This window comes from Pseudomonas mandelii (assembly GCF_900106065.1).
Lineage (GTDB): Bacteria > Pseudomonadota > Gammaproteobacteria > Pseudomonadales > Pseudomonadaceae > Aquipseudomonas > Aquipseudomonas mandelii.
The window spans coordinates 1,029,428-1,087,098 of record NZ_LT629796.1 but is presented as its reverse complement, the minus strand read 5'-3'; the positions used below and the strand labels follow the sequence as shown (position 1 = coordinate 1,087,098).

The window sequence follows — 57,671 nt, the reverse complement described above, 5'->3', positions numbered from 1 at the left end:
GACAGCGGCACCTCGGTGGCGGACATGGATTGCATCGCCCAACAGACCCAACACGTCACCAGCACCACCTCGGCGGGCGATCCCGCGCCACACGCAGCGATGGGGGTGTTCACCGGCATCCGTGCCACCGCCATGGCCCGTCTGGGCAGCGATAACCTCGAAGGCCTGCGAGTGGCCATCCAGGGGCTGGGTAACGTCGGTTATGCCTTGGCCGAACAGCTGCATGCGGCCGGTGCCGAACTGCTGGTCAGCGACATTGATCATGGCAAGGTGCAATTGGCGATGGAGCAATTGGGCGCTCACCCGATCGCCAATGACGCGCTGCTCAGTACGCCGTGCGACATTCTCGCGCCCTGCGGCCTGGGCGGTGTGCTCAACAGCCACAGCGTGACGCAACTGCGCTGCTCGGCAGTGGCCGGTTCTGCGAACAATCAGCTAACCCATCTGGAAGTCGCCGATCAACTGGAGCGGCGCGGCATTTTGTATGCGCCGGACTACGTGATCAATTCCGGCGGGCTGATCTACGTTTCACTCAAACACCGTGGCGAAGAGCTCACAACCATTACCGCCCACCTGTCGAAAATCGCCTCGCGGCTGACCGAAGTCTTCGCCCATGCCCAGGCGGAAAAACGCTCTCCGGCGCGGGTGGCGGACGAGTTGGCGGAAAAAGTGCTGTACCGCTGAGCCATGCCTTTACTGCAGACATGAAAAAGGCCCTGAGCCATTGGACTCAGGGCCTATTCAATTCGGGCATTGTTTACTTCGGTGTCTTGGCGGCTTTGGCTGGCTTGGTCGGCGCAGCGGCTTCACCCTCTTCGACCGGTTCAACCTTTTCAACCACTTCAACCGGCGCATTCAGCAGTTCGGACAACGCGTCCGGCTGGCTCTTGAATGCCTTGGCAAATACATCGCGGTTCTTTGCCATGTAGATCCCGGCTTCTTCCACTTGCTGTTCGGTCAGGGACGGAACGGCTTTCTGCAACACTTCAGCCAGCAATTCAGCCAGTTCGAGCATTTTGTCATGACGGTCAGCTTCGGCTTTATCCATGAACAAGCGCTCCAGATCTCGGCTGCTGCGGTATACCACTTCGACGGCCATTCACCACCTCACATGCCTTCACATTAGTTGTCTGTTTCGACCACTGTATTTATATACAGCTAAAAGGATAAGCGAATCCCTGCGCTTTGGGTAGTGGCTTTTTAATGTAGACCGAAATCAGCATTTGTCAGTTAAACCGTGTTGCTCCATTCGCGGGCAAGCCTCGCTCCTACAGGTTGATGTGATCTGTAGGAGCGAGGCTTGCCCGCGAAGGGCCCGACGAGACACCAAAAAAGTGCCCCGTGGCAGCCCATCGCCATCTCACCCAACAGCCCCTGGCCTTTTTTCTGCATGCAGAACAACCGTCACGTCAAAACCGCATTATCCGCTCGAACCGAGCTAAGGAAGAATCATCGTGAAAATCAACTGGGCCGAGAACCTGCGGCAGAACGTGCATCAATTGGCAGAGTCTTTGGGCAACCTGTTCGTCGAGACCTTCCATTACCTGGCGCTGTTCGCCATCGGTGCAGTGACCGCGTGGGCGGCGGTGATGGAATTTCTGGGGATGATCGAAGAAGGGCACATCAAGATCGATGACATCTTGCTGCTGTTCATCTATCTGGAACTGGGGGCGATGGTCGGGATTTACTTCAAGACCAACCACATGCCGGTACGTTTCCTGATCTACGTGGCGATCACGGCGCTGACGCGGCTGCTGATCTCCAACGTCTCGCACCACAATCCGCCGGACCTGGGGATCATCTACCTGTGCGGCGGGATTCTGCTGTTGGCGTTCGCGATCCTGGTGGTGCGTTACGCTTCGTCGCAATTCCCTTCTGTGAAGATCGAGCACCCGCAACGCAAGATCGGTACGGGTTCCGGTGAGCATCCAGACGTCGAGAAGGGAGAGATTTAAAGGCCCATGGTCGGGCGAGGCCGGGCTTTGGCCAAGGGTGGCGGCAGGTTGCGATTGTCGCCATCGGTCATGGCTTCGAGGATGGCCACGGCGCTGTGGCCCTGTTCAATGGCGATGCCGAACTGAATGCTTTGCACCAGGCGCTTGAGGCGCTTGGGGTCATTGCGCTGTTCGGCGCTGATCATCCGCTTGGCAACCACATGGCCGCTGTTGGAGAGGGTCAGCATGATGCTGCCGTCCAGACCTTGAATGCTCAGGTTGATCTGATAATCCGCTGCAAAGGCATCGGTAATGAGCTGAAAAGGGTTGTCCATGATGCGTCACCGCCTGATTGAACGTGCAGTTGTTGACCGGCCATGATCGGGTTGGTTCGCGTTACCGGACCATCGGCAAGCCGCTCGCTGAGGTTTTCAAAAGTCCTTTTGCCTCGCAGGTGATGTAGCAAGGGCCATGCCGGAAAAATTGTCGAACAATGATCGCGGCCAAAAAGAGGCGGGCACCTTGGCCCGCTTTCTTTTTGCCTGCCCGTTTCAGGGCATGAACGAGTAGATGATCGCAGACAGTGCAATCAAACCGATCAACACCACGAACACGTTCGACACTTGCCCGGAGTACTGGCGCAAGGCCGGCACGCGGCGGATGGCGTACATCGGCATCAGGAACAACAGGCACGCAATGATCGGCCCGCCGAGGGTTTCGATCATGCCGAGGATGCTCGGATTGAACGTCGCCACGGCCCAGCAACTGAGGATCATGAACAGCGCCGTGATGCGGTTCAGCCAGCTCGCCGACATCACCCGGCCACGGCCGCGCAGGCTTTTCACGATCAGGCCCTGAAAGCCTTCGCTGGCGCCGATGTAATGGCCGAGAAAGGATTTGGTGATCGCCACCAGCGCAATCAGCGGCGCGGCATAAGCGATGACCGGGGTCTGGAAGTGGTTGGCCAGGTACGACAGGATCGAGATGTTCTGCGCCTTCGCCGCCGCCAGGTCAGCCGGGGACAGTGCCAGCACGCAGCTGAAGCAGAAGAACATCACCGTCACCACCATCATCGCGTGGGCGATGGCGAGGATGCCGCTGCTCTTGCGTTCGGCCTGTTCGCCGTAACGCTGTTTCTGGTCAACGGCGAAAGCGGAAATGATCGGCGAATGGTTGAACGAGAACACCATCACCGGAATCGCCAGCCACAGGGTTTTGAAGAACAGCGGCAACGGCATGCCTTCGCTGGCAGTGGCGAAGAACGCGCCGTTCCAGTTCGGGATCAGGCTGACGCCGAGCAGCAGCAACGCCGCGACGAACGGGTAAACCAACACGCTCATGCATTTGACGATGACGCCCTGGCCGCAGCGCACGATCGCCATCAGACCAAGAATCAACACCAGCGACAGAATCGCTCGCGGTGGTGGGGCGATGTGCAACTGATGCTCCATGAAGCTGCTCAAGGTGTTGGTCAGCGCCACGCTGTACACCAGCAGAATCGGGAAGATCGCGAAGAAATACAGCAACGTGATCAGCTTGCCTGCACCGATGCCGAAGTGTTCTTCAACGACTTCGGTGATGTCCCCGGAACGGCCGGACAGCACGAAGCGGGTCAGGCCCCGGTGAGCGAAGTAGGTCATGGGGAATGCCAGCACTGCCAGGATCAGCAGCGGCCAGAAGCCACCCACGCCGGCGTTGATCGGCAGGAACAGCGTTCCGGCACCAATCGCCGTGCCATAGAGGCCGAGCATCCAGGTGGTGTCGTGTTTGCTCCAGCCCTTGTGGGTTATTTCGCTATTGCGTGTCAGGTCTACAGCGGGATTTTCGGCAGCAGGTGTACGTACATCGGTCATCGTTTGGCCTCGTTATTGTTCTTGCTCGGGCTCACGTGTTGCAGGCGGTCAGGGAATGCTCCTCAGCACTCCACCCAGCTCACTGCCAGGCCGCCCCGTGAAGTCTCTTTGTATTTGTCATGCATGTCGGCGCCGGTATCGCGCATGGTGCGGATCACCCGGTCCAGGGAAATAAAGTGTTTGCCGTCGCCGCGCAGGGCCATTTGCGTGGCATTGATGGCCTTCACCGCCGCGATGGCATTGCGCTCGATGCACGGCACTTGCACCAGGCCGCCGACCGGATCGCAAGTCAGGCCGAGGTTGTGCTCCAGGCCGATTTCGGCGGCGTTTTCCAGTTGCTCGGGCGTGGCGCCGAGCACGTCGGCCAGGCCGGCGGCGGCCATGGCGCAGGCGGAACCGACTTCACCCTGGCAGCCGACTTCGGCACCGGAGATCGACGCGTTTTTCTTGCAGAGAATGCCTACGGCCGCCGCGGCCAAAAAGAAGGCGACCACGTCATCGTCCGACGCGTCCGGGTTGAATTTCATGTAGTAGTGCAACACTGCCGGAATGATCCCTGCTGCGCCGTTGGTCGGTGCCGTGACCATGCGCCCGCCCGCCGCGTTTTCTTCGTTCACGGCGAGGGCGAACAGGTTCACCCACTCCATGGCCGACAGCGTGGAGGTGATGACATTCGGTTTGCCGATTTCCAGCAGGCTGCGGTGCAGTTTCGCCGCGCGGCGCGGAACATTCAGACCACCGGGCAGGATGCCTTCGTGACGCATGCCTTGCTCGACGCACTCACGCATCACCGACCAGATGTGCAGCAAGCCCTGACGGATTTCGGCTTCGCTGCGCCAGGCCAGTTCGTTGGCCATCATCAACTCGGAAACCCGCAAGCCGTGCTGGTTGCAGAGCTTGAGCAATTCGGCGGCGCTGGAGAAATCGTAGGGCAGCACCACATCGCTGGCCGGCGCAATGCCGGACTCGGCTTCCGCCGCTTCGATGATGAAACCGCCGCCGATCGAGTAGTACGTTTGCTCCGACAGCTCACCGGTTTCGCCGAAGGCTGTCAGCGACATGGCGTTGGGGTGGTAGGGCAGACTCTCATCGAGCAGCAGGAGATCGCGTTGCCAGGTGAAGGCAATGGTCTTGTTGCCGGCCAGAGTCAGTTCGCCGGTTTCGCGCAAAGTCTGGATTCGGCTGTCGATGGTGGTCGGATCGATGCTGTCCGGCCATTCGCCCATCAGGCCCATCACGCAGGCGCGGTCGGTCGCGTGGCCGACGCCGGTGGCGGAAAGGGAGCCGTAAAGGCGGATTTCTACCCGACGGACGGCGTCGAGCAAATTCTGGTCAATCAGTGCCTGGGCGAAGGTCGCGGCGGCGCGCATCGGGCCGACGGTGTGGGAACTGGACGGACCGATGCCGACTTTGAAGAGATCGAAAACACTGATAGCCATGCTAAAGCCTATACAAGCAATGGAAGAGAAATCGCTGCCATTTTTGTAGGACAAGCGCAATGTCGGCGATACTGCCGACCTCGGTCCTACATGACCAACGAAACTTCCTAAGACAGCCTTTAGCAGGACTAAACAATGAGTCGCCAATTGCACGCCCAGACTTACGTCTGGCTGCACGTGTTTTCCTGTGCCGCGCGGCACTTGTCCTTCACCCGCTGCGCCGAAGAGCTGCACATCACGCCGGGTGCGGTCAGTCAGCAAATCCGCCAACTGGAAGAGCGGCTGGGCTTTCGCTTGTTTCACCGTCGTGCGCGCGGCGTGGAATTGAGCGCCGAGGGCCAGCGACTGGCCATCACCGTCAACGAGGCTTACGGCAGCATCGATGCGGAATTGCGACGACTGGACGCCGGAATGATCAGCGGAATTCTGCGGGTGCGTTCGATTCCATCGTTCCTGAGCAAGTGGCTGACCCCGCGCCTGCCACGCTTGCAGCAGCGCTTTCCGGACATTCAATTGCGCCTGGTGGCCGAGGACAGCAGCGTGCCGTTGCATGAAGGGGACTTCGACCTGGCGATCGACCTGAATGACGGCAGTTATCCCGGGTTGTTATCCACAACCTTGCTCGACGAGCAGATATTCCCGGTCTGCGCCCCGAGCCTGCTACGTGGCCGACCGCCGCTGCATGGCCCGGCGGACCTGGTGCACTTTCCGTTGCTGCACGACATCACCGCCTGGCGCGGCAGTTACGAGTACGCGGAATGGGAGTTCTACCTCAATGCCATCGGCTTCGAGGGCGCGGACGTGCGGCGCGGGCATACCTTTAATCGCAATCACCTGACCATCGAAGCGGCGATAGCCGGCATGGGCGTGGCAATTGCGCGGCGCACGTTGCTTAACGATGAACTGGAGCGGGGGACGTTGATTGTGCCGTTCGGGCTGGCGGTGCCCAATCACAAACGCTACGTGCTGCTTTATGCGCCAGGGGCGCTGAGCCATCCGGGCGTGCGTGCGGTGCATGACTGGCTGGTAGAAGAGGCGGGGATTTTCCGCAGTCTGCACCCGCTGGCGGAGCGACAGATGTGAGCAATTGTGACTGAGGAGAGAGGCGACCCAACTCCCGACCTTAACAGCGCTTTTGGTGGTTGTCCGACTTTTTTTGCGAATCCATATTTATCTTTTTTTAGGGGTTGAAATGTTCTTCGCGCAGACCGATTGTGTAAGTAAGAGGTCACGGTGATGACGCCCAAGGGCCAGCCGATGCGCCTCTCGCGAGCTAGCTGAAATAAGGGATGAACTATGCAAATCCAAGTCAACAGTGATAACCATATTCAAAGCAGCATCCGACTGGAGGAGTGGGTACGTACTACCATTGAGAGCACGCTCGAACGTTATGAAGAGGACCTGACACGCGTCGAGGTCCATCTGCGGGACGAGAATGGCGACAAGCCAGGTCCCCATGACATGCGCTGCCAACTGGAAGCGCGGCCAAAAGGCCACCAACCGATTTCTGTCACTCATAAAGCCGACACCCTGGAGCAAGCAATCGACGGTGCGGCGGAAAAACTCGAACATGCGCTTGAGCATCTGTTCGGCAAACTGCGGGGCAAACCACGTGCCGCTTTGGTGCCGTTCGAAAGACCCACTGCCGATGCGCTGCTGGAAGATGAATTTCTCGAGAACGAACAGGCTGCGCAAAACGGCTGAAGCCTGATCCACATTTAACCTTTCCGCTCTCCACCCTTAAAAACGGGCCTGCACATGTTATTCCCCCCACATGAGAATACATATTTAGAGCCTTTCTAAATTGTAACTACACAAATACCCCTCTCTGAGGGGTGTTTTTTTACTCGCTAATGTGAAAGCCATACCCTGATTTGACATCGGATGTAAGCAAGATTCAGTTCTATGCAAAGCCGTGCTCCTCGCACGACTTATCAACGAAACCCATCGCCTGCGGCTCGTGCTGCCGAATTGGTTTCCCTAATCGACCAGACAGATTGGTAGGCTGGAAAACTCAGACCGGCCGCGCTTCACACTGGACAACGTCCAGCAATGCCTCAAGCGTCTGACCTGGCTCGAGGACCAGGAAACTCTCAGCGATTAACGTCAGCGGGTGAACCTGCAGTACGGAGGCCAGTTCAACCACTTTCTCGAGCGTCGGACATTTCTGTCCCCGCTCCAAGGTACTGAGGTAGGTCCTACTACTCACGTCCGAAAAAGATTTGCCCACCCATTTGCATGCTGTTGCCACTGATTGCGTTGACCATGGACGCGTAGATGTCTTGGCCAGCATTCATTATCCAGCCGCGGGTTTTACGAGGAATAAGCGTGTCAACCATCGTCGCCGAGAGGTGTTTATGAACCTTGTGACGATTTGCATTCCAATGGAGGTAATACCGGGCCACGCTTTGATGGTTTGCCCATTCAAGCAACGACTCCTCCACAGGAGCCCATACTTTTTCTCCCGTCTCATCTGTCACTCGCAGATCTGTCAGCGGCTTTCCAGCGTCATGGATTAACCCCGCGCACATCGCAGCAACTCGCCAAGGCTTCTCGCGCTTGGACTTCTCTTGCGGATATTTATCGTGATCAAACACTGCATTGTTGGACTTGAGAACCGCGAAGGCGGCGACCTCGATACCGTGCCGCATCAAACCGCCAGGGCCAGGGCCACGGTGATGGTGAAGCTCGGACGCCGGAAGGAGATGAACGTAATCTGCGTATGCCCGCAAAACGGGCATAACCAACTCTTCAAACTCTTCCGGCCTTAAGCCCAGAGTCGTCTGAATTTTGGTCAATTTGTCGACGTGAAGCTTCAGTAAATCTCCCCCACGAATCAGCGCGGGGTACCCGCTGATGAATGGAGGGTAACGCAGCATATGTTCGTCCCCATCCTGGAGTCCTTTGATTACTTCAGGAGAAAGCAGGACGTGAACTGGATGTTTGGGCTCAGGAATAGAATGGGCTGCCTGGCGGCGACCAAAAAACCTAGCTAAAGCATTTCTGAACAATTCAACGCACCAATTCAGTTCTTGTGACTGAAATGATGCCAATTGATGGAGTGGATACCCGTCGCTATTGACCCCCCCGGTGGGGGCAGACAACAACGACGCGCGATAACAAGGGCCTTTATCCTCACTGTCATCCTCAGACAGAGACAGTATCGTGAAGCATCAAACCTTAATGATTGCGCTATTAATCAGCATCGCTGTCACCGGATGCTCGACTAAACCAAAGCAGGAGATTAGCTATGTGGCGCCAACGACAGTAGAGGTTCCCGTCCGCCATTGGGATGAGTTTTGTGCATCCTGGGGACATGAGGGACGTGGCGGTGCTGCGCTACGGAAACCCACGTATCAACACGTGCTTGCGTCCGAGGATGCAATCGTGATCAGGCCTGTTGTCCAAAACGAAGAGTCCGATCACGGCGCAGTCAAAATCTTCGCTTTGCGTGGAAGTCCGGAGGATTGGCAACGCTCAGCACTTGCACAAGGAACACCTTCTGCTGTCCCCATCCAAGTCAAACCGTCGACTGTCGATATGGACTCCGAACAGTATCTGCGGGCGTACAGAAAATTCTGTAAGGGGGCAACCAGCGAAATGACCGAGGAGGAATGGTCATTGGTGGCGCTCGGCGGTCCGAACCATATCCCGCCGTCGCTACGAGGAAAGTGTTTGACTCAAAAATGAAGATGTCGGCTTCCGAAATAGATGCGACAACGCTAGGGGTGACGGTCACTAGCAACAGCCTTCTATTTTCGAAATGGCTGCGACTAGTGATGGCAATTGTTGCGACTGGTAGCGCTACAACGCGCTGCTAATAGTCGCGACTAGTCGTGCAACTTTCCGTGAACGTGAGTAACACCATCAGGCTGGGGCTATCTCCGGCCTTTTTGTTGACGTACTATGTCAGGATTGATGGTAATTAAGCATTTAGAGTGATCCATGCCAAAGGCTATCGTTATCGAAGATGAACAGCTTGAGCATGCGGTGAAAGTCGCCAAAGTGAGCAGCCCCGAGAATGGGGGCCGTGATGCGGCGTTGTTGTTGACCTGCTTTGGCACTGGCATGACCGTGACGGAGATTTGCCGTCTACGTGTGAGCGATTACCTGACTGAATCCGGCGCTGTGCTGATCGACTCCCAGGTACGTGCAGAGATTGCCTATAACCATCGTTCAAGGCCGTTGTGCTGGACCAGTAAGAAACTGACCAATTCGATAGATGCGCACCTTGCAGAACGACTTGTGCGCGGTCACGGCGTTTCAACCAGGGTGATGGCTTTCCGTGGCCTTGATCCCGACTCGCCCTTGTTCGTCTCCGGTCGAACAGGCGAAGGGTTAAAGATTAGTGCTCAACGCCGGGACGGCAAGACCTATTACAGCGCGAACCAGCTCAGCCGGTTGTACACCCGCCTGTTTGGCCTTGCCGGGATCGAGGGAGCCAGTGCGCAGTCAGGGCGGCGAACGCTCGCGGTCAAGCTCAAGCGCCGTGGCATCGATCTGCGGCACATAAGCGAGATTCTGGGCATCGAGAGCCTTGAAGCAGTAAAGAAGCTCTGCGCTGGCGATCCTGCGCGGTTGGGTGACATTGTGCGGAGAATTATTTGATGTCGAATAAGGATCACCCGGTTTGGGATGTTTATGACCTTTTGCGCACGGCTCGATTGAATCAACTGTATTACGGACGTCGCCTTCTGACGTTCGAGCGCCGAAATTTCTGGGCTGAAATTACAATCGCTTGTACTTCCTCGACATCTGCGATTGCTGGATTTGCTTTTTGGAAGACGACTGCTGGTCAGCCGTATTGGCAGGGTTTTCTTGCAGTTGCGGCGCTAGTAGCAATCGCGAAACCGTTTCTGAGCTACGCGAAAAAGATCAAGAGCTATGAAGAACTCCTCATAGCTTACAGGTTGATTGCATATGACTTGAGGGATTTGCGTCTCGATTGCGCATTCCACGCCATCCGGCCACCCAGTCCACCAACATCCGGCCACCCGTTCCACGCTCATCCGGCCAGGCAGTCGGAGCGCAGCGACGCAGGTTTGCATTGTTAGTCTGAAGTCCCTGTCGTCGTCAATTTCGTTGCGCGTCTGCGCATCGATTCGCCCTTCAGTTCGATCCGATAAGCGTTGTGCACCAGCCGGTCGAGGATCGCGTCGCCCAAGGTCGGATCGCCGATCAGTGCATGCCATTTGTCCACGGGCATCTGGCTGGTGACCAGCGTCGAGCGGTTGCCGTAGCGGTCGTCCAATAGCTCAAGCATGTCGCGCCGTTGCGGTGCGGTAAACGGCGCCAGGCCCCAGTCGTCCAGGATCAGCAAGTCGGTCTTGGCATAGCCCGCCATCAGTTTCGCGAATCGACCGTCTCCGTGGGCCAGGCCCAGTTCCTCCATCAGGCGCGGCAGACGCAAGTAGCGCACGCTGTAGCCGTCACGGCAGGCCTTGTGGGCCAGCGCGCAGGCGAGCCAGGTTTTGCCTACACCGGTCGGGCCGCCGATGATCAGGTTCAAGCCATCGCGCAGCCATTGGCCGCTGCCCAGTTGCAGGATCAGGGACTTGTCCAGGCCGCGTGGGCTGCGGTAATCGATGTCTTCCAGGCAAGCGTTGTGGCGCAGTCGTGCCAGTTTCAGCCGGCTGCTCAGACGCGTGTTTTCACGTTCGGTCAGCTCGCGGTCGATCATCAGGCCGAGGCGTTCGTCGAAGCTCAGATCATTGATATCGGGCGTGGCGTGTTGCTCGCTCAGCGCCTTGATCATGCCGTGCAGGCGCAGGGTTTGCAGCTTGTCGAGTGTCGGATTGGGCAGCATTTTGGTGCTCCTTTTTCAGGTCAGTGGTAGTAGCCAGGGCCGCGCAGGTTGATGTGTTCGTCGGGCAGTAGCGGCAGGTTTTGCTGGGACAGCGGTAGCTTTTCCAGCCCTTGGCGCAGGATCGATTCAAGGCTTTTGTAGCTGCACGCGCCCAGTGCCAGCGCTCGCTGGCAAGCGGCTTCCAGCCGCTCTTCGCCGTGCTGCTTGCTCAGGCGCAGGATGCCCAGGCAGGCGCGGAAGCCGTGCTGAGGATGGATTCGGCGCTCAAGGATGTAGGCGATAACGCCAGCGGTGTTAGGCCCGGTCTGCTCGGCCCAGCGGATCAGCCGTTGCGGTGTCCATTCGGCGTGCTCCCGGTGGCTCTTGGGCATGTGCTCGGTTTGGGTGGTGTGGCGGCCTTTGTGCAGCGAGCGCAGGTGACTGGCCACCCGCTGGTTGGCGTGGAAGCACTCGACGGTCTTAGCGGTTAGCCGCACTTCGAGTTGGTGCTTCACCAACTGGTACGGCACCGAGTAGTAATGGCCCTCGACCTCGACGTGGTAGTCGATGTGCACCCGCACCTTTTTCCATTCGGCGTAGATGTACGGATGTTCTGGTAGCGGTTGCAGTGCGGGTTGGTCGATGGTCTCAAAGGCCGAGCGGCGTGAGCCGGGCAGCTTCTTGAAGGGCTTTTGATTGAGGCGTTCGAGCAGCAGGCTGATTGCCGTGTTGAGTTCGCCCAGCGAGAAGAACTGGCGGTTGCGCAGCGCGGCGAGGATCCAGCGCTCGACGACTTGCACGCCGACTTCGACCTTGGCTTTGTCCTTGGGTTTGCGCGAGCGAGCAGGTAATACGGCGATGCCGTAATGCTCGGCGAGATCGCGGTAACTGGGGTTGATGTCGGGCTCGTAGCGATGCGCCTTGGTGACGCCGCTGCGCAGATTATCGGGCACCAGGATCTGCGATGTGCCACCGAAAAAAGCAAAACAGCGGGCGTGCGAGCCCAGCCAGTCAGGCAGCTTCTGCGACCAGGTGGCCTCGGCAAAGGTGTAGCTGGACGCGCCGAGAACGGCGACGAAGATCTGCGTTTGGCGGATCTCGCCGGTTCGCCGATCAATGACCGGTACGGTCTGGCCGGCGTAATCGACGAACAGCTTTTCGCCGGCACGGTGCTCCTGGCGCATGACCACGTCGACCTTGGCGGCCCAGAGGCGGTAGTGCTCGCAGAACCAGCTGTATTGGAAGCCTTGCGGGTGGGCGAGTCGGTATTCCTGCCAAAGCAGGGCCAGAGTTACGCCGGGGCGGCGTAACTCCCCGTGTACATGAGCCCAGTCTGGCACCGGCCTTTGATCGCTGGGAACGGTGGGCGGCGGCGGAAAAAGATGCCGTTGTAACTCGGCGTCAGTCAGCGCAGAGGGCCAGGTCAGGCCGCTGGCAGCAAAGCGATTGAGGTACTCACCGACGCTGGCTCGGCCTACTTGCAAGCTGCCAGCGACCTGGCGGGCAGATAGGCCGACCTCGAATTTGAGACGTAGCACTTCTCGAATTTTACGCATGGATAAACGCTCCACGACGACCTCTCTGCTTCGATAAAAGAGGTCGATGGTAGTGAATAATCCTGCGTTGCTGCCTGCCTTAAGGGTGGCCGGATGAGCGTGGAATGGGTGGCCGGATCATCGTGGAATCAGTGGCCGGATGTTTATGGAATAGGTGGCCGGATGGCCGTGGAATCCGCATCTCGATATCAGTCAGGCGCGTGGCTACGAAAAGGTGCATCAAAACCGCTTCAAGTCCATCAAAGAAAGACTTCGAAATTTTGTCGACAAATCCCCTGAGAGAGTAGAGGTGGCCGGATTAAAAAAATTATGCGAACAGCAAGTTTTATCCGAGCTTCCGAATCATCAATTTTACGTTCCCGGAGCGCTTTCCAATGAGTAACGATAGACAACCACCAAGACAACCTCCGCAGGACCCGCCTCGTCCACGACCTCAGGATCAACCTAGGCCGGATACCGACCACGGAAAACGACATCTTGAGCCTGATCGGCCTTGGCCGAGACGTTAACTTCATATCCTGCTCTGAGCTAGCATTGTAGATACTATGTTTATACAAATGGCTTGCCCTGCTTGCGAATAGTATCTACAATGTTTCTACTTTATGAGGTGTTTTATGGAAGTGAAAATTCAGCAGTGGGGCAATAGCGCGGCGATTCGCCTGCCCGCGACCGTGCTCAAGCAAATGAGCCTGGTCAGCGGCGATGTGCTGATGCTCGATGCGTCCGCAGGAGTGATGACGCTCAAACCGGCAAAAGCCAAGCTGCACTATCGGCTGGCTGATCTGATGGCCAAGTGTGATTTGAATGCGCCTGAGCCTGCGGAACTGGCTGAGTGGAACGACATGCAGCCAGTAGGACGTGAAGTTTGAAGCGAGCCAAATTTAACCGGGCTGACATTGTGCGCCTGAACCTGAATCCAACCGCTGGCCGTGAGCAGCAGGGCGATTTCCGTCCGGCATTAATTCTCACACCTGCGGCTTATAACGCATCTGGCCTCGCAATCATTGCACCGATCACGCAGGGCGGCGACTTTGCCCGATACGCCGGTTTTGCGGTGCCGTTAAGTGGTTCAGGTACTGAGACTCAAGGTGTTGTTCTGTGTAACCAGGTTCGCACCGTTGACCTTGAGGCTCGTGGCGCAAAGCGTATTGAGTCGGTTCCCGAGGTTGTGATTGACGATGTGCTGGCCCGTGTCCAAGCACTCTTTGAGTAACGGGGAAAACCAACATGCCAAGCAAACCTGTACCGACTCTGATGCCGTCGTACAACTCTAGGACGGCAGATAAGTTCGTAGTGCGCCTGCCAGATGGGCTGCGTGAACGTATCAACGAGGCGGCAGAAAACAATCACCGAAGCATGAACGGTGAAATTGTAGCGCGAATTAATGGCTCGCTGGATCTTGAGCGGAAATACGAAGAGATGCGGCAACTGAACAGCTTTCTGAATCAGAAGATCGCAATTCTTGAGGCGGCATCACAGCCCTGAGGGAAATTCGACGGAAAGTCCCATGAAGATGCAGAGCGTAGGTCAAGCAGTGTTCAAGTCCGCTGTGCCGTGTGCGCCTGCATCGCTGCGAACCTTCCGCCTGCACTTGACGGTAGCCAGGCCGGGGCACCCAGCAAGGGAATGGCTACGCCCAAAATGCTCACCCGTTCAGACTCGCTCTGCTCGCTTAGCTGCGGCTTCCGCTTTTGCCCTTGCAGTGCGCTTTCCCGGCCAGTCAACCGGCGTGCTACGGCGAAAGGCACTCAGCGAAGCAATGGTAACTACCTCGGGGGAATCCGATTTGAATCACTCTCAAGCAAATCAAAATCCGGCTCAAGCATCTAGCAAAGCAATGGTTGAAGCGCATCTGAGCGTGGAGCTTCTGCGGAGTAATCCGGACAAAATCTACGTCTTCGGCGACAACCTTTTGCGCCGTGGTACTGCTGGCCAAGCAGCCGTGCGAGGCGAGCCGAATGCTTTCGGCATTCCTACCAAGCGTGCACCTTCTATGGCGGCATCGGCCTTCTTCTCGGATCGGCCTGATGAGGTGCAGGCAGTGTTGCAAGCTTTGCGCGAGCTGTACGTACTTGCGCGCACCAGGACGGTGGTGTTTCCAGCCGCAGGGCTGGGCACTGGCCTCGCTCGGATGGCAACCAGCAGCCCGGAGGTGTACCAACAAATGCGCAGCATCCTTTCGGCTCACTTCGAGTTCGATCAGTGATTGTCGAGAGCCGATTCAGCGAGTCGGCTGCCAACAACCACAGTTAACGGAAATAGCATGCCAAGCAAACCTGAGCCGACCCTGATGCCGTCGTATAACTCTAGGACGGCAGATAAGTTCGTAGTGCGCCTGCCGGATGGGCTGCGTGAACGTATCAACGAGGCGGCAGGAAACAATCACCGAAGCATGAACAGTGAAATTATCGCGCGAATTGATGGCTCGCTGGACCTTGAGCGGAAATACGAGGAGATGCGGAAACTCAACAGCTTTCTGAATCAGAAGATCGCAATTCTTGAGGCGGCAGCACAGCCCTAAGGGAAATTCCCGCTGCACACCACCGGCCCTTGATTGGGCTTTTGGCAGTACCATGGCGGGGCATTTCGCGCCAAAGAACATGAATAAGGAAGTAAGAAATGGTTATAAGGAATAAAACTCGTGAATGGCCATCAAGAGTACGAGTTTCTGTTAAGTGCGTTGCAGCTCTGGGGCTGGCTTGCATACTTATTGTGTGGTCGGGCTTTGGGATGCATGGGACCGTGTCACTTGCGTTTATATTATTATCAAATTTAATAGTCGCGTATAGCATTGCGGTGTCCAGCGTTATCAAGCAAAGAGTAGCTGTTATTTTTGGCATGCTGACAGCCATATTAGGATGGTGGCTTACTCAATAAATCCCTGTAGATATGCGGTCGATGTGTGCGGAACCACCGGCTGCAAGTAACCAGGAAAATCATTGTGATATTCAACGTTCGTTCAAGGCAGATTGAGGTTATGGTTTCTAACAATAAAGATTGACACAAAACAATAAAGGTTGACACGACACAACATAGATTGACACAAAGCCTAAACCCCTGTATTTATGGGGGTTTTCATTTCTGGGCTGAGCCATCGGTCTAGAATTTCCGCTTCGTTTCGCTCCGGGAGTAGGCTAAAAAGCGCTATGCCATCGGCAGATGGTGAACGATTTTTTCCTATAACTATTTTTTCAGGGCGAGGAGAGGCGATCCCGGCGGACGAAGGAGGAAGGAGGAAGGAGGAAGCATTGCGCGGTCGTAGGTTTTCGTCAGAGACAGACATTCAACGGCACATTACAAATGGCTTCGGTAGCGGAGCTGGTGCCAGTTATCTGCCGTGGCTGCGCGTCCAAGATGTGCCTTCCAGAGGACACTCCCACAAGATCCAGGTTGTGAAGATCGATCGCCTCCATCACCTACTTTCTGACCTAGAACGCACCTATTTTTTGGTATGTGAGTTTTCGGAAAATGTTGTGGATATACGCGAGCAGTATCCATTGCTGCCGCGAGAAAGTGCTCAAGCAATCGCTAGCTCTATCGGAGTGCGATACCCCAAGTATCCGAAGACAGTGCTTCCTTATGTTATGACCACGGATTTTTTATTAACAATAAAAAAGCCCGATGGCAGCTTTAAGTCCGTAGCCCGAACTATCAAATACCGCTGCGACCTCGAAGGCAAACAAGCCAGTAGAACGCTGGAAAAACTTGCGGTCGAAAAACGTTTCTGGGATGGTCAACACGTTGATTGGGCCATTGTCACTGAAGAAATGTTCAGTCCCGATTTGATCAAGAATTTAGGCTTGCTCAGGAAGTTCGCTCAACTGCCGCGCGCCTTGGCAGAGCCCTCATTACACTCAGATTTTCTGGAGCATTAAGCTAGCTGCCGTCCGTACCCGTGGAGTACTGCTGAAACTCTGCGAAAGATTGCCGCACGTTTTGGTCTCATCGGTCATCGCGTTCCTGACGGCGCACCCGCATGTCGCCTATCTGGCGGTGTTTCTCCTGGAACTTTCCGAGTCAATCCCGATCATCGGTGTCGTCGTTCCCGGCACAGCCGTGATCCTCGCGCTCAGCACCTTGGTGCCGAGCGGCGTCTTATTGCTCTGGCCGTTGCTGGTCGCCGCCACGTCAGGCGCCATCGCGGGTGATGGTCTTTCGTTCTGGCTCGGGCACCGATACCACCGCGAGATTCTTGGCCTCTGGCCGCTGAACCGACACCCCGAACTGATTCAGCGCAGCGAAGCCTTTTTCACGCGTCACGGCGACAAAAGTGTCTTTCTCGCGCGCTTCACGCCGGGCGTCCGCGCCTTCATTCCGCTCCTCGCCGGCACCCTGGGAATGGCAGTCAGTCGGTTCTATGCCGTCAATGTCGCGTCGGCACTCACTTGGGCTCCGTCGCACATCCTGCCCGGCGTGCTTGTCGGTGCGACGTTCAGCATTCTCGGTGCGGCTGCAAAACCGCTCGCGATCCTGCTAGTCGTACTAGTCGCGGCGGGCTGGGTGGTCCTGCATATCGTGCGCTGGACACTGCGTCGCGGTATATACCCTACCTCATCGTCGCAGTGCAGCGGCTGCGCAGCTGGGCCGGTGCCCACGACAGCTGGCTGAGCCGCAGTCTCAGCAGCTTGCTCGATCCTTCACGGCCCGAAGCTCGGGCTCTCGCACTGCCGACGGTCCTTCTCGTCGGTGCCGCCTGGCTTTTTTTCGGTGTCCTTGAGGACGTCGTCAACGGTGACCCGTTGCTGCTTGCAGATAGCGCGATATACCGCGCGCTCCAGGATCTTCGCACAACACCAGGCGATGCGGTGATGATCGCCATCACAGAGCTCGGCGACACCAAGGTCGTAGTGGCGGTCACGATTGCTGTCTTGCTGTCTTGCTGTGGCTCATGTGGAAACGCGCCTGGCGTACCTCGACGGCGTCGTCGAAATGGCTGCTCGAACATCTGCTTCAACAAGAACAAGCAGATCGTGCCGTACGGTCTGTGAATCATCAGATGAACATGGCCAAACTCCCCATGCATCGTGATTTGGCAGGCTTCGACTTTAGCGTTTCCAGCGCAGATGCCCGCTTGGTCAGGGATCTGTCCAACCTGGAGTTCACAGAACCGGGCAGAATGTCGTGTTCATCGGCGGGCCTGGAACTTGCTAGACACACCTGGCCACCGCCTTGGCCGTGTCTGGGATCACGACGCATAACAAACGCGTGCGCTTCTACTCCACAGTGGATCTGGTCAATTTACTGGAGCGCGAAAAGTACGACGGCAAGACGGGTCGAATCGCTCAAGGGCTGCTACGGACAGACTTGGTGATACTCGATGAACTGAGGTATTTGCCCTTCAGCCAGAGCGGTGGTGCCCTGTTATTTCACCTGCTATCCAAGCTGTACGAACACACCAGCGTGGTCATCACCACCAACCTCAGCTTCTCAGAATGGTCGAGTGTGTTTGGCGACGCCAAGATGACCACTGCATTGCTGGATCGGCTGACACACCACTGCCACATCGTCGAAACGGGCAACGAGTCCTACCGCCTACAACACAGCAGCTTGGTCGCCCAGACCAAGATCAAATAACGTGAACGAAGGCGCAAAGACGATGATGGTGTCAAGGACGATGAGCCGTTTTGAACTGCACCGAAAATACCCTGCCGCATGAATACATGCGGTGGGGCTTGATGCCTCTTCCACCGGGACACGACTGCTAAGCTTATCCACAATTGCTGATGCAAAAATCAGCAATCCGCCCTGGGTCAATTTTCAATAGGCAAGGTGGGGATGCGGACAAAAACTTGGACTGGTTATGCCGCGAAGCCCAGGCTTTCACGATACTCAATGGGACTGAGCGCGCCGAGGGAAATCTTGATTCGTTTTTCGTTGTACCAGCGAATGTATGAATCCAAGGCCTGAATGAACTGCTCGATGCTCGTTGACTGCCAGTTGCGAGGATAGAACAGCTCCGTTTTCAGTCGGCCGAAGAAACCTTCACAAGCCGCGTTGTCAGGTGAGCAGCCTTTGCGCGACATCGAACGAATCAGCTTCGCATCAGCGATGCGCGATAGCCAGCCGGGCCAGCGGTAGTGAGCGCCACGATCGGAGTGAACAACAGGCCGTTTATCGTTGCTGGCCACCGTTTCGACAGCGGCATCCAGCATCGTGTTCACAAGCTCGGCGTCGGGACGCGTGCCGATCGACCAACTGATTACCTTCCCATCGAAGCAGTCGATCATGGGGGACAGGTACACCTTGCCGGCTGGGATCTGGAACTCCGAGATGTCGGTCAGCCATTTCTCATTCGGAGCTAGGGCCGTGAAGTCGCGGTTGAGGAGGTTTTCCGGCGCCGGACTGATCTCCCCGAGGTAGGAACCGTATCGACGCCGTTTCGGCTTGGCGACGACTAGGCACTCCTGCTTCATCAAGCGCTGCACCACCTTCTCTGAAAGGCGTACACGCTGCCTGCTCAACGAAGCTCGCATCCGACGGTAGCCATAGCAACGATGATTGCGCTCGAATATGTCCGCCATGGCACGACGCGCTTCGGTGTACTTTTCCGCGACCTGCATTCGGGCTCGATGATAGAAATAGGAGCTTCGGGCCAAGCCCAACGCGTCAAGCAGCTCTAGCAAGGAGTACCTCTGCCTTAGGGCATCAGCCAGCAATGTCTTCTCCCGATTGGTCAGGACTTGCCGGTTGATGCCCGTCTCTTTTTTTATGAGTTCATTCGCCCTCATCAACAGGTCATGTTCAAGCTGCAAACGGCGAACATCGAGCTGGAGAGATTCGAGTTGCCGCTGCAACTCCTCTCGTTCCGGTGACGATGAGGGTTCAAGCCGACACTTCATGGATGGGGATACCTCTGGGCCGAGTAGCTGGTTTTTCCAGTTGTACAAGGTCGGCCTGCACACGCCCAGCTTTTGAGCCAGGGCTTTCGCACTTTCTTTTCGCGTGCACAGCGCGATGACCGCTGCCTGCTTCACCGCTGGCGGCCGGGCTAACCCGTCTGATCGACCGACAATACGCGTATGCAACTCGGGGCGCATTTCGTAAATCCAGGCACGCAACGAATCCCGCGCGGGGTAGCCCAACGCCTTGATGGTAGCGGCGATGTTGCGACCGTATTCGAGATAGTGCCCGACAGCCTTTTCCCTTTGGGCCAGTGAGTACTTCGACTTCGAGTTCTCGTAGCCACGCGGCAGGTCGAGGCATCGCTCATACTCTGCGTGCCAGCTCTTCAAAGAGTTCTTCGTCGGGTAGCCCAACTGACGAATAGTTGCCCCGGTTCGCTTGCCCAGTTTGATGTAGAGCTTGACCGCTCGGATACGGTCTTCGTATGAGTACATGAACTACCTCCAGGTAGTCCAAGATTTCCGCCGCATCCCCGGTGGGTCAGTTTTCAATCAGCGCCGACATCTGATGCCAGTCGCAACAAAACGTGGCGCGGCGAAGCACCTTCATCCCTCTGAAAGTACAGCCGATAGACGAGATTGAGACGGTTGTACTGACTTGTGCCAGCCGCCTGTATCGAAATGATATGTATTTACTTACAAAAGATAATCGTTATTATTCGCGCGATAATTCACACAAAAGGTGTTCATGGTGGCTCTATCGCGCATTTACCCGGCCTCTCTGTCGTTGCTGGGCATTCTGGTCGTACCTGATCTACAGGCAGAAACCGAGCCTGTTCTGACCCTGCCGGCAACCGCTGTAAACAGTGAGTACAACGAGCAGAGCTATATGTCGACCGAGAGCAGGAGTGCGCTGAAGATCGATGCCCCGCTACGTGATATCCCGCAAACGGTGAACGTGATTCCCCAGAGCGTGATCAAGGACCAGGGCGCTCAGTCGATGGAAGACGTGCTGAAGAATGTCCCGGGGATCGGTCTGTCCAATGGCGATGGCCAGCGCGATCAGGTCACCATCCGCGGCTTCAGTGCAATCGGCGACATGTACATCGACGGTATCCGTGACGACGCCCTGTACTTCCGCGATCTGTCCAATGTCGAGCGCGTGGAAGTGATTAAGGGGCCCGCAGCGGTGCTCTATGGCCGCGGCTCATCTGGTGGCCTGATCAACAGCATCAGCAAGAAGCCCAACTTCACTCCCAAACAGGAAGTGGGTGTCAGCTTCGACAGCGAGGGTAAAAAGCGCACGCAGTTCGACGCCGGTTGGGCCGATCAGCAGCAAAACGACAAGGCATTCCGGGTGACCGGTGCGCTGGAAAACAGCGACACCTTCCGCGATGACGGCTATATCGACCGCAAGGCCATCGCGCCTTCGGCCTACTTCAAGCTCACGGACGATCTGGAACTGAACCTGGGCGCTACCTATCTGTATGACAAGCGCCTGATCGACTTCGGCATCCCGGCGCGAGGCGATCGTCCGGTCGATGTGGACCGCGACAAACGCTTCGGCTCCGCCGACCCGGATGACGACTACACCCGCAGCGAGGTATTTTCGTTCACGGCCGGTGTCGACTACCGGATCAACGACAATTTCACCCTGAGCAACACCAGTCGCTATTACCACTACGACCTGGATCGCAACAACACACTCGCCGACTCCAGCCGGACACGCTTCGTCACCGCCCCCAACGGCGAACTGCTGGTGAAGCTCAACCGCGGCAATGTGCAGCGCAAGGAAGATGGCTGGTTCAACCAGACCGAACTCAAGCAACAGGCCACGCTCGCCGGGATGAACCACAACCTACTCTATGGCGTGGAACTGGGGCGCCAGGTCAAGGACCAGTCCGTGTTCAGCCAGAACAACGTAGCGCGGGTGCCGGTGTATCGCGATGCTCTGGTCGATGTGCCGTTCCAGGCTAACCGGCAAACCGCCAAGGGCACCAACACCCAGGATATCGCCGGATTCTACGTGCAGGATCTGATTGAACTGGCGCCACAGTGGAAAGCCCTTCTGGGCGTACGGTATGACGTGTTCGACCAGGAATACTCTGATGATCTGACGCATAACACCCTGTCCCGAACGGATACCACCTGGAGCCCGCGAGTCGGCCTGGTTTATCAGCCTGACCAGATTCAGTCCTATTACGTCTCGGTAAGCCGTTCCTACCAACCGTCTGCTGAAATGTTCGCCCTGAGTACGACCAACCAGGACTTGGAGCCGGAAGAGACCACCAACTTCGAGATCGGCGGCAAGTGGGATCTGCTCGACAATCGCCTGGCGCTGACGGCCTCGCTGTTCCGGCTGGAACGCACCAACATGAAAACCACCGATCCGGCGAACCCGACCAAACTGGTGCTTGCGGGAGAGCAGCGTACTGATGGTCTCGAACTGACCGCCAGTGGGCAGTTGAGCGAAAAGTGGCAGGTATATGCCGGTTACGCCTATCTGGATGCCGAGATCACCAAGTCCAACAGCCGTACCAACGGTATCGCCAACGAAGGCCAGACTCCGACCTTGACCCCGCGCCACAGTGCCAATTTGTGGTTGGTACGTTCTTTGACACAGGAGTGGCGTGTAGGCATGGGGGCGAACTATGTCGATGACCGTTACACCGCCTTGGATAACCAAGTGGTCATGCCGGCCTACACCACCGTGGACGCAGCGTTGCTCTACAACCTGCCGAAATGGGACATGGCTCTGCGTTTGCGTAACGTCTTCGACAAGGACTATTACGCCTCGGCGCATGGCTCCGTGGATTTGATCACGCCCGGTGCACCACGGACTCTGGAATTGAGCACTAACTACCGATTCTGAGTACGGTCCTGAGAACAAAGCCCGGTATTGCGACACTGCCGGGCTTTTTTTGATAGAGGCCCCACACGCCTCTGATGTGTGCGGTTGTTGTATCAAAATAGCCACGGCGCATCAGCCCGGTGTATCTCCTACCCACAACATTCTCGCTGCGCTTGAATCGGTGGCATTTCACCTGGCTGAAAGAGCAGAAGCAATTACCAATCAGAACCATGGAACTTGAGAAAACTGCACAATGATGCCGGCGGCGGCGGCGACAGGCAGGAAGCGTCCAAAAGCATTCATTTGCTATCAATAAATTACACCTCGGACTTTTCATTTTTTGACAATAAATGCTCGCGCGCAGCCTCCGAATCGGAAGTTGCGCACAGGCGTTATTTGAGGCACTACACCCTCACACCACCGACAAATGCTCGTAAAGGATTGTCGAGCCGACCAGCATCAGCACGATGCCGCCGTTGATTTCAGCACGCTTGCCAACTACGGTTCCAAGCACGCGCCCCAGCATTACGCCGATCGTAACCATTACAGTCGTGGCCAAGCCGATAGCCGAAGCGGCGACCAGGATATTCACGTTTACAAAGGCCAGACCCACAGTGGCTGTTGTCTGGCTCGTGATGGATCAGCATGCGAGGAAATTGCGCTGGCAGCGCCGCGCGTTTGGGCTGCTGGCGCAATTTGGCTTCGACTGCTGTCGGTTGCAGCGCCTCAAGTTCGGCTTCGATAGCCGCGATATTGGTGTTGATCAAGTCGTCGAGCAAGCTGGCTTGATCCGGACTTAGCTGCTCGCTGCGCTTGGCAAACTTGAATCGCTTGAGCAGTGCGATCTCGTGGGCCAGCTTCTCGTTGACCGACTTGTGATGGGTGATTTGCTTGTCCATGGTCTCGACGCGCCGGATCAACTGCGCCGCCAAGGCGCGCAGTTCTCCAGGGTTTAATTGATCGAGATTGGGATGCGAAATCATGCCGCCGATTTTGCCAGAGAGGGCTCATGGCGGCGATAGACTGATGGGCCAATTGCGCTGGCAAGCGCGCCATGACCGGTGTTAAAGCATCGAGATGATTCCGCCTGCACCGACGCGCTGCCAAGGTAAACCGAGCACTAGGGCCTGAAGTTGCTCGGCATCCAACTCAACTTCGGAGCCGTGTCGCGCACCCGACCAGAAGAAGCGTCCTTGATTCAAACGCCGGGCGTCAAGCCAAATCCCCACGCCGTCATGCACCAGCACTTTCATGCGATTGGCGCGGCGGTTGGCGAACAGATAGGCACAGTGCGGCTTCGCCGCACCGAACACCGCGACAACTCGCGCCAGCGCGGTTTCAGTACCGGCGCGCATGTCCATGGGCTCGGTGGCGAGCCAGATGGAATCGACACGGATCATCGCAGCAGGTCTCGGAGAAAGGCAGAACATGCCGCTGCATTTTCTGCCGGCCAGCTCACCACGACTACGCCTTTTGAATGAGGTACTTCGATTCGGATCGTGGCCGGAAGAACTTGAGGTGCCGCTGCCGAAGACAATGCCTTGACCGGAATAAAGGCAGTTTGCAGTACCATGTATTTCTGCGCATACACCCGAATCCATTTATGGACAAGGTTTGCATTGAGGTTGTGGGTCAAGGCGACATTGGCAATCGACGTGTCAGCCTGCGCGCACTCGGCGATGACCTGGGCCTTAAAGGACTTGGAATAGGAACGGCGTTCTTGTGTCATGGGCGTCTGCTTAAAAAGGCTAAAAATGGTGTCCACTTCAAAAATTAGGTGGACACCATCGCCTCAAGCGACGGTGTCAGGAAGATATGTTGGCCGGACGGTTACGGCGGTTACCGGCACCGCGGCATCCTAACGGCGTGATCTTTAGTCCGGACTCGGTAGGATGGTGGGGAGGAGTTCGTCGTTCTTGGTCAACTTGGCGACGCTAGCCAGCATTCAAGAGACAGCGGATGGGACGCGATGGTGACGCCTTTTAAGAAGCGGTTATCGAATGACTCGCCATGGACCCTCGCAATGAAGTGCTGTCTGCGTCGGGTTAGTGACCACTGAAACAAAAGGCTCCACACCCAACCCGGTTAAGCGGTTGGAGGAGGATTCCGCCGCTGGCAACAAGCTATGTTAGGAGCAACTGATCATATTTTCTGCAAAAAGTCGTACAAACTCTGATACTGGGCATCATCAATCAGTTCAGCATCGTTGAGGGCTTGGAGATAGCCATCGGCAAGACACATGTATCTATACGTCCGTTCTGAGTTAGGGCTGTCATAGAGAGCCTGAACCAATTTCCGCCAATTGGCTCGCGTACGGCCATTTACACGCTCAGACAGTAAAGGAACAACAAGCATATACAGGCTCTCCAAGGTAAGGATTCGCGAAAATGTATCCCGTCATCTCAACATGTCGTTTTTTTAGTGACAAAGCAGATAACCCGATCGTTCCCCTGAATAGCTTGGTTGAGGGGAGCCTACTGCTTGCCTTGAAGCGGCGATTGAAGCAGCTCGTGCTGACGAGGCTGGATCCAGTTTTGCCGTAGTCGCAACGCGGTACGCACCCCACCAGTCAGGTTGATATTCGTCGACTGTCCGCGTCAGTCAGCCTAGGGAAGTTCTGAAGTAGTCAGCGATTTTTGATGCCCTTGTTGGTAGAGGTTAAAAAAACGCCGGCTCGTCAGAAATCAGACCATTCCTGTTCTTAACTCATCGTTTCACCCTTGAGCGACACCTTTTCAAAGCGCTTTTCCTGCATTACAGGCGCATCTCTCCCGCGACAAGCGGCCGTTTTCGCATCATCCACAGGTTCGATAGGGCAAATAGCATGGCCCGTTGCGCGGTGTTTTTCATAAGGCCGCGAAAGCGCACTTTCGTATAGTCAAACTGACGCTTGATCACTCGGAATGGATGCTCAACCTTCGCCCGGACTTGTGCTTTCGCATATTCGATTTTGCACCGCTGGCGCCCGATCAAACTCTTTTCCGCGTGTTTTTTATAGCTGCTGGGCCGTGCGGCAATCGACCAGATCATCTTGCGATTCTGATGCTCAGGACGCTTGTCCACGCCAGTGTAACCGGCATCGCTAGGCACGTATGATTCCTCGCCATGCAGCAACTGATCGACCTGCGTCACGTTCGCCACATTGGCCGCCGTGCCCACCAGGCTATGCACCAAACCCGACTCGGCATCGACGCTGATATGCGCTTTCATCCCGAAGAAATACATGTTCCCCTGCTTCGTCTGATGCATTTCGGGGTCGCGTTTACCGTCTTTATTCTTGGTCGAACTCGGCGCATGAATGATCGTCGCATCGACCACCGTACACCCTGGCGCAACATTAGGCCACGGTCGCCCAGATAACCGTTGATGAACTGCAAAATCCCGCCAGCCAATTCATGTTTCTCCAACAAGCGCCGGAAGTTGAGGATCGTAGTTTCATCGGGTATCCGATCCACATGGAGCCCCGAAAACTGGCGCAGGATAGTGGTCTCGTACAGTGCTTCTTCCATCGCCGGATCGCTGTAGCCGAACCAGTCCCGCATTAGATGAACCCGCAACATCGCCATCAACGGATACGCCGGACGACCACCTTTCACCTTTCGGATAATGGGGCTCGATCAACGCAATCAGACCCTTCCAGGGCACGACCTGATCCATCTCGATCAGGAAACGCTCGCGGAGGGTCTGTTTACGTTTGCCGGCGTACTCGGCATCGGAAGGACATCTGTTTCATCGGGGCTCAACCGTCGTGTTCGGATCAGGCGGCTATTTCACCAAATCTGAAAGTCTTTTTTAGAGTTTCCCTAGGTTGCGCGCTCCAGGTAGACGGTACTCGAAAGCACAATCGTGGCAATCAAAGGCTGGATCCACTCGCCCGGTAGTGCTGTGGCTTGAAGCTCCGATCCTTGATTCCACCGAGGCAGATGAAGAAATGCAGCCCTGGTCAGTGCCTTATTGAGTCTCGTATTGATAACTCGGCCATCTCGACACTTTGCAGTTGTCCTGGCTGCTGCGCAGCGGCAGGCGTGCCGCCATCTCTCGCTCTGGTATAGACGTTGAAGCATCCTGTCGCCATTGAATAGCTTGGTCAATGAAGCTAAGAAATTCGGCTTCGGGTACTCGAACTAGAAGGAATGGTCATCCTTCAATGATAGTCCTTTCATCAGAAACCATCGTTTTTTTGGCGCCAGTATTACGTTGTCCTACAATCTGATGCTAGAATGCCATCACCGGGTTGCTCAGTAGAGCTTTTCTTTTCTGTATGTGCCCGTCTCATGAATGGAACAGTGAAGCCATGAAGGAGCTGTTTTTACCGGTCTCGATTTAGCGGGTAGCTTAAGTAGACCCGCTGGGAACGTCTCTTGATGGAAGTGGATGTGAATGGAGCCTGAAAAGGATTGATTACAAAGATCGAGTCACCTTCGCAAGGGGCAAAGCCGTCATCCGGCGAACAAAAGGCCATGGTTATCCAATGCACAGTAGATCTGACGATCTCTAATGCTAGACGGGTCTTTTGAAGAGCACGATTGTGCGATTCGCAGGATTGCACTTGGGGCGGATTCTCATGCCCTACGATTCTAAACTTTCGTACCTGCGGAAACACCAGCTCAGCAAAGAATCAAGCACTAATTGAAAATCGGCCGAACGTTGGTTGATGCTAAAAAATATATTTTTCAGGATGTCACAAAAAGCAGTATTAAGGAGCTTTGAATAGACGAGTGTACTTTTAAAAGGCGTAATTTAAATGAAGTTAAATTCGGTGGCTTTTAGATATGGATTGATAATACAAGTATTGGTACTGGCAGCATTTATTTTTGTGAAAACTCCTATCATGTCGTGCCCTGATAAAAACAATATAAGCTCAACTAGTAATTCTGAAAGCTATAATTCTGAAGCAAGGCCTTTAAAAACGACGCCAGATGACAAGTCCGATGAAAAATATAAATGGGTTTCGCTAATTTCATTAAATTTGTGGAGGCTCGAAACAACATTAGACAATACAGATATTCAATATGAGAATTTTATGGTCGATTGGTTACAATACCTGCTTGTAGCAGGAGGCTTCATGGTAATGTCGGGATTGATAATGATGGTTTTTCGCAGAAAAAAAAGTGTGTATAAAAAACAATTCCATCTTTGCTCGTTAATGCCGGCATTGATACCATTAACCTATCAGTCGTGCAATCATTGCAGCACAATAGTCAAGCACAAAAACAATAAAGAACCCTTATCCTCAAGCGCGATGATATGGGTGATAGAGATTACTGTATCGAGCGCATTGGACCGTAAAAAAACTGCTGCAGCAATTAAGGAGATGAGCTTGCCAGCAATAAGGCTTGAAAATAATTTCATCATTATTGGACCTTATAAAAGCAAGTCAGAGGCATCTGAAATAGTACGCAAACTGCGCGATGCTCACAATGTTAGAGGCTGGTTAACACCGGGAAACTGAAAAACACATTTTAATAGTTTCTCGTTGTCAAAATCCCGCCACTGTTAATGGCTGGGGCGGATCGGCTCAAGAATTTAAAGTGTTCTGCTTTTAGATCACTGCACTGGTGCGATTTTTGCTGTATGCCAAGGTTTCAATTTATAGGCTCGACACAACAAGACGATTCATATTTTTTGCCTCTTGGTCTCTTGGAAAAAGCCATGATTTTTTTTCACTACAAATTAGATCCAAGTTTCGGGCTTGTGTTAATGTTGAAGACAGAAGCGGCTACCGACTAAGTGACTAGGAGTAAGAAATTGAGCCGCATACACCCCGTGCAGGTCATTGCAGTAACAGGTGGCAAAGGTGGTGTCGGTAAGACAAATATAGCAGTAAATTTGTCAGTGGCATTAGCGGAGCGCGGTCGACAGGTCATGCTTCTTGATGCTGACCTCGGACTTGCAAATGTCGATGTTTTACTTGGCTTAGCCCCCTCCAAAAACCTTGCTGACGTGATTAAGGGAAGATGTGAATTGCGGGATGTAGTCCTACAAGGCCCTCGCGGAATCAGCATCGTTCCAGCCGCTTCTGGCTGCCAAAGTATGAGTCATTTAGCGCCAGCTCAGTACGCCGGAATAATTCAAGCCTTTAATGATATCGACGAAAAGGTTGACGTACTCATCATCGACACGGCCGGCGGCATAGGTAGCTCGGTTATCAATTGTATTCGCGCATCCCGCGAAGTGTTAATGATAGTGTGTGACGAGCCAACTTCAGTTACCAACACCTATGCGCTAATAAAGATACTCAGCCAGTCTTATGGTATGAATCGTTTTCGCATACTCGTTAACATGACGCAGACCCCCCAAGAAGGGCCAAAACTTTTTGCCAGGTTGCTTCGGGCTACTAATCTTTTCCTTGATGTAAGTTTACAATATCTTGGATCCGTACCTTATGATGAATGCATGCGCAAGGCTGTGAAAAAACAGTGTGCGGTGTACGACGCTTTTCCTCGCTCTAAGTGTTCCTTGGCGTTTAAGGCTCTCGCACAAAAAATTGACTCTTGGCCATCACCGGAAAACCCGCGCGGGCAATTGGAGTTTTTTGGTGAGCGATTGTTAACTACACCAATGCGGCGAGTATCCGCAAATATTGTAGCTTAGTTCTGGGAATTTTAATTAATAACATTTTTTATTGAGAGGTCGAATTGAATAAGAATATGAAAATTCTAATCGTTGATGACTTTTCAACGATGCGAAGAATAATAAAAAACCTTTTGCGTGAACTAGGGTTTACTAACACGTTTGAGGCGGATGACGGAATGTCTGCGCTTCCAATGCTGCAAAAGGGTAGTTTCGACTTTCTTATCACTGATTGGAATATGCCTGGTATGTCAGGTATCGATCTTTTAATCTGTGTACGTGCTGATGATCGTATAAGACAGCTACCAGTTTTAATGGTAACGGCCGAAGCCAAACGTGAACAGGTCATTAAGGCCGCCCAAGCTGGAGTGAACGGCTATGTGGTCAAACCCTTCACGGCACAAGTATTAAAAGAAAAAATAGAAACTATTTTCACACGCATCAACAGTTAAAACCTTCCACCCAGCTCCCTAGCTAATAACTCACTGATTGGTAAATAAATACTTGCGCTAGAATCTAGAGGAACGCTTTAAAAAGTGAAATGCTCAATTCAGCTACGCAGCCGATAGCTTGTTCAACCAACTGCCCCAACGAACCTGCGGAATTTATGATGGACAATCACCAACCTATCGCTTGCACCGTGTCGAACCTTTCAGGCGTGGCGCTTGCGCGCACCTTTCTGTTCAAATTTGTGAGTCTCTTGGCAGCCGTTTTTTTCCTCGCCAGCTATTCACTTGTTTACCTTGCGCATGATTTAGATCGAGCGGAGGAGGTCGAAAGTGCCTTCTACACGAATAAAGCAATGCAATCGCTAGAAAAATCGCTGCGGTCGACCGTCAAGGATTACGCATTTTGGGGCGATGCTTACAAACACCTGCATGTTGAAATGGACGCTGACTGGGCATACGTACGACAAAACGTCGGGACTGAGCTTTACACGGATTTTGGATTCTCGGGAGTGTTTGTCGTCAACGACGTCAATAGCACTGTTTATTCTGTGGTCAAGGGTGAGTTGAAACCGGTCGAAGTCGAGGAATGGCTCGGGCAGTCCATTACCGCGATTCTCGTAAAGGCTCGTGAAGGAGCGGCAACAGAAACGCCAACAACATCCTTCATTGTCATTGGAGGAGTACCCGCCTTGGTCGCGGCAGCGGCGATTATGCCGGGTACTGACCCGACAGTCATGTCTGATGACAGGTCGCCGTCGGTATTGATGTTCGTCGACATTCTGGACAGCGCCAAACTCGAAATGATAGGTAGGGATTACGGGGTGAATGGCCTGCGCGTCGCCACTTCTGACGAAATTGGCAAAGCGTCTGTCTTTCCATTGGGCGAGAACGGTACTGCCGGCAGTTTGCACTGGAGTCCCTCCAGGCCAGGTCTGCGATTATTGGGGCTAGGATTGCCATTGATCGGCGTTGCCGCGCTATTGGTGTGCCTGATGACCTGGGCCATCTTGCGTCGCACGAACGCGGGTGCAAAGGCGCTCGACGCCAGCTATAAATCGCTGCAAAGCAGTCAGGCTGCCCTCTCCACCAGCGAAGCGCGCTTTCGCGACGTCGTTGAAGCCAGCTCGGACTGGGTATGGGAAATAGACGCTGATTGGCGTTTCACCTATCTATCCGAGCGATTTGAGGATGTAACAGGGCTCTCCAGGGACGCTTGGATTGGAGCGGCGATGGATGATCTGTTGAGCACCGAATTAGGCACGTTATCTCAGTGGCTCAGCATCCCGAACCGTCGCCCGGATATCAGTGTTCAGTGCTACTACGTCGATACGAAAGGCCAAGAGCGAATCACTCGTCTTTCGGCGCGAGAAATGGCAGGTGGAGGTTGTCGGGGTACTGCAACCGACGTCACGGAGGAAGTTGAAGCCCGTCGAAGAATCGAATTCCTCTCACAGCATGACGCGCTTACCGGACTGCCCAACAGGACACGGCTTCAGGAGTTTCTTGACGGCAAACTCAAGGCTTTGCCAACGGTAAAGCAACCTCTGGTTATGCTCAGTCTGGACCTGGATCGATTCAAGCCAGTGAATGATCTGCTCGGACATGCGGCAGGTGATCGGGTACTTAACGAAGTGTCGAGCCGCCTGGCTGACTGTGTTCGCCACGGGGACCTTGTCGCCCGGGTAGGGGGTGATGAGTTTGTGCTGATTCTTACCGATGTAAGCGCCCAGGAAGAAGTCGAGGCGCTATGTCGCCGCCTAATCGAGTCCATTGAGCGGCCTATAGTGATCGATGAGCAGGAAGTGTTCGTCGGCGCCAGTATTGGCATCGCAATGGCGCCAAATGATGCTCGCGAGGCTACCGAGCTGCTTCGTTATGCGGATATCGCATTGTACGAGGCCAAAACCGGAGGTCGTAACACTTGGCGCTTTTACGCGGGCGATATGAACGCAAAGATCATTGAGCGCCGCCGTTTGGAAAGCGACCTGCGTTTCGCGATCAAACACGGAGAGCTGCGGCTACATTTCCAACCGCGCTATCGCATCGCTGACGGGCAGATGGTCGGTGCCGAGGCATTGGTACGGTGGCAACATCCTGAACGTGGTTTGATACCTCCCGACACCTTCATCCCCATTGCTGAAGAAAGCGGGTTGATTCTTTCCTTGAGCAACTGGGTAATCGATACCGCCTGCAGATATGCCGCGCGGTGGCCGGAAAGTCTGTTCGTATCGGTTAACCTTTCGCCTAGCGAATTCAAGCGAGGCAATTTGGTAGAGCGCCTCCAGAAAATACTATTCGACTCTGGAATCGATCCTACCCGAGTAGAGCTCGAAATTACTGAGGGCGTTATGCTCGAAGATGCCGAAGGTGCGCTTAAGGTAATGCGTACGCTCAAACGTCTTGGCGTACGCATATCCATGGACGACTTTGGAACGGGATACTCTTCGCTGAGCTACCTGCGCACCTTCCCATTTGATGGGCTGAAAATAGACCGCAGCTTTTTAAACAAACTCGTTGAGAGCGACGATAATATGTCGATTATCCAGGCTATCGTGGGCTTGGGTCGCGCGTTATCGCTCACCGTTACCGCAGAGGGCATTGAAACAGCCGAGCATCTTCAATTGCTCAAAGCAGTGTCGTGTGATGAGGGGCAAGGTTATTTCCTAAGTCGACCGCTTAGTATGGATGCTTTCAGCGCTTTGGTGGAAGTTGGAGAAACGACTGGCAATAAACGCAATGTTTAAAGCAACGTACCAACCATGCGGTCAACCCGTTTTGCTGAGCCATAGGCCGACGTTACGTCACTGCATCGTCAATAGTCTGAATGATCTTCGGAAACTAACCTTCGATCGATTCTTGGTCAATGAGCACTCCAATGCTAAGCGAGATGCCGTCAAGCTAGAGTAGTTAGAGGAGGCCAAACCCTTTTCTTACCTAGACCATGCACGATGGTTGATCGATGGCTGCGCTCTTCGTCGATTAGACGGGCTTCATTGCCCCGCCCGCAATCTTGCCGCTCATCCCGGCGGGTAACAGCACGAACGATTTAGTGTCACGCGCCAGGGTGGCCTGCCCGGCGCAGGATTGAATGCCTTCAGCACAGTCGTTTTCGCTACGGCGTTGATCCCGTAGAGGGCGATCTTATTTGAATCGAGCAGGTTAAATCCGTTACCTTCAGTCGACTTGAAGCAGCGGATGAGTCGCCATAGGCTTCGTCATGAGGATCAATGGGAATGGATCAAGAATCTGTTGCCAGGCAAGGCCCATGATGGAGGCACTCGCTGCTGATGCTGACCAAGAGCATTTGATGGTGGATGGCAGCATCGTGCGGGTTAATCATCACAGTGCGGCAAAAAAACAGATCAGTACATCGAGGCCATGGGCAAGTCCAAAGGGGGACTGAGTACCACGATTCATGGCGCGGTCGACGTCTTGCTATTAACGCCTGAACAAGCCTCGGATATGGTCAGGCTGAAGCGTTGATCGAGGGTTTCGCCCTCGAGGCTGTCTTGGCCGAAAAGGGTCATGACTCAGACGCTTTTGTCGACTTCATCCAGCGTCGTGGCGCTGAGGCGATCATCCCCTCGAAAAAGAATCGCCTGAACCCTCGTAACCTTGATCGACAACTGTACAAGACTCGCCATCTGGTGGAACGCTTTTTCTAGAAGTTGAAGCAGTTCCGCCGGATAGCGATCAGATATGAGCGACTAACCAGGAACTATCAGGCGATGTTGAGCTTTGTGTCAGCAGTCATTTGGCTGGCCTGTTTGAGTACGCTCTGTAGCGACACTTACCGTTTGAATAAAGACTTGAGCCAGTCAATCGCTACCTGAACCATGGCGCCGAAGCCGGATGAAACGGCTGGTTCCTGCGCGGCATTTTGGGCTTCCTGGTGCCTTAAGTTGCGATGAGCGATATGCCGCTCCATGTCCCGCTGGTCCCGCGCCTTCACCCATTGGATCTGTCGGTCACTCATTGAGCCGGCCCACACAATCGCGTTCTCTGCGATGAAGTAGTGAGAGCGGCAGGGGTAATCCCAGTTACCGATCGACGGGGACAGCGATACCCCGCTCGGGCCTTTGCTCAGGCGCCACTCAGCGGGTGACAGGGGTGTTACTACTTCTTCACCGCAGCCACAGCAGCACTTGTGGATCGCTGTCTCGTACTTCTCGCTGATGTACAGCTTGCCCGGCTCGATTTTCTCGGGTATGAACTCAACAAAAACGGGCTGGATCTTCTGAAGCTTCATCCGGTGAACGGTGGGCATTCGGCGCGTCCCAAAGACTGAAGTGATAGGGCGAAGCTTAAATTATGGGCTTGCTGCTGGTCGCTGTAGAACCCCATGAATTGCTTCCAGCGCAGGACCGCCATGGTGGCGTTGAGGGCATTTAGGTCTGCGACCTGGATGTTGCTCCGATAGAGCACCTCTTCTTTGTCTTCACGGAAATCCATGCGTTGCTGTAGATGGTCATGCTTGTCGGAGGTGGCCAGGGTCACCCGGCAGGTACCGGATAGTGATACGACTCCACCGTCTTCGGTCTCCTGCTCCACCCCCATGCCCACGTCGATGAACGGGATGCCTTCGGCTACCAGGTAATCTGCGATGAGCTTGCGTGACGGGCCGTTGTCTACCGCCACAAAGACAAAGTTGAAGCCGGCCAGCTCGTTGACATTACGCTGCTCAAGGTGATATGCGTGAGGAATGATCCCCCGACGCATGGGGTCGTAGGCTTCAAGCAAGTAGTCAACCTTCTTGGGCCTTGCCTGCAAGTTTTCGAGCGAGGCCGCTCCTGGCGTGCGGAAGGCGTTGTGAGGTTCGAAGTCATCCCCGTCGAACAGGTGGACTTCTTTGATGGGTGTTTTGGCAAGTAGATCCAGGATGTAGCTGCCGGTACCACCAGTCCCAACGATCGCAACACGCTCGGCCGCAAGTCGCTGGGTCACTGCTGTGATGCCAGCTCGGGCCGAAGCCGTATCTGGGTATCTGAAAACTGAATTTGGATCCCGCTGCGGGTGAACGATCCCGGTTCGGCCGTCTGCGTTTGGATAGTGGACGCGCGCCTGGCTCACAAACAGGATGTAGTAGTGGGCCACTTTGTCGTAAAAGTTCGTGGGGAAGTCAGGCTCGCCATTTTTGTTGGACAGGTAATGTTGGACCTGAAACTGGTCGAACAAGGTGTGAGTATTCGAATGGTTAACCACCTGACTCATCGGCCTGCCATCGGCCATATGAGGGAGGTCCCCTTGTAGCCACATAGTGTGATCAGCCGGACGGGTGTCTTGATCGCCTAGTTCGACGTAGGGACAAACCAGGGTACCAAGCTTCAAATTGCGCTGCTGGTCGAGGTACGGGATCGAATACACCAGCAGATGCTGGTGCAGAATATCGATTTCAAAACCTTCAGCGATCAGTCGTGCAATGGACGGATTAGGAGCGGTTGGTGCGTTTGACATCAAACTTCATCCCGTTCTCGATGGCGACTGATTGCCCCTCAACCAGAGTCCCATCCGGCATCTTCGGTGCTGTGTAGGAGACCGTGTAGATGATCTCCAAATTGTTTTCGCCGAAGGCCAGTTGAACAACCGTAGCGTAGGTGATTTCAGTGCCTTCGACATGTCTGGGGCGAGCGTTGACGATTATGTTGGTGGTCGAAGGCTTGTTCCCTACACCTTGGCCGTGTTGAGCGTTTTCCTGTGTCATTATTTTCTCCTGGAGTTTGGCTCCGTCAAGGCTCATGGCAAGGTGCCACCTACACTAAGTGTGGGCTTTTTTTTGCATTTCAAGCCCAAGAGAAAATGGGGGGCGGCAACCACCTTGAAAAACGCCGATCTTGCTGTGTGGCGGCAAGATGTGTGGCACGGTCGTCTTGTATAAAGTCGAATATGTCTATGCCAATGTTGGGTGATAGTGTTCTTGCTTATACGTCGAGTAAAAAAGCATTGTCGCTGGCCGTAATACCTGCCTCAGGTTTCAATAGTGTTCGTGTGGGCCTGCGTCAGTAGTGCACAGAGCTGCTCCATAGAAATCGGACGACTGAGGTGGAACCCCTGGACTTCATCACAGCCCATATCGTTAAGTAGGCTCAGTTGCTCTTCGCTCTCCACTCCTTCAGCCGTTACCTGCATTGACAAGGCATGCCCAAGCCAAACGATGGCTAGGACGACTGCCAGACCGCCTTCGGCATCATCGAGGCGGGCGGTAAAACTACGGTCGATTTTCAGGATGTCGAAAGGATACCTGTGCAAGTAACTGAGCGAGGAATATCCGGTACCAAAGTCGTCCATAGACATTCGAATCCCGAGAGCCTTGAGTTCATTCAGGGTGGCAAGAGCGCCTTCGGCGTCCTCGAACATCATGCTTTCGGTTATTTCCAGTTCCAAACGAGCGGCGGGTAGGCCGGATTCATCCAGAATGTTTTGAACCTGTGCAACCAAGCCGGGGGTACGAAATTGCTTAGGCGAGAGGTTCACCGAGACAAAAATAGGTTCTGGAAAGCTCATCGCTTGAATACAGGCCTGACGCAAAACCCAGCCACCTAGAGGGATGATCAATCCGCTTTGCTCGGCTAGCACAATGAAATCACCGGGGCTGAGCAGTCCTCGCTGTGGATGCTGCCAGCGCACCAGGGCTTCTACTCCGCTCAGATGTCGATCACTGGTGCGATATCGCGGCTGGAAGTGTAAGCATAGTTGATCGTTACTGATGGCAAAGTACAGATCGCTCTCCAACTGCTTCTCTTCGCTAATTTGGCGATCTATCTCGGGGGTAAAGAAACACCATTTGCTTTTAATCTGGCGTCTGGCGCGATACAGCGCGATCTCGGCAGACCGAAGAAGGTCGTGTGTGGCGTCCTTATCCTTGTGGGAGATCGCTATGCCGATCCTGGCACTTATGAAGACCTGCTGATGTACAACCCAGAATGGGCGCTCCACACATTCGATGAGTCGGCTGCAAAGTCCTTCAATGTACTCATTAAGGGCAAACCCACCATCAAGCAACACGATGAACTCGTCACCGGCATGACGTGCTAGTAAATCCTCGGTGCGCAGAAAACCTTCCAGGCGATGCGAGAGCTCTACAAGCACTTGGTCTCCAACCGAAAGGCCAAAACTATCATTGACATGCTTGAATTGCTCAAGACTTATGTTTAGAACTGCAATAGAACTGTTGTGCTCACTTTTTATCCGCGTTTCAAGCCGCTCTTGCAGATGTTTACGATTGGGCAGACCAGTCAGAGCGTCATATTGCTGCAATTGCTGAATGCGTGCTCGGTTTTCTAGCTCTGCTGTAATATCACGTGCGGTTCCCCGGTAACCGTGCAAATCAGCAGGGCTGCTTATCGCACGCACAACCAGATTACACAGACAGTACTTTCCGCTGGCTGACTGATAGCTGCATGGAAGAGGCGTGTAGGGCGAAGCCTTTATCTTGGGATCGGTCACCCAGCTGGCCAGCGAATCTGACTCAAATTTCAGAAAATCACTTAACGGCCTACCCAACCAGACTTCGGGCGAATGCCCGGTAATTTCCTCGAATCGCCCGGACAAGTAACGGAAACGTTGCTCCGCATCCGTTTCCCAAAGCCAGTCGGAGCTCGCTTGCGCGATATCCTGGAAGCGTGCCTCGCTTACAACGAGTGAGGCGTAGCTGTCATCCAGCAGCCTCGCGGTAGCCATCGCATGGCGCATCACCAGCCAGCTCAGAGCGCCAATGATCAGACCGGCGATACCAAGCACGGGTAATAAGAAGGTAAGCAGCGGGCTGCCCGGCCGTACGGGATCCCAGCGAAGCAGAAAGGACGATTCGTCAGCCGTGGGTATACTAAGGCTGGGCTCGAGCGCTGCATCCTCTTCATCGCGGGCTACACGCAGCTGCGTCAAGGCATAGTCTTGGCCCAAACTCAGAAGCTTGTCCGGACGGAGGACGTCTACGAACAACAGCACCGAAGGGGGACCGGGCACTTTCCGCACTGACGGATCAGTGCCCGGTGTGAGGCTTGCGGCAACGACCAAGGCAGGTCGCCCCGCGACTTGAAAAACCTTCACAACGCTTTGCTCATCGGCCGCCCGAGCTTTGGCTTCCTCCAGTAACTCGGTGACATCTCCTTGCAGCCATTGTTGGATTTCCGTTGGCTGCAACTGCCCGTCAATCATCGCGTAGACTGTGCGATTGCCTGGCGCGACGACAAATACCCCTTCATAGCCAAAATTCTCAAACAGAGTCGCTCCCACATTGCCTCTTGTATAGGCCCACTCCAAATCGATATGAACGTGCAGATTCTGGTAGGCATCGCCCCAGAAGGCATAATCACCAATAGACTGTTGCAGTTTGTCCTGGCGAATTTTCAGCGCCTTTTCGGCGAAGAACAGACTTCGGTCGCGGGCCTGGTCATTTTGGTCGTGCGCGGTCTTGACCAGTATGACTGCCGCCAATGTGAATACCAGCAGCAATAGGGCAGCGAACGGCATCATGGTTCGGCGAGCAAAACCGGTACTGGAGCCACAGGGTGTCTTGAGAGCGTTGAAAAGGTTGAGGTCAGCCATTTAGATCCTTCAACTGCAAAAGCGAATCTGCAGGACGGTGAGTGGTTCACTTACCGCTGTCCGTTATATAAGTTATTGTGCACCCATTTGGATGCGCCGTGGTTTCTAAAAGAATGGTTGCCGCTTTAGCCTTGAAAAAATGGCCTTTGAGAGTTTTCACTTACCTCGTTAAGCGTCGATCTAGCCTCTTGCGATTTCCGGATTTCCGGTTTGATGTCAAAATGATTTCACACCCATTAGAGGAAGTGCAAGCAATACCACCGTTCTTCACTGTGCCCACTAATCATCAATTCGACGGTCGACTCATGCTTAACGGCATCCTCTGGATTCTGTGCTCTGGGGGGCATGGCGCGACATGCCTGATCGGTTCGGGCCTTGGTCAATGTTGTCGCTTCCGTGACTGGCGCGATAACGGCACTTCCCACCTGTTCTGGAACGCTTGCACCTCAAACCTAACCAGGACAACCTGATTTATCTGGACACCTGGATGATCGACTTGAATCGCCTCGGGTTTTCTAGACACTCTCCAAGCTCGCGGTGTAACGCTTTTCAAACTCTACCGGTGATAGCTGATTGTTGAAACCATGACGTCGTTTTTGGGTTGTAAAACATCTTGATGATTTTCCCGATCGCCGTCGGTATCCCGTCTGAGAGCGCAAACCTACAACGCGCATCAACCTGGTCACCCGATGGAGGCCACAGTTCTCGCCAACCTCGCACAGGTCTTCATGGATCTTGCGATAACCATAAACACCATCGCTCTCCAACCAGGAATGCTTGATCAAACCGAGCAGTCGCTGATCATCTTTGGCTCGTGCAGATTTAGGTTCGGACAGCCCCGCGTAGTAGCCGCTGGGATGAACCTTCAGCGTCAGGCAAAGTCGTCGAATGGAGTAGTCACCCGCTAGCCGCTTAATAAAGGCGTACTTCAGCCGCACTCCTTGGCAAATAACGCGGCGGCCTCCCTAAGAAACACCATCCACCGGTTGCAGCGTCAGCCCAATTCAGCGGCGTGTCGTTACACTCCTTTCACCTCTCGTTCCCGATATTTTTGCTCATAGTGATTGGCTCCGGGGTCTCGATAATTCATCCCGAAGCGCATGGCGTTTTAGAACAGGATCGCAATCTTTCGAGCGGTAGCCGTGACCGTCTTGGCTTTGCCAATTCGAACCGTGAGACGCCGATAGAATGCACCCAGTGCGGTGTTCGTTCTTCCGACCGTTACCGCTGCTAACCGCAGGTGGGCGGTCACTCGATTTTTGGTCTTACGGGTATTTGCCGGAAGTATCTGGCCGCCACTGATACGACAGCCGGATGCGAGGGTGAGCTTTTGCATGTGCTGAATGTGCGCCGCGGCATAGTCTAGATGACGCTTATTCATATCGCCCTCGTGAGTCAGAAGCCAGCACCGACCAGCTATGGGCCTCTGACTATCAGGGTGGTTATCGCCCGGTTCGTGCCGATCACGTCCACCTCTATAGCGTTGCGGCGAAGCTTCAGCACCACTTTGTCCAACGCAGCTACCGTGGTTATGTCCCAGAAGTTGTATTGCTTCAGGTTGCGAATGAACTGCCAACTGAAGGTAGTGATGGATACCATAATCATCACCGCGCCCAACGCTGCCATGGGAATGCTTGCCAGGCAGTCGCCCATGAACAGCATCCTGGAGCAATACGCCCGCGCTTAGGGTGGAGAGGCGCGTCCTGCCTCCTGATTTTACGTTGAGCATAGGCCGATCATCGCGCACCCCGCCATAACCCCGAGCAGGCCCGCAGTAATATTCGCGATCCCTTGGTCCTAGCACTCGCGGTTCTTGTCGCTGATCGTGTCAGTGAGGTCGTCGACAATGGTTGCGGTCATCATCGACTCGAGGAGGCCGACGACGACTAAGCCCGCCGAGTATGGCAGGATGATAAGCAAGGTATCCAGATTCAGAAGTACGTCCGGCCGCCAGCAGGAACTGCAAGCCGTGCACCATAACTAGCTTTACTATGAGCAGCGCCATAGCACCTGTCGCAGCGGAGATCATTGCCGGGCGTCCGCCGACAAACGCAATGACGACACAAGTACAGAAGGCCGACCTTCGGGTCAACACCAGCGTTGGCGCTCGCCTCCGGTCTGACCTGCTAGCACGGTTCAAACGTGAAGCGGGGGATAGAACATCGGCGTGCTGAGGAAGCGGTCGACGAACATCTGGCCGCTGGGCCAGTTAAGCTCACCAAGAAAGCATCGTCCCTTTGATCAGGCCGCGAAGCTTGGCTGGCTCTCAGCCTCGAAAACTGAAACGAGATTTAGCGTTTTTACATACTCTGGGCCGACAGCGGTTGTTCAACTGTAACCAATGTCGAGGAGGAATCACCTCCGTTTTTGGCGCTCTTCAAAGCACGCTCACAAATGCCGATGCCGATGCAAGTCTCATTTCGGTATCCATTATCGGAGCTGCCGTCCGCTCACCTTTACGTTAATTCAAGAACATTCTCGCGAAAGCCATCACTGTGGGTAATCGTCTAGATGTCGCTTTGCGGCGCCCGCTCGCGGCGCGGAGGCCGCGGCGATGCCGTCAGCGCTTTCTTGTATACGCTGCCACCTGCCCCCTGATTTTCTCTAGAACAAATGGCAGTCGAGCGATCAGATACCGGGCCTGCTCCAGGCTGCTGTCCGTCTGCACCGTCTCAAGCGTCCGCCCCAGGTCGGCCAGCCCCATCGCACCTGCGGCGCTGGCAGAGGACTTGATTCTATGCCCTAAGGCGCTCAATGCCGCGAGGTCTTCGCGCTGCAGTGCGGATTCGATCTCGTCCCCGGCCTGCTGCACCGAGTCCATGAACACGTCGACATAGCGCGCAATACGTTCCGGGTTATTGACGCAGAGTTTGGCTAGCACAGACAGATCGATACCCTCCGACCCGGTCTGCGGCATGGCGTCCATGGACCGTTGGAGCTGGTGTGCAGCGGCCGTCCGATTCTCTGGCACCTGCGCCGGCAGCCATTTTCGAAGCGTTGCGTACAGCACTTCTGGCTCGATCGGTTTGCTGACAAAATCATCCATGCCAGCGGCGATATACTGCTCGCGATCCTCTTTGCGCGCATTGGCTGTCAATGCAATCACCGGTAATCCGTCAAAGGACGGCTCGGAACGGATGCGCCGGGCCGCTTCAAGCCCATCCATCTCTGGCATCTGGATATCCATCAGCACGCAGTCAACGCGCTCGTGGCCCAACAGGTCAAGCGCTTCGCTTCCGTTATTAGCCAGCAACACTACGGCTCCGGCATCCTCCAGTAAGTCGATCGACACTTGCTGGTTGAACAGGTTATCTTCAGCGAGCAAGATACGTGCGCCTCGCAACCAGGTCGGCCGCGCCAATGTCTGCGGGTCGTCGAGCCCAAGCGGGGCGCGGCCAAAAACGAAGCGGATCGCACACCAGAACGTGCTGCCCTGACCCAGTTGACTCTGCATGCCCACCTCGCCCCCCATCATCGTCACCAACTGCTTGCTGATGATAAGCCCGAGACCGGTGCCGCCGTAGCGGCGCGTGGTCGTGGTGTCGGCCTGCTGGAATGCCTGGAACAGCGTCTCTTGCTGTGCGGCGCTCATGCCAACACCGCTATCTTGTACTTCAAAACGAATCAGACTGTCGTTGCTACCGGCTTCGGCCTCGAAAGCGCTGATGACGATGTCACCGCTGGAGGCGAACTTTACGGCGTTGTTGGCGAAATTGAGCAATACCTGGGTCAGGCGCAGCGGGTCGCCGCGCAAGTAACGCGGCACACCAGGATCGATCTCGAGGCGCAGCCGGAGGCTCTTTTCGAACGCCCTGAATGACACCTGATCGACTACGTTCTGGAGTACGGCTTTCAGGTCGAAATCGATCAACTCCAAGTCCAGTTTACCCGCATCAATCTTGGAGAAGTCGAGAATATCATGGATGACGCCGAGCAGATGTTTGCTGGAGATGTCGATTTTTTCGAGATAATTGCGTTGTTTCGGATTGAGTTCTGTCTTGAGTGTGAGGTACAACATGCCGATGATCGCATTCATCGGTGTGCGAATTTCATGACTCATGTTGGCGAGGAAATCACCTTTGGCGCGGCTCGACGACTCGGCCACGTTCTTCGCCTGTTCCAGTTCGCTCGTGCGCAGCGCAACCCGCTCTTCGAGGCGTTCATTGGCGTGGCGCAGGGCGTTTTCAGTGCGACGCCGATGGAGCATATAGGCCACCAGAATCAGCAGCGTCAGCATCATCGGCAGCAAATACGGAAGCGTGTCGTGTAGCGAGACGCTACGCTCATCATAGATGCCAAACCACTTGTTGTGAATCGCATCATAAGTGCCGTCCAGCTTGGTTATCGCCATACCCTCATTGATGCTGGCCAGCAAATCGGCGTTACCTTTGTGTACGGCAAACGAGAATTTTTGTGCAAAGCCGGCTTTGATGTTCAGGGGCCGGACATTGTCGATCTTGAGCGTCTGCAGAGTCTGCATGCCGACCAGTTTGCTGATCAGGACCGCGTCATGTTTGCCAGCGGCGAGCAGTCTGAAGCAGTCCGCTGTTGTCGGTGCTACCACGAGTTGCTCCTGCCAGCCTTTCGAGATCGCGTAGTCATGGGCCAGATCAGATTGCACCACGATGATCGACTTGCCCGCCAGATCCGATTCGGCGCCGATACCGGACTCGCCCTTGCGCACGAAAATGGCACCATTGACCGTCACATGCGGCACAGTGAAATCGGCGAACTGGCGCCTCGGCTCGGACTGTGCCAGGTTGATTAGGACATCGATTTTCCCGTCTTTGAATTCCTGAAGAATCTGACTGAAGGGGCCGACCCGGATCGTATAGTTCAGGAGGCTCTCCTTAGCCACAGCCTTCCACAATTCCACTGTAAAGCCGCCAGCTGTGGCACTCGTGGTTCCTGTGGAAAACGGCGGGAACTCTTCTTCGCTGCCGACAACCAGCACTCTCTCGCTGGGTTCCTGGGCCAAGGTCAAGCCCGCTGCGCACAGTAAGAGCAAGGCCGCCAAATACCGTTTCGACAGCAAAAACATAACTCTCTCCTTCCATGTTGGTCCGGCGCCGGCGTGCCGCTCAGCAGGCCTGGGTCTGATCGTCCTGGATTGGTTTTCCGTAGATCAGCCAGTGGTGTTCAAACGCTTCCCGCAACTGATCGCGCAAGACATGGTCGTCCCACGGTTTGGTCAAGAAGCGATACACGGCGCCGCCGTTGATCGCGTCGATGACCGACTTCGGCTCCGTATAGCCGGACAGAATAATGCGGATTGTATCGGGATACAGTTCCTTCACCTTGCCCAAGAAAGCGGTGCCGTTCATCGAGGTGATGTGCTGATCGCTGATGATCACTTGCACCTTATGCGTGGCTAGCAGTTCGAAGCCTTCGGCCGCCGTCGTGGTCTGAAGAATTTGATAACCGTCCTTGCGAAACAGGCACGCGAGTGCGTTAAGTACATCTGGGTCATCGTCAAGTAGCAGCACGGTGCGTTCGCGCCCAGCCACCTGCGGCATCACAGGCAGGCTAAGATCACTGCTCAGCATCGCCGTCAGCGCTTCCGCCGTAACCGGCCGACTGAAGTAAAAGCCTTGCACTGAATCGCATTTATTGGCGCTTAAAAAATCCAGCTGCCCCTGCGTTTCCACGCCCTCAGCAACGGTTTTCAATTTCAAGGACTGGGCCAACAAGAGAATGCTCTTGGCCAGCAAGGCATCGTCGACGTCGGTGGTAACGTTGTGGATAAAGCTGCGGTCGATCTTGAGTACATCGATCGGGAAACGCCTGAGGTAAGCCAGGCTAGAATAGCCGGTACCGAAGTCATCGAGCGTGAGCACGACCCCGACTTCCTTGATTTCGCGCAGTACTTTGAGCATGGCAGCGCTGTCGCTCATGAGCACGCTCTCGGTGAGCTCGAGCTCAACGTAGCAGGCCGGCAGTTCCGTCTCTGCAAGCACCTGTCGCACTAGTTGCACGATGTCTTGGTGGGCGAACTGGCGTGCCGACAAATTGACTGCGACGGATAAACCGTCGAAGCCCATATCGTGCCACTTTCTCGCCTGGGCACAGGCCGTGCGCAAGACCCACTCGCCGATCGGGACGATCAGCCGCGTCTCTTCTGCCAGGCCAATGAAGCTGTCTGGCGGCACCATGCCGTGACCCGGGCGGTTCCAGCGCAATAGCGCTTCCACTCCGCTGATCCTGCCACTGCGCAGATCGACTTTGGGCTGATAATGGAGTTCGAATTGCTGTCGTTCGAGCGCCGCGCGAAGCGCATTTTCCAACTCCACACGACGCTCAGCGCGCAGACTCATGTCTCGCGCGTAAAACTGGAAGCAATTGCGTCCTTTCTCCTTGGCACTATACATGGCCACATCAGCGTTCTTGAGCAAGGTGTCACTGGTGTCGCCATCGCCGGGGAAGACGCTCACGCCAATACTCGCGGTCACGTGCAGTTCATGAGTGTCGGCGATGAAGGGCTGCGCAAACGTGTCCAGTACTCTTTGCGGCATGGACCCCAGGTCCCTGCCGTCGTCGGTCAGGCCGAGCAAGATGAGCACGAATTCGTCCCCGCCCAGGCGCGCCACCGTGTCGCACTTACGGATCGCCCCCTGAAGCCGGATGGCGACCATCTTGAGCAAGGTGTCCCCGACAGCATGGCCGAAGCCGTCGTTAATGAACTTGAATCCATCCAGGTCCAGACATAGCATGACCAACTGTTGCCCGGTCCGACGGGCCAGCAAGATCGACTGCGCCATGCAGTCATGCAACAGATTCCGGTTGGGAAGATCGGTTAGCGTATCGTAGTTGGCAAGATGACTGATGTGTAACTCCGCCTGCTTGCGTAATGTGATGTCTTGCAGCGTTCCGGACATCAAAACGGGCTTGCCATTGGCGTCGCAGATGACTTCCGCTTTCCCATGGACGATGCGCTCCGTGCCGTCCGGGCGCAGCAAGCGATGCTCGACATCGTAAGCACTCACCTGTTCGAGCGCATTGCGCATCGCCGTTTCGACCTGTTGCCGATCTGCCGGATACACCAGCGCAAGGAAACTTTGATAGCTTTGATCAAACGTCCCGGATATGCCCCCGCAGATCCGATACATTTCCTCCGACCAGGAAGTGATGTCGGCTTCGATACTCCACTCCCAACTCCCAACTGAGGTCATATGCTGGGCTTTCGCCAACTGCAAGTCACTCTTGATGACATTGCGCAACAAGGCGCTCGCTTTCAACATGTAGCGCACCCGATGCCCCAGTATCGACCAATTGATGGGTTTACTGATGAAATCGGTGGCGCCAGCTTCATAGGCTTGATTGATTGAGTCTGTGTCCTCAAGGGCGGTGAGCATCAGGACGGGGGTGAGCTCGGCGCCAGGGATCAGGAGCGCCTGGCGGCACACTGCAAAGCCATCCATATCGGGCATCATGACGTCGAGCAGGATAATATCGGGCGCCAGTGCAGCAATGGCGGACAGACCTGATGCCCCATCGCCCGCCTCCTCTACCTTCAAATCGATCTTTTCCAAGGCGTCGCGAGCGAGCAGCCGGATGAAGGGATCATCATCAATGACCAAAGCAATCGCTGTATACCCAGGCTGTCTGTACTTCATGCGCCGGACCTCCATGTGTCGGTACAGTCTGCCCCCGAGAAGACTAGAAAATAACAATTCGTCTCATTGATGTCCCCGAACTCAATTCAGGGTGGAGAACAAAATGTATTCACTAAGTTTAGCGCTTCGCGCCCCTGATAAGCCGAGTCGATTTCGAAGGTCTGCCGTTCAGACCGAGCGGCTCCGAACAACACGTTTTCGATGGAGGCTACGGGTATCTCATCACCCTGCTCTTGGCGGAGAAACTTTCGAAAGTCCTGATGAATTGAGGCCGTATCGTCGATGATCAGAATTCGCCGGTTAGCAGCACTATCAGACATATTCATTTCGGGCCCTCGGATGAGGGGCTGGCAGTCTGACTGCTTCCATCCGGATCAATACTGCCGATCTGCAAGAGCTCGCTGGCTTGACGGGGGCTAACGGCTTTACTGAAATAAAAGCCCTGCGCCGTTATAGGCGAGCCTGTAGAAATCAATGAGTCACATTGTTCCTGAGTTTCCACGCCTTCGACGATGACCCCGATCCCCATTTCACGGGCGAAGTTGATGATCGCGCGTAGGGTCGTGGCGCCGGCCGGGTCACGGATCGCGTTGTCGATGAAGTTCTGGGCGATCTTGATGTGGTTGATTTTATAAGTCTTGAGGTAGTCGAACGACGAGTATTCGGTGCCGAAGTCGTCGATGGCGACTTTCACCCCCAGCGCGCATAAACGCGGAAGCACATCGTTGTGGCTCCACTTGGTCTGCGCCAGGGTCGCTTCGGTCACGTCGAACCGCAGATCCCAGGGACAAAGGTTCCAGTGGACGGTGGTGCGCAGCACGTCATAAATGAGTTCCGGGCCGCTTTTTAGTTGGGCCAGGGACAGGTTGATCGCGATCACCGGCGGCGCCATGTCTTGGTCCCGCCACTGCCGCATCTGCTGGCAGGCCCGGTCCAACACCCAATGTCCCAGGGCGATGATGGCACCGGTTTTTTCCGCGGCGGGGAGGAAGGTGTCAGCACTCAGCCGCCCTCGCTGAGGGTGGTTCCAGCGCACTTGGGCCTCCATACCCAGAATCCTGCCTGAACTCAGGTCCACCTCGGGCAGGTAGTGCAATTCGAGTTCGTTCCGCTCGATGGCCAGTTTCAACTCGTTGGCGATGGTGAACCGGTCAAGTACTTCCTGGTCGATCTCCTTGGAATGAAAGTTGTATTGGTTGCGGCCCTGGTCCTTAGAGCGGTACAGCGCCATGTCGGCCTGGTCCAGCAGGCTGTCGGCACTGACGCCACTGCTGCTGGTGTAGAGGCTGATGCCGATGCTGACCGAGATCCGCAGGTTGTTGCCGTCGAGCGCATAGGGATGCCCCAACGTATCGAGAACCTTGGCGGCCAGGGTCGCCGCCTGTGTCGGGTCGCTGACATCGAGCTGAAGAATCGTGAATTCGTCACCGCCCATGCGTGCCACCACGTCGTTTTCTCGCACACAAGCCTTGATGCGTCGGGCAACCTCCTGCAGCAGCAAATCCCCCACTGTGTGGCCGAAGCTGTCGTTGATCCGTTTGAAGTGATCCAGGTCCAGATAGAACACCGCAAACCCCGTCGCGCCACGGCGGGTGGCGGCGAAGGCTTGGTGCAGGCGCTCGTTGAGCGTCGCGCGGTTGGCCATCCCGGTCAGCGCGTCGGTGCGTGCCTGCTCGGTGATGTGCTCTTCGGCCTGCTTGCGTTCGCTGATGTCGATGATGATTCCTTCAACCTCGAGCAAACGCCCGTCGTCATCGCGTACCGGTACATAGCGATTTTCCACCCAGCGCCACAGGCCATCACCGGTACGTAGGCGGAACTCGATGGATGCACCAGCGGCATGCCGGTCCAGAACCTGGGCCATGGCTGCGTCGAGTTTTCCCAGATCTTCGGAATGAATCAGCTCCCGGGCCCAGTTGGCAGATGCCACCAGATTGGCCGCGACATGACCGAACTTGGTGATGTTGTGAGAGATATACGTCAAGGGGAACGATGGCTCCCCAAGCAGCCGATACAGAATGGTCGGGCTGTTCTGCACAATGATGTTAGCGTCGGACAGCTCGCGGGTCCTTTCTTCGACAGCCTGTTCCAGCAGGTTCATTTTAAGGGCGGCGTCTTCGGTCATCTGCCATTTGACCGTCAGCGTACTGGCCATCTGACGGATCTCGATGGCATCGAAAGGCTTTTTCAGGATCAGCAGGCGATCACCCAGTTCCAGGCGTTCGGCGATGTTTTCCCAGGAGTAGTCGGAGTATGCGGTGCAGAGTACGACTTGCAGCTTGGGGTCGACCTGCCAGAGCCGTTCGATGGTTTCCAGGCCGTCCCAGCCGGGGGGCATGCGCATGTTGATGAAAGCCATGGCATAGGGCAGGTCCTTGGCCAGGGCCTCTTCGACCTTGTCCAAGGCTTCGAGGCCCTGAAAGGCAGAGTCGAGTTCGAAGTCTTGCAGCGCGGCGGCGGTACTGCCAAACAGGGCTTCTTCAGCAGACGCCAAGCCATTTTCGGGATCCGCTGCCGGGCCGAGAGTTTTGTGGAAATCGTCATGAATTGACGGTGTGTCGTCAACGATCAAGATGCGCCGATTAACGCGAGTGACCAGACTGCTCATCCGGCCATTCCGATTAAGTTTTGGATATAAAGAACTGAATACATACAGGTTCCATCCCTGGTGGCCAGTAACTGAAGCAAATACATCGCTTTCGGTGACTCTCAGCATAGCTCAACGAATTCGCTTCGACGGAAGGGGACTATCAAACCGACAATCGTTTTCTCCGGGCATAGCGAATCTTGAGTAAAGGCCGAAACAACTGGCAAATCCAGTTTCGAAGACTAGATTCCCATTTAAGCTCGAAGTGAGGTGCCGAACCTTGCGCATTTCAGTAATTCCTTAGTAATCAATGCCGGCAGAGACTCACCCTGAACCTGAACCTGAACCTGAACCTGAACCTGAACCTGAACCTGAACCTGAATCTCCGAACGATCCAGAACGAAGAGATTCCGGGTAAGGTTCCATCAGTTCGGCCACCCTCAATCTCGGCCTATGTAGTAGTGATCGAGCGAAGCGCGACATTGGAATAGGCGGTCTCCCTGCATTCAGTCCCAGATCGCTCTGATGGCGATGTTGCGATCATCGAGTCCGCGACTGCGCGCGACTCGCCGTCGCCAACTCAGCGAGGTAAGGAGAGTGGATGCCCAAAAAACTGGCATTACTTGAGTCTGCTCACCTTGTCTCGGCTAAACCCGCTTCCTCCCCACCAGAAACCCTACCGGTGTCAAAGCTGTCAGCGCATCCTCACTGAAGGAAACTCCTACTACGAAAATTACACAATTGAGGAAGGTCAGGTTGATTGGCGCGTCCACGCACGCGATTCGGAGGTGTGGTTGCGACTCAACATGCTCAGCGTTTCTGGGATGCTGTCCGGACGCGGCTCCACTGAGTTAGCCGCTATCAAGAGGACGCGGGAATATCTGGATCGAGACGTGTAAGAACGCGATTTCTTCGGATCCTATAGTTACGGCGTTCAGACAGTTATCGGAGACGCACAGCCAATCATCGACGCGGGAGATGGTGAAAGGCTGGAGGTGGCCCGCCAAGTCATCCATAGCCCTGACATAAGAAAGCAACTGGGTTGGAGCGTCTATTGCCGGACTGACCCGAGAGGGGCCTTCGACACGCTTGCCCAGGCGGAGCTTGACTCTTCAAACGCCCCGCTATGGGGCACTCTCATCGGCTCCCTTTCGTTTCCGCAAGGAGAGCCTGATGGAAGCCGCAGCGAACTTGTCATCAGCATTTTCGAGGTGATTAAACCTGCGAATGAATCTTTTTTAAAATCATAATTGACCGCCTAGCGGATCTCTACTTCAGTACTCCTCGGCAATCGGCTCTGACACTTGTAGATTGGTGGCCACGTTTGCTTTCAAGTGCCGTAGAGCATGAAATCGAACCTTTCGATGCGAGTCGCGAACTTGCAGAAGATGCGATTAATTCGCCAATAGGGCGACTCACCCAAGCGCTGCTGGCGGACATTGAATGGTGTCGTCAGGCGGGTGAGGTTATTAGGCCGGACTTGCTGAGGAATATCGCACATGCGGCCTCGATAGAGGGCCGCCAAGGCGTATATGCGCGTGCAGTCCTGATACGCGATGCAGCATTTGTTCTATCAATCGATGGGCAAACTGTGACAGGGATACTCGACGCTGCACTTACTGGTGAATCTGCCGAGGCAGCGGCGCTGCGCTCAGTGTTAGTCAATCGGGCAAACCTGTCGCCTGAAATGTCGCAGGTATTCTGTAAGCACATTCTGCAAGGTGTTACAGAAATCGGTGGCAGGGATCAAAGCTCAAGGAGGGCAGCCGCTAAAATCATGGCACCAGCCTTATCGATCATTCGTCGAGAGCAAAATGCCGATCATTGGGGTATATCACTCGAGCAAACGGATTTGGCGCTCAAAAAGGGCCCTCCTTCGTTGCGTGAGGGCGCCGTACGCTTGCTCGTGCAATGGATTCATGAGATTGAGGGCGGTCCAGCCGAGGCATGGCGTACCAGCATAGGTCGTTTACTTGCCAGATGGTCGCGTGACCGCGAGTTGTGCGAAAAGGAGCTGACGCAACATTTCGCCGAGCTTGCGATCGCAGCGGCAGATGCGTTTCCTGAGGCTTTAAATCAATTACTTCCTTATCTAACTCCTTTACATGGCCGTGGCAGTCTTTATGCGATCGAGTCGTCTGAAGCACCTGATAAGTTTCCTAGTGAGACTTTGACTTTGCTCTGGAAACTTTTCGGACCAGGTTGCACCAGTAGTCTTTACGGAGTACCCAAGATCCTGGATCGCATGATTAAAGCAAAGCCAAGTATCGAACTGGATCGACGGTTGCAATGTCTTAACCAAATGGCTCTCCGCTATGAGTAAGGAAAAATACTATGGTGACCTTTTTGCGTTCAGTAAAAAGCAACCACGCCCATTCTAGTCGTTTCCTTGGATGGCGCTTTTCTCGCTGCGCGTGCTATTTGATCTAGGCCGTTTGGTTCCTAGACATCTTCAGTTTCCGTAATGTGCCATCGTTAGAAATTCGTGGGTATCGAAAAAAACTTCGATATTGCGCATCGAAGCACTCCGTCGGCACCAGAACTGCTTGGTTAAAAGTGTCCAGGTCCTAGGCACCTGATTAAATTAGGAAAACGGACGAATGTTTGTGATCCTTCTATCATCGAGCGGACATTCATGAGCTTGTAAACCTAATTTTTGCACTGTTAACCACTTAGGTTAACAAGTCATAAAAGTGGTTTACACAACGCATCCGTAAACCCCATAGACAACGTTTACGGAGCGTTCACATTTCACATCGTTGCCATATCTTAATCTGTCTTCTATAACTTCAGCACGCTTGGCACCTCGCAACTTCATCGATTGGAGCAATGCATATGCCTACCGGCTATTACCTGGCGTGCCTCGAAACTCACCGCTACATCTGGATCGGCGCACTTGGCGATACACCAGCTGCTGCCGGTGTCGATGCTGACCTCGTATCCAGTTTTTGCCTGGTGCATCGCGGCAAGGCGCTCATCGTGGTCAGCGAGTCGCATCAGGTCGTTGAAGAAAGCCACGAATGGACGCTTTGACCTGCACACTCCACAGATAGAGCACGCATCATGTTTGTGACCGTAAAGACTCGCGTCTACTCAGATGCCACTGGTGCCTACACAGAGCTTCCAGCTTTGTTGACGTCCTGCGGTGTGCTGGAACCACTGCTCGATTACTGCCTTCACCACAGTCACGACCGAAGTCTGACGTGGATGACAAAGGTCGCACGCTCGGTGCGAATGTTTCTCGAGTACCTGCAAAGCAACCCCGCCGAGCGCGACACTTATCACCTGTTTCAGAACTTTGCTCAGCGCCTCTACACAGGGACGTTCGACCGCGAAACCGGAATCGATCCTAGCGGGTTATGCTGGGCTCCGCGGTCGCCACAGGATGCCTCGCACATCATCACCCACCTGACCGACTTCTTCGAATGGCTCGGCGAGATGCGCCCCGAGGCGCCCAAGGTGAATCCCCGCTATGCGGGTGGCGCCTTCGACCGACAGACCGACGAGGCTGCGTACCAGTATCGGCGCAGCAAGGCATTTCTTGGGCATACGTGGGCCGCGAACGTATCGCTGGAAACGGGACACCGAGTGCGTGGTCGACGTCTCCCCAAAGTTGAAAAAGACGAACCGCCGGCATTTCCAGAGGAGCGTTTCGAGGAGCTTCTGATGAAGGGATTTCGTACAGCCGGTCGCTACGATTACCGTGGCATGCTCATCACATTGCTGCAGCACGGCGCCGGCTTCCGCGAATCCGAGCCTTTCCACCTCTATATCCCCGACGTGTTCCCCGATTCCGCGAACCCAGGCCAAGCCAAGGTCCTCATTCACCATCCAAGCCACGGTGCAGCCCCCAGTGATTGGTATGACGAACGTGGAAAATCCCGAAAAGGTAATCGAGCGGAATACCTTGCCAATGAGTTCGGCTTGGCGCCGCGTACTGATTTACTTGATCGCCGTCATGCTGGGTGGAAAGGCGGTATACACGACGCCCCCTATTACAAGCAGGCCTATTGGTTCCTACCGGAGTATGGCGAATGGTTTCTGCACCTCTGGCGACGCTACCTCGACCAAGTCGTGCGCTTTGAGCGTGACCACCCTTTCGCTTTCATCAATCTGTACCGGGCTCCCGTCGGCGCGATGTATACGCTGACTCAATACAACAAGGCTCATGCTGCGGCATGCGAGCGCATAGGCCTCACAGTGGGCAAGGCACTGGGAACAACACCGCATGGACATCGGCACGCCTATGGCCGGCGACTGCGTTCCGCAGGCGTGGATAAAACATTGATTCGGCGCTTTATGCATCACGCCTCATTGGAAAGTCAGGAGGTTTATACGCAAGCTACGACCCGAGAGGTCTTGGCGGAACTCGCAGCGGCCGCGCACCGACTGCGTGAGAAACAAATTGAGAACGGCCTTGCGACGACTGATTTGATGAGCGCGATGAACGTCTGTGAATAAGGAAAGCCAATGTCTCAAGAAAAGAAAGCGATCGAGCCATCTGTATCCGAAATCACGGTACCAAAGAAGAAGGGACTGACTCGCAAGAGTGACACGTCCCTTGGCTGGGTAGGACGTGAATACCCCCAGCTTGCTCCGTGGCAACGCTTGGCTGTGAAATGGTTGAAGGGCGAAGTGCGGGGGATGGCATCTCGGCTTACAGCGATGGCTATTTTCCTGGAACGTTACATTATCAGGCAGGGGCTGCCACTCGACCCCGCCGCATTCTTGAGCCGAGATACGATTCTGCCCGATTTTTATCGCACGGTATGCCCTGATTCGGTCGACGGTATCAACTACAACAACACTATCCATGCGTTCCTTAATTTCGTTTTGCTGCTCGACTTTAGCGAAACCTCTGATTACGGGCAGTTGGTGGTCTCACCGGCGTTCTACAATCCGGTGCCCCGTCTTTCCAGGTGTGCGATCCCCAAGCGGGACGAGAGCGTCCATTCGCCACTCCCCTACGGCTATATTGATGAACTGCGACAGATATTGGCGGCCGGTCCGCATTTCAAAGACTGGCATTGGGCGCAGAGCGCGATAGGTAGCGGGATCGGCAAATCCGGGATCTGTGCGCCCGACTGGTTTGAAGTCTCAGAAGACCAGATCGACAAAAACGACCCAGATTGCATATGGCGTGTACGCCCGATACGAACTGACACTCGCTTGGAAATATGGAGTCCCGTCCGTTGGGTGGCCCTGTTAGTGAAGCTCATCTTGCCTCTGCGCACGTTCCAGGTTCGTATGCTCGATTCCGGAGAAGCGGACACCTGGCGATTCTCAGCAGAGGGTTGGGCTTTAAATTCGAGCCCGCTCGCGCAGGGCAGCGAACGAAGGCCCTTGCAACAGGGCGTGTTCCGAAAAAGTAATCCACTAGCCGATGGTGAGGCTGTTTCAACGATTTTGTACATCAGCACCAACAAGACCTCCGACACCTTAAAGTTCGGCCCTGACAAAGGCTACAACCTGCCTTGGCTCGTCGGCGGACCGGTACATCAAGATGTCTTCTATTGGCTGGAGAAGCTGCGTAACTGGCAAGAGAAGTACAACCCCATCTCACGGCGTACGCCTTGGGCAGAACTTGACGGTCGCCATTTAAAGGTAAAGACCGACGTGCAGCTCGCCAGTTATGCTGACGCCTGCTTTCTCTTTCGGATGCCTGAAACAGCTGAGGGCGAGCACCATCTTCCGCTTAAAGAAATGACATTGGCACCTAGCTGGTACCGCCTGCTTGAAACCCTTCAACAGCGACTTGCTGCTAGGGGCGAAACCCATCGCAACGGTACTCCAATTCTTTTTATTCCCCCGGTGGAGCCCGGTGTCTATGCGTCGAAGACTTTATTCCCCCTACACAGCTTGCGTGTCTCCCTCATCACCGCTCTTGCCTTGGATGGGAAAGTACCTTTCCCCATACTCCAAAAGCTGGTCGGACACAGCCGCCTGCTGATGACCATTTACTACACAAAGCCTGGTGCGACGCACATTCGCGACATACTGCTCGGTGCGGCAGATCGCCTGGAGGCGAACAAAGAAGCGAGCATTCAGACGTTTTTGCTCGACACCGAGCACGGTGAGCTTCTACAGAATATTATCTGTAACAGCATATCGAGTGTCGCGGCCGCCATCCCAGAGCATCCTGCCGCCCGCAACCCGACGGGCTGGGTGCCCATGCACCACGGCCTTTGCCTTGTTGGTGGGAACACTAGCGCATTAGAAGAAAACAGTGCGGTCGATGGCTGCCACAACGGCGGGGTGAATATCGGGTCACCATCGGTTCCAAAATTCACGCCCGTTCCAGGAGGCATTCGCAACTGCATACGTTGCCGCTGGTTCGTAACGGAACCACACCACCTGCCTGCACTCACCTCCCACTTCAACACACTCGCCTACCATTTCGACGAAGCGCGAAACACCTGCCTCGCGTCGGAAAACGAACTCCAGCATCTGAAAAAGCAAAAAATAGATGCTGAAGAAATCCGCCATCCCTTCACCCGAATGAACGACTATCGACAAGCTGAGCGTGTATGGGAAAAGTCCATGAAACGCTTCAGTGATCTCGCCGAAGACTTGGTCTCTTGCTGGCGACTCATTGAACGTTGTAAGGCGGCGCTTGAGGCCCCCCATGATAATTGTACGCAAATGATTGCTGTCGGCACGGTAGCGGACGTCCATGTCACCTTCGAGGAAACAGAGTCCGAATTGCTCCAGCTCGCGGGCGTGTGTGAAGACGTTGAGGTCTATCCCGACCTAGAACCGGGCAAGGCTGTGTTTCGCCGTAGTCAATTGCTTGATGCAGTGCTTTATCGAGACGATATGGCGCCGGTATTCATGCTGTTAAGCGAAGAAGAGCAGCTCAAAGTGGGTAACGCCTTCCTGCGGCACTTGGCTCGGCAAATGAACCCGAAAAATCCGGCCCTGGGGAAGCGAGAAGTCATTCACCTGATAGATGCGGGTGTCAGTCTCAGCCAGCACTTCAACTTGGATCTCACTTCGTTGTTGCCCACGGCAAACTTTACCAGGCACTCCCGCGGGGAAGCACTTCTTCAAGAGAGATGAAGCATGAACGGAATAACCGACATCCATCCGGACGCGGTCCTTGAGTCGCTACTCGCGAAAGGCGGACGCTCGAACCGCAGGGCAAACCTGACAAAGATGCATGAGGTGTGCGGCAAGCAGAACGAGACCGGCTCGCGGGAGTTTTCGTTGCCAGCAATAGGTCGCCTGATCGAAGCCGAGGGCATCATGAAAGGGCGCGCGCTCTACAATGCCCAATCCGCAGACTACCGAATCCTTATTGAAGCTTGGGCGGCCTATGCCGGGCCGCCTGCTCCCAAACCAAAAAAGATGCTGGCAAGCCATGAGTACTTGATGCGCATCGGGGACCCAGCTATCCGTTCCATCATGCAGGCCATTATCTCAGAACGTGACACGCTCAAGGCGCAACTCAACGTCCTGAAGTCCACGACACAGTTAACCGTGGACCGGCGCCCCTTGGGTGCGACCATTTCGGTTGCGTCTGGAAAGCAGCCTGTGGCTGTGCTCTCCCTGTCCGCACACCTGACCCCATCAGAACGCGATGCCTTGCAGAAGGCAGTGTCGGCCGATTACCTGGAAGAACGTGACCTGCATGAAGGCAGCCACGGAGAGATCCTGAGCGAGCGCGGCCGGACGGTGTTCGAGGTGGGCTTTGCCCGTGCTATCCGAAAGGTACTGGGCGATTGACCCTCAAAGGCCAGCCCGCAGTCAATGGGAACTGGTGCGGGGGGGGGGGGGGCGGGGGTTACGGTTCCGATTACGAAAAAAGCGCCGACGTTACCGCGGCGCTTGGGAGTTGGGATGTATAACGATGTATATATACATCGTAAATCTTTGGTGCTCAATATCCTGATTTCACTAGGTTTTAAGTACTCTCCTCAAAAAATATGTGTCGTTAGGGTATAAGTTAGTAAGCAGGCCCGTTTTCGTTTTGCCGATCAATCAACTGATCGTTCCCGAGCCCGCGGATCAGCGGCTTGGCACCCCTCGCATCGCAATCGAACTGTCCGGAACAAGCGATCTCATCGGAACTCTTTTGCGTATGAGAATATTTATCATTAATATTGCGGTCTTGTTGGCCCCATGACTTTGATGCGGCCTCACCTGGTTTCAAGGTCGAACCATGAAAGGCAAAACCCGCACGCTCCCCGTTCCTTATCGATTGGCGGTCACTTCTCGAGTGCTGGCTGCGGTGTTGGGCGGCTATATCGTCGCAGCGCTGGCCAGTGTCAGCTTGAGTTCATGGTTGCCGATGGCCCGGGCCGAAGCGGTGGTGACCGGGATGATGAGCTCTTTTCTGGCCTACCTGATCGCGGTGCTCTGGTGTTTTGCCTGTCGCAGTGCCTGGCGAGCCTGGTTCGGATTGATTGTGGCGAGCCTGCTGCTGGCGGCGGTGTCGGGGTTGGCTAATTGGATGGGCCACGCATGAAAGAGGGATTTCGTCAGGCGATGGCCTGGTTGCACACCTGGGCCGGGTTGACCTTCGGCTGGTTGTTGTTCGCGATTTTCCTGACCGGCACGCTCGCCTATTTCAAGGACGAGATCAGTCACTGGATGCAGCCCGAGATACCGGCGCGTGCGGTGACCTCCGAAGCCAGTCTGACGCTGGCGCAAAACTACCTCCAGCAACACGCGGCCGGCGCCTCGCGCTGGTTGATCGACCTGCCGAGTGCCCGGGAACCGGGCCTGTCAGTGCGCTGGCAACAGACCCCGGCCAAGCCCGGCGAGCGCGGGCAATTCACCGAGAAACTGCTCGACGCGCAAACCGGCAGCGAAGTGCAGGGCCGCGAATCGATGGGCGGCGATTTCTTCTATCGCTTCCACTTCCAGCTGCAAATGCCCTATCCGTGGGGCCGCTGGTTGTCGACCATCGCGGCCATGGTGATGTTCATCGGCCTGATCACCGGGATCATCACCCACAAGAAAATCTTCAAGGACTTCTTCACCTTCCGCCCGCGCAAAGGCCAGCGTTCCTGGCTGGACGGGCACAACGCGGTGGGCGTTCTGGTGTTGCCGTTTCACCTGATGATCACCTACAGCAGCCTGGTGATTTTCATGGCGATGGTGATGCCGGCGAGCATCCTGGCTTCGTACAAAGGCGATCCCCGCGCGTTTTACGCGGAGGTATTCCCGGCCTCCGGCACGCCCGAACTGGCCGGCAAACCGGCGGAACTGGCACCGATGGCGCCGTTGCTGGAGCGGGCGCGCGCGCAGTGGTCGGGCGGCCGGGCGGAACGGCTGACGGTGAACAATCCGGGGGATGCGAATGCCTCGATTGTCGTCTCAAGGGATGATGCAGACCGCGTGATTTATGACGCCAGCAGCGCGGTGACCTTCCACGGCGTGACCGGCCAGCAACTCAGCGCCACGCCACAGCAACCGGTGCCGATGGCCATCGCCGGCAGTTTCTATGGCTTGCACATGGGCCATTTCGCGAGCCCCGTGCTGCGCTGGCTGTACTTCATCTGCGGGGTGGCGAGCACGGCGATGATCGGAACCGGTCTGGTGATCTGGCTCGGCAAGCGTCAGCTCAAACATGTGAAAAGCGGTGTAATGCCCTTCGAACTGCGGCTGGTGGAAGTGCTGAACATTGCCAGCATGTCCGGG

Annotated in this window: 41 protein-coding genes and 13 pseudogenes (2 of these 54 running past the window's edge); 29 read left to right on the top strand and 25 right to left on the bottom strand. The window is 55.1% G+C overall.

Annotated elements, in window-relative coordinates; genetic code table 11:
• Nucleotides 1–684: the 3' portion of a Glu/Leu/Phe/Val dehydrogenase family protein gene (locus tag BLU63_RS04990; RefSeq protein ID WP_010463187.1), read on the top strand. The gene continues 336 nt to the left of window position 1, outside the view; 684 of the gene's 1,020 nt are visible here — the last part of the coding sequence; its start codon lies beyond the left edge, outside the window; the stop codon is at nucleotides 682–684.
• A gap of 175 nt (nucleotides 685–859) precedes the next feature.
• Here the strand turns inward: BLU63_RS04990 and BLU63_RS04985 are convergent.
• A pseudogene (locus tag BLU63_RS04985) lies at nucleotides 860–1,099 on the bottom strand (YebG family protein); the annotation flags it as partial.
• Between the two features lie 355 nt (nucleotides 1,100–1,454).
• On the opposite strand from BLU63_RS04985, the gene BLU63_RS04980 reads away from it, so the two are divergent.
• The gene (locus tag BLU63_RS04980) at nucleotides 1,455–1,955 is read left to right on the top strand and encodes a phosphate-starvation-inducible protein PsiE (protein ID WP_077750195.1); all 501 of its coding nucleotides are present in this window, start codon (nucleotides 1,455–1,457) and stop codon (nucleotides 1,953–1,955) included.
• On the opposite strand, the gene BLU63_RS04975 is transcribed toward BLU63_RS04980, so the two are convergent.
• The 3 genes from BLU63_RS04975 to BLU63_RS04965 all read right to left on the bottom strand — a co-directional run bounded on the left by BLU63_RS04975 (nucleotide 1,952) and on the right by BLU63_RS04965 (nucleotide 5,226).
• On the bottom strand, nucleotides 1,952–2,269 hold the full coding sequence (locus BLU63_RS04975) for a DUF3509 domain-containing protein (RefSeq protein WP_010463182.1): 318 nt from the start codon (nucleotides 2,267–2,269) through the stop codon (nucleotides 1,952–1,954). The two genes, BLU63_RS04980 and BLU63_RS04975, sit on opposite strands and share 4 nt — an antisense overlap.
• Before the next feature lie 216 nt (nucleotides 2,270–2,485).
• Entirely contained in the window at nucleotides 2,486–3,787 is a 1,302-nt protein-coding gene (locus BLU63_RS04970) for an HAAAP family serine/threonine permease (protein ID WP_010463179.1), read from the bottom strand.
• A 62-nt stretch (nucleotides 3,788–3,849) separates the two neighbouring features.
• Entirely contained in the window at nucleotides 3,850–5,226 is a 1,377-nt protein-coding gene (locus BLU63_RS04965; RefSeq protein ID WP_083375000.1) for an L-serine ammonia-lyase, read from the bottom strand.
• A gap of 135 nt (nucleotides 5,227–5,361) precedes the next feature.
• Between BLU63_RS04965 and BLU63_RS04960 the strand changes: the two genes are divergently transcribed.
• Complete coding sequence (locus tag BLU63_RS04960) at nucleotides 5,362–6,309, top strand: LysR substrate-binding domain-containing protein (protein WP_083374999.1); 948 nt, start codon at nucleotides 5,362–5,364, stop codon at nucleotides 6,307–6,309.
• A gap of 213 nt (nucleotides 6,310–6,522) precedes the next feature.
• Nucleotides 6,523–6,930: an HPF/RaiA family ribosome-associated protein gene (locus BLU63_RS04955; RefSeq protein ID WP_010463173.1), complete on the top strand. Its 408-nt coding sequence runs from the start codon at nucleotides 6,523–6,525 to the stop codon at nucleotides 6,928–6,930.
• A gap of 310 nt (nucleotides 6,931–7,240) precedes the next feature.
• On the opposite strand, the gene BLU63_RS04950 is transcribed toward BLU63_RS04955, so the two are convergent.
• On the bottom strand, nucleotides 7,241–7,519 hold the full coding sequence (locus BLU63_RS04950; RefSeq protein WP_083374998.1) for a helix-turn-helix domain-containing protein: 279 nt from the start codon (nucleotides 7,517–7,519) through the stop codon (nucleotides 7,241–7,243).
• Nucleotides 7,428–8,105, bottom strand: coding sequence for a MobH family relaxase (gene mobH / locus BLU63_RS04945; RefSeq protein ID WP_083374997.1), 678 nt, complete (start codon nucleotides 8,103–8,105; stop codon nucleotides 7,428–7,430). Before mobH ends, BLU63_RS04950 begins: the two co-directional genes overlap by 92 nt.
• 286 nt (nucleotides 8,106–8,391) lie before the next feature.
• On the opposite strand from mobH, the gene BLU63_RS04940 reads away from it, so the two are divergent.
• The 3 genes from BLU63_RS04940 to BLU63_RS33000 all read left to right on the top strand — a co-directional run bounded on the left by BLU63_RS04940 (nucleotide 8,392) and on the right by BLU63_RS33000 (nucleotide 10,280).
• Nucleotides 8,392–8,916: a hypothetical protein gene (locus BLU63_RS04940; RefSeq protein ID WP_084315806.1), complete on the top strand. Its 525-nt coding sequence runs from the start codon at nucleotides 8,392–8,394 to the stop codon at nucleotides 8,914–8,916.
• A gap of 255 nt (nucleotides 8,917–9,171) precedes the next feature.
• Complete coding sequence (locus BLU63_RS04935; RefSeq protein WP_083374995.1) at nucleotides 9,172–9,834, top strand: tyrosine-type recombinase/integrase; 663 nt, start codon at nucleotides 9,172–9,174, stop codon at nucleotides 9,832–9,834.
• Complete coding sequence (locus tag BLU63_RS33000; protein WP_167362266.1) at nucleotides 9,834–10,280, top strand: hypothetical protein; 447 nt, start codon at nucleotides 9,834–9,836, stop codon at nucleotides 10,278–10,280. Before BLU63_RS04935 ends, BLU63_RS33000 begins: the two co-directional genes overlap by 1 nt.
• Here BLU63_RS33000 and istB (BLU63_RS04925) read toward each other — a convergent pair.
• The gene (istB, locus tag BLU63_RS04925; protein ID WP_011077977.1) at nucleotides 10,277–11,032 is read right to left on the bottom strand and encodes an IS21-like element ISPre4 family helper ATPase IstB; all 756 of its coding nucleotides are present in this window, start codon (nucleotides 11,030–11,032) and stop codon (nucleotides 10,277–10,279) included. The two genes, BLU63_RS33000 and istB (BLU63_RS04925), sit on opposite strands and share 4 nt — an antisense overlap.
• A 20-nt stretch (nucleotides 11,033–11,052) precedes the next feature.
• A complete protein-coding gene (istA, locus tag BLU63_RS04920; protein WP_041771204.1) occupies nucleotides 11,053–12,567 on the bottom strand; it encodes an IS21-like element ISPre4 family transposase in 1,515 nt (504 codons plus the stop codon).
• A gap of 614 nt (nucleotides 12,568–13,181) precedes the next feature.
• Here istA and BLU63_RS04910 point away from each other — a divergent pair.
• The 9 genes and pseudogenes from BLU63_RS04910 to istB (BLU63_RS32990) all read left to right on the top strand — a co-directional run bounded on the left by BLU63_RS04910 (nucleotide 13,182) and on the right by istB (BLU63_RS32990) (nucleotide 18,141).
• A complete protein-coding gene (locus BLU63_RS04910) occupies nucleotides 13,182–13,436 on the top strand; it encodes an AbrB/MazE/SpoVT family DNA-binding domain-containing protein (RefSeq protein WP_083374993.1) in 255 nt (84 codons plus the stop codon).
• Nucleotides 13,433–13,780 carry a type II toxin-antitoxin system ChpB family toxin gene (locus BLU63_RS04905; protein ID WP_083374992.1) on the top strand — a complete coding sequence of 116 codons (348 nt, stop codon included), beginning with the start codon at nucleotides 13,433–13,435 and terminating at the stop codon, nucleotides 13,778–13,780. Before BLU63_RS04910 ends, BLU63_RS04905 begins: the two co-directional genes overlap by 4 nt.
• A gap of 41 nt (nucleotides 13,781–13,821) precedes the next feature.
• Nucleotides 13,822–13,962, top strand: a pseudogene (locus tag BLU63_RS33265) (Arc family DNA-binding protein); the annotation flags it as partial.
• Between the two features lie 391 nt (nucleotides 13,963–14,353).
• Entirely contained in the window at nucleotides 14,354–14,773 is a 420-nt protein-coding gene (locus BLU63_RS04895; RefSeq protein WP_231990939.1) for a DUF7831 domain-containing protein, read from the top strand.
• Between the two features lie 84 nt (nucleotides 14,774–14,857).
• Nucleotides 14,858–14,998: pseudogene (locus BLU63_RS33260) on the top strand (Arc family DNA-binding protein); the annotation flags it as partial.
• An 817-nt stretch (nucleotides 14,999–15,815) separates the two neighbouring features.
• Nucleotides 15,816–16,502: pseudogene (locus BLU63_RS04885) on the top strand (TnsA endonuclease N-terminal domain-containing protein); the annotation flags it as partial.
• Between the two features lies 1 nt (nucleotide 16,503).
• The gene (locus tag BLU63_RS04880) at nucleotides 16,504–17,175 is read left to right on the top strand and encodes a DedA family protein (RefSeq protein ID WP_167362265.1); all 672 of its coding nucleotides are present in this window, start codon (nucleotides 16,504–16,506) and stop codon (nucleotides 17,173–17,175) included.
• Nucleotides 17,176–17,192: 17 nt separating this feature from the next.
• A complete protein-coding gene (locus BLU63_RS32995) occupies nucleotides 17,193–17,555 on the top strand; it encodes a hypothetical protein (protein ID WP_167362264.1) in 363 nt (120 codons plus the stop codon).
• Nucleotides 17,444–18,141: pseudogene (gene istB / locus BLU63_RS32990) on the top strand (IS21-like element helper ATPase IstB). The gene BLU63_RS32995 and the pseudogene istB (BLU63_RS32990) overlap by 112 nt, the downstream one beginning before the upstream one ends.
• Before the next feature lie 224 nt (nucleotides 18,142–18,365).
• On the opposite strand, the gene BLU63_RS04870 reads toward istB (BLU63_RS32990), so the two are convergent.
• On the bottom strand, nucleotides 18,366–19,904 hold the full coding sequence (locus tag BLU63_RS04870; protein WP_057977870.1) for an IS3 family transposase: 1,539 nt from the start codon (nucleotides 19,902–19,904) through the stop codon (nucleotides 18,366–18,368).
• A gap of 253 nt (nucleotides 19,905–20,157) precedes the next feature.
• Here BLU63_RS04870 and BLU63_RS04865 point away from each other — a divergent pair, with 253 nt between their 5' ends.
• Nucleotides 20,158–22,281, top strand: a complete 2,124-nt coding sequence (locus BLU63_RS04865) for a TonB-dependent receptor (protein ID WP_083374989.1) — start codon at nucleotides 20,158–20,160, stop codon at nucleotides 22,279–22,281.
• Between the two features lie 391 nt (nucleotides 22,282–22,672).
• Here BLU63_RS04865 and BLU63_RS04860 read toward each other — a convergent pair.
• The 5 genes and pseudogenes from BLU63_RS04860 to BLU63_RS04835 all read right to left on the bottom strand — a co-directional run.
• A pseudogene (locus tag BLU63_RS04860) lies at nucleotides 22,673–22,873 on the bottom strand (manganese efflux pump); the annotation flags it as partial.
• Nucleotides 22,863–23,243: pseudogene (locus BLU63_RS04855) on the bottom strand (transposase domain-containing protein); the annotation flags it as partial. The pseudogenes BLU63_RS04860 and BLU63_RS04855, both read right to left, overlap by 11 nt.
• A gap of 81 nt (nucleotides 23,244–23,324) precedes the next feature.
• Nucleotides 23,325–23,660: an IS66 family insertion sequence element accessory protein TnpB gene (gene tnpB / locus BLU63_RS33255; protein WP_159454563.1), complete on the bottom strand. Its 336-nt coding sequence runs from the start codon at nucleotides 23,658–23,660 to the stop codon at nucleotides 23,325–23,327.
• On the bottom strand, nucleotides 23,657–23,989 hold the full coding sequence (gene tnpA / locus BLU63_RS04845) for an IS66-like element accessory protein TnpA (RefSeq protein WP_144443386.1): 333 nt from the start codon (nucleotides 23,987–23,989) through the stop codon (nucleotides 23,657–23,659). The genes tnpB and tnpA overlap by 4 nt, the downstream gene beginning before the upstream one ends.
• A 1,025-nt stretch (nucleotides 23,990–25,014) precedes the next feature.
• Nucleotides 25,015–25,993: pseudogene (locus tag BLU63_RS04835) on the bottom strand (IS5 family transposase).
• A 1,011-nt stretch (nucleotides 25,994–27,004) separates the two neighbouring features.
• On the opposite strand from BLU63_RS04835, the gene BLU63_RS32675 reads away from it, so the two are divergent.
• The 4 genes from BLU63_RS32675 (at nucleotide 27,005) to BLU63_RS04820 (ending at nucleotide 32,026) form a co-directional block, all read left to right on the top strand.
• Nucleotides 27,005–27,712 carry a hypothetical protein gene (locus BLU63_RS32675; RefSeq protein WP_144443387.1) on the top strand — a complete coding sequence of 236 codons (708 nt, stop codon included), beginning with the start codon at nucleotides 27,005–27,007 and terminating at the stop codon, nucleotides 27,710–27,712.
• 296 nt (nucleotides 27,713–28,008) lie between these two features.
• Entirely contained in the window at nucleotides 28,009–28,854 is an 846-nt protein-coding gene (locus BLU63_RS04830) for a MinD/ParA family protein (protein ID WP_144443388.1), read from the top strand.
• 56 nt (nucleotides 28,855–28,910) lie between these two features.
• The gene (locus BLU63_RS04825; RefSeq protein WP_174604222.1) at nucleotides 28,911–29,285 is read left to right on the top strand and encodes a chemotaxis response regulator CheY; all 375 of its coding nucleotides are present in this window, start codon (nucleotides 28,911–28,913) and stop codon (nucleotides 29,283–29,285) included.
• 158 nt (nucleotides 29,286–29,443) lie between these two features.
• A complete protein-coding gene (locus tag BLU63_RS04820) occupies nucleotides 29,444–32,026 on the top strand; it encodes a bifunctional diguanylate cyclase/phosphodiesterase (RefSeq protein WP_371859408.1) in 2,583 nt (860 codons plus the stop codon).
• A 235-nt stretch (nucleotides 32,027–32,261) separates the two neighbouring features.
• Here BLU63_RS04820 and bufA1 read toward each other — a convergent pair.
• The 5 genes and pseudogenes from bufA1 to BLU63_RS04790 all read right to left on the bottom strand — a co-directional run.
• Nucleotides 32,262–32,384 (bottom strand): annotated as a pseudogene (bufA1, locus tag BLU63_RS33685) (BufA1 family periplasmic bufferin-type metallophore); the annotation flags it as partial.
• 688 nt (nucleotides 32,385–33,072) lie between these two features.
• Nucleotides 33,073–33,549 carry a DUF6527 family protein gene (locus BLU63_RS04805; protein WP_174604223.1) on the bottom strand — a complete coding sequence of 159 codons (477 nt, stop codon included), beginning with the start codon at nucleotides 33,547–33,549 and terminating at the stop codon, nucleotides 33,073–33,075.
• On the bottom strand, nucleotides 33,528–34,736 hold the full coding sequence (locus BLU63_RS04800) for a ThiF family adenylyltransferase (RefSeq protein ID WP_083374982.1): 1,209 nt from the start codon (nucleotides 34,734–34,736) through the stop codon (nucleotides 33,528–33,530). The genes BLU63_RS04805 and BLU63_RS04800 overlap by 22 nt, the downstream gene beginning before the upstream one ends.
• Complete coding sequence (locus BLU63_RS04795; RefSeq protein WP_159454564.1) at nucleotides 34,711–34,983, bottom strand: multiubiquitin domain-containing protein; 273 nt, start codon at nucleotides 34,981–34,983, stop codon at nucleotides 34,711–34,713. Before BLU63_RS04795 ends, BLU63_RS04800 begins: the two co-directional genes overlap by 26 nt.
• Nucleotides 34,984–35,246: 263 nt before the next feature.
• Nucleotides 35,247–37,826 carry a bifunctional diguanylate cyclase/phosphodiesterase gene (locus BLU63_RS04790; RefSeq protein ID WP_083374980.1) on the bottom strand — a complete coding sequence of 860 codons (2,580 nt, stop codon included), beginning with the start codon at nucleotides 37,824–37,826 and terminating at the stop codon, nucleotides 35,247–35,249.
• A 293-nt stretch (nucleotides 37,827–38,119) separates the two neighbouring features.
• Here BLU63_RS04790 and BLU63_RS32665 point away from each other — a divergent pair.
• Nucleotides 38,120–38,352: pseudogene (locus BLU63_RS32665) on the top strand (transposase); the annotation flags it as partial.
• Between the two features lie 97 nt (nucleotides 38,353–38,449).
• On the opposite strand, the pseudogene BLU63_RS04785 reads toward BLU63_RS32665, so the two are convergent.
• From BLU63_RS04785 to BLU63_RS04755, 6 genes and pseudogenes are all read right to left on the bottom strand, one after another.
• Nucleotides 38,450–38,788: pseudogene (locus BLU63_RS04785) on the bottom strand (IS3 family transposase); the annotation flags it as partial.
• Nucleotides 38,789–38,844: 56 nt separating this feature from the next.
• A pseudogene (locus BLU63_RS04780) lies at nucleotides 38,845–39,153 on the bottom strand (IS110 family transposase); the annotation flags it as partial.
• A gap of 89 nt (nucleotides 39,154–39,242) precedes the next feature.
• Nucleotides 39,243–39,773: pseudogene (locus BLU63_RS33250) on the bottom strand (SulP family inorganic anion transporter); the annotation flags it as partial.
• A 613-nt stretch (nucleotides 39,774–40,386) separates the two neighbouring features.
• Nucleotides 40,387–42,867: a response regulator gene (locus tag BLU63_RS04770; protein ID WP_083374979.1), complete on the bottom strand. Its 2,481-nt coding sequence runs from the start codon at nucleotides 42,865–42,867 to the stop codon at nucleotides 40,387–40,389.
• A 40-nt stretch (nucleotides 42,868–42,907) separates the two neighbouring features.
• Nucleotides 42,908–45,439, bottom strand: coding sequence for an EAL domain-containing protein (locus BLU63_RS04765; RefSeq protein ID WP_159454565.1), 2,532 nt, complete (start codon nucleotides 45,437–45,439; stop codon nucleotides 42,908–42,910).
• A gap of 322 nt (nucleotides 45,440–45,761) precedes the next feature.
• Entirely contained in the window at nucleotides 45,762–48,047 is a 2,286-nt protein-coding gene (locus tag BLU63_RS04755) for a GGDEF/EAL domain-containing response regulator (protein WP_083374976.1), read from the bottom strand.
• A gap of 1,303 nt (nucleotides 48,048–49,350) precedes the next feature.
• Here BLU63_RS04755 and BLU63_RS04750 point away from each other — a divergent pair.
• From BLU63_RS04750 to BLU63_RS04720, 7 genes are all read left to right on the top strand, one after another.
• Entirely contained in the window at nucleotides 49,351–50,349 is a 999-nt protein-coding gene (locus tag BLU63_RS04750; protein ID WP_083374975.1) for a hypothetical protein, read from the top strand.
• 506 nt (nucleotides 50,350–50,855) lie between these two features.
• Complete coding sequence (locus BLU63_RS04745) at nucleotides 50,856–51,059, top strand: hypothetical protein (RefSeq protein ID WP_231990937.1); 204 nt, start codon at nucleotides 50,856–50,858, stop codon at nucleotides 51,057–51,059.
• Nucleotides 51,060–51,089: 30 nt separating this feature from the next.
• Nucleotides 51,090–52,487, top strand: coding sequence for a gamma-mobile-trio recombinase GmtY (gene gmtY / locus BLU63_RS04740; RefSeq protein WP_083374973.1), 1,398 nt, complete (start codon nucleotides 51,090–51,092; stop codon nucleotides 52,485–52,487).
• A 9-nt stretch (nucleotides 52,488–52,496) separates the two neighbouring features.
• A complete protein-coding gene (gene gmtZ, locus BLU63_RS04735) occupies nucleotides 52,497–55,085 on the top strand; it encodes a gamma-mobile-trio integrase GmtZ (protein WP_083374972.1) in 2,589 nt (862 codons plus the stop codon).
• Nucleotides 55,086–55,088: 3 nt separating this feature from the next.
• On the top strand, nucleotides 55,089–55,751 hold the full coding sequence (gmtX, locus tag BLU63_RS04730) for a gamma-mobile-trio protein GmtX (protein ID WP_083374971.1): 663 nt from the start codon (nucleotides 55,089–55,091) through the stop codon (nucleotides 55,749–55,751).
• A gap of 436 nt (nucleotides 55,752–56,187) precedes the next feature.
• On the top strand, nucleotides 56,188–56,493 hold the full coding sequence (locus tag BLU63_RS04725) for a DUF3649 domain-containing protein (RefSeq protein ID WP_010463172.1): 306 nt from the start codon (nucleotides 56,188–56,190) through the stop codon (nucleotides 56,491–56,493).
• Nucleotides 56,490–57,671, top strand: the 5' portion of a protein-coding gene (locus BLU63_RS04720; protein WP_083374970.1) for a PepSY-associated TM helix domain-containing protein. 399 nt of this gene lie beyond the right edge of the window; only the first 1,182 of its 1,581 coding nucleotides appear in the window; its start codon is at nucleotides 56,490–56,492; its stop codon lies off the right edge, out of view. Before BLU63_RS04725 ends, BLU63_RS04720 begins: the two co-directional genes overlap by 4 nt.

What these genes read in the sequence shown, in the direction of transcription:
- BLU63_RS04965 (WP_083375000.1), bottom strand. Translation starts at nt 5,226, where the DNA reads ATGGCTATCAGTGTTTTCGATCTCTTCAAAGTCGGCATCGGTCCGTCC.
- BLU63_RS04800 (WP_083374982.1), bottom strand. Translation starts at nt 34,736, where the DNA reads ATGTCAAACGCACCAACCGCTCCTAATCCGTCCATTGCACGACTGATC.
- mobH (WP_083374997.1), bottom strand. Translation starts at nt 8,105, where the DNA reads ATGCTGCGTTACCCTCCATTCATCAGCGGGTACCCCGCGCTGATTCGT.
- BLU63_RS04955 (WP_010463173.1), top strand. Translation starts at nt 6,523, where the DNA reads ATGCAAATCCAAGTCAACAGTGATAACCATATTCAAAGCAGCATCCGA.
- BLU63_RS04865 (WP_083374989.1), top strand. Translation starts at nt 20,158, where the DNA reads ATGGTGGCTCTATCGCGCATTTACCCGGCCTCTCTGTCGTTGCTGGGC.
- BLU63_RS04795 (WP_159454564.1), bottom strand. Translation starts at nt 34,983, where the DNA reads ATGACACAGGAAAACGCTCAACACGGCCAAGGTGTAGGGAACAAGCCT.
- gmtZ (WP_083374972.1), top strand. Translation starts at nt 52,497, where the DNA reads ATGTCTCAAGAAAAGAAAGCGATCGAGCCATCTGTATCCGAAATCACG.
- BLU63_RS04935 (WP_083374995.1), top strand. Translation starts at nt 9,172, where the DNA reads ATGCCAAAGGCTATCGTTATCGAAGATGAACAGCTTGAGCATGCGGTG.
- BLU63_RS32675 (WP_144443387.1), top strand. Translation starts at nt 27,005, where the DNA reads ATGAAGTTAAATTCGGTGGCTTTTAGATATGGATTGATAATACAAGTA.
- BLU63_RS04790 (WP_083374980.1), bottom strand. Translation starts at nt 37,826, where the DNA reads ATGGCTGACCTCAACCTTTTCAACGCTCTCAAGACACCCTGTGGCTCC.
- BLU63_RS04725 (WP_010463172.1), top strand. Translation starts at nt 56,188, where the DNA reads ATGAAAGGCAAAACCCGCACGCTCCCCGTTCCTTATCGATTGGCGGTC.
- istB (WP_011077977.1), bottom strand. Translation starts at nt 11,032, where the DNA reads ATGCTGCCCAATCCGACACTCGACAAGCTGCAAACCCTGCGCCTGCAC.
- BLU63_RS04755 (WP_083374976.1), bottom strand. Translation starts at nt 48,047, where the DNA reads ATGAGCAGTCTGGTCACTCGCGTTAATCGGCGCATCTTGATCGTTGAC.
- BLU63_RS04820 (WP_371859408.1), top strand. Translation starts at nt 29,444, where the DNA reads ATGGACAATCACCAACCTATCGCTTGCACCGTGTCGAACCTTTCAGGC.
- BLU63_RS04805 (WP_174604223.1), bottom strand. Translation starts at nt 33,549, where the DNA reads ATGCCCACCGTTCACCGGATGAAGCTTCAGAAGATCCAGCCCGTTTTT.
- BLU63_RS04870 (WP_057977870.1), bottom strand. Translation starts at nt 19,904, where the DNA reads ATGTACTCATACGAAGACCGTATCCGAGCGGTCAAGCTCTACATCAAA.
- BLU63_RS04825 (WP_174604222.1), top strand. Translation starts at nt 28,911, where the DNA reads ATGAAAATTCTAATCGTTGATGACTTTTCAACGATGCGAAGAATAATA.
- BLU63_RS04950 (WP_083374998.1), bottom strand. Translation starts at nt 7,519, where the DNA reads ATGCTGGCCAAGACATCTACGCGTCCATGGTCAACGCAATCAGTGGCA.
- BLU63_RS04770 (WP_083374979.1), bottom strand. Translation starts at nt 42,867, where the DNA reads ATGTTTTTGCTGTCGAAACGGTATTTGGCGGCCTTGCTCTTACTGTGC.
- tnpB (WP_159454563.1), bottom strand. Translation starts at nt 23,660, where the DNA reads ATGATCCGTGTCGATTCCATCTGGCTCGCCACCGAGCCCATGGACATG.
- gmtX (WP_083374971.1), top strand. Translation starts at nt 55,089, where the DNA reads ATGAACGGAATAACCGACATCCATCCGGACGCGGTCCTTGAGTCGCTA.
- BLU63_RS04970 (WP_010463179.1), bottom strand. Translation starts at nt 3,787, where the DNA reads ATGACCGATGTACGTACACCTGCTGCCGAAAATCCCGCTGTAGACCTG.
- BLU63_RS04975 (WP_010463182.1), bottom strand. Translation starts at nt 2,269, where the DNA reads ATGGACAACCCTTTTCAGCTCATTACCGATGCCTTTGCAGCGGATTAT.
- BLU63_RS33000 (WP_167362266.1), top strand. Translation starts at nt 9,834, where the DNA reads ATGTCGAATAAGGATCACCCGGTTTGGGATGTTTATGACCTTTTGCGC.
- gmtY (WP_083374973.1), top strand. Translation starts at nt 51,090, where the DNA reads ATGTTTGTGACCGTAAAGACTCGCGTCTACTCAGATGCCACTGGTGCC.
- istA (WP_041771204.1), bottom strand. Translation starts at nt 12,567, where the DNA reads ATGCGTAAAATTCGAGAAGTGCTACGTCTCAAATTCGAGGTCGGCCTA.
- tnpA (WP_144443386.1), bottom strand. Translation starts at nt 23,989, where the DNA reads ATGACACAAGAACGCCGTTCCTATTCCAAGTCCTTTAAGGCCCAGGTC.
- BLU63_RS04765 (WP_159454565.1), bottom strand. Translation starts at nt 45,439, where the DNA reads ATGAAGTACAGACAGCCTGGGTATACAGCGATTGCTTTGGTCATTGAT.
- BLU63_RS04745 (WP_231990937.1), top strand. Translation starts at nt 50,856, where the DNA reads ATGCATATGCCTACCGGCTATTACCTGGCGTGCCTCGAAACTCACCGC.
- BLU63_RS04910 (WP_083374993.1), top strand. Translation starts at nt 13,182, where the DNA reads ATGGAAGTGAAAATTCAGCAGTGGGGCAATAGCGCGGCGATTCGCCTG.
- BLU63_RS04960 (WP_083374999.1), top strand. Translation starts at nt 5,362, where the DNA reads ATGAGTCGCCAATTGCACGCCCAGACTTACGTCTGGCTGCACGTGTTT.